Genomic DNA, 47,631 nt, shown 5'->3' with positions numbered 1-47,631 from the left:
GCGAGGGCAACCACCTGGGCCCCACGCTCAGCCTGAAGGGCATCGACAACCCGGCGTACTACCGCCTGGCGGAAGACCCGCGCCACTACGTCGATTTCACCGGCACTGGCAATACCGTGGACACCAGCAGCCCCCCGGCGCTGCGCCTGGTGCTCGACAGCCTGCGCTACTGGGTGACCGAGATGCACGTGGACGGGTTCCGCTTTGACCTGGCGCCCGCGCTCGGGCGCGACGCCGCCGGGGCGTTCACCCACCGCTCGCCCTTCCTGGCGGCGCTGGCGCAGGACCCGGTGCTCTCGCGCGTCAAGCTCATCGCCGAGCCCTGGGATCTGGGCCCGGACGGCTACCAGCTCGGCGGCTTTCCCGCCGGCTGGCAGGAATGGAACGGGCGCTTTCGCGATGTCGTGCGCGACTACTGGCGCGGCGCCGACGGCAGCCTGCCGCAGCTGGCCGCCTGCCTGTATGGCTCGGCCGACCTGTTCGCCGCTCGCCGCCGGCCGCCGGCGAGCGGCATCAACCTGGTCACCGTGCACGATGGCTTCACGCTGGCCGACCTGGTCAGCTACCACGACAAGCGCAACGAGGCCAACGGCGAGGACGGGCGTGACGGCGAGAGCCACAACCGCAGCTGGAACTGCGGCGCAGAAGGCCCGACCGACGACCCCGCCATCGTGGCGCTGCGCCAGCGGCAGATGCGCAACTTCCTGGTCACGCTCATGTTCTCGCACGGCACGCCACTGCTCCTGGGGGGCGACGAATTCGGCCGCACCCAGCAGGGCAACAACAACGGCTACTGCCAGGACAGCCCCCTGTCATGGTTCGACTGGCAACAGGCCGCAAGCCCCGAGGGCAGCGCGCAGCAGCGCTTCGTGCAGGCGCTCATCGCCCTGCGCCGCGGCCTGTCGGTGGTCAGCCCCTGCGCCTGGCCAGCACCCGACGACGAAAACGCGCCCTGCGCCGGCATCGCCTGGTTCAGCGTCTGGGGCCGCCCCATGACGCCCGAGGAATGGGACGACCCGCTGGCGCGCTGCGTCTGCGCCGTCATGGAGAGCCGGGGCCGGGGCGAATCCCTGATGCTGCTGTTCAACGCCACGCCCGAGGAGACGGTGTTCACCCTGCCGCCCGACGGCGCCGCGCGCGCCTGGGCGCTGCGCGTCGACACGCGCAGCGCCGACGTGCACGGGCCGGACGATGCCCCGCGCACGCTCGCGGGCGAGCAGTACACCCTGCTGCCGCATTCCCTGGCCGTGCTGACTTCGGCCACGCAGCCCTGGCGCGAACCTCCCCCATGAAGCACCACCACCCCATGCCTTTTGGCGCCGCCCTGGAGCCTGCGGGCGCCCGGTTTTCCCTGTGGGCGCCCGCCGCGCGCCAGGCCGCGCTGCGCCATGCCGCCACCCCGGCCGGGCCCTGGCGAGACGCCCCCGCCGAGCCCGGGCCCGCCGGCTGGTGGCACTGCCAGGTGCCTGGCGCGGGCGCCGGCACGCTCTACCAGTGGGTCATCGACGGCGAGCAGGCCGTGCCCGACCCGGCCTCGCGCAGCAACCCCGAGGGGCCGCACGCCGCCAGCCGCGTGGTCGATCCGCTGGCCTTCGACTGGCGGCACGCCCCGCCCCACCGGCCCTGGAGCGAGGTGGTGCTCTATGAGCTGCACCTGGGCACCTTCAACGCGCAAGGCAGCTTCGCCGCGGCCGAGCAGCTGCTGCCCCGCCTGCGCGCGCTGGGCTTCACCGCCATCGAGGTCATGCCGGTGGCCGCCTTCGGCGGCGCGCACGGCTGGGGCTACGACGGCGTGCTGCCCTTCGCCCCGCACGCGGGCTACGGCACGCCGCAGGACTTCAAGCGCCTGATCGACACGGCCCATGGGCTCGGGCTGATGGTGTTCCTGGACGTGGTCTACAACCACTTCGGCCCGGACGGCAATTACCTGGGCCGGTACGCGCCGCAATTTTTCTCGCGCGAACACGAAAGCCCCTGGGGCGCGGCCCTCAACTTCGACGGCGAGGGCAGCGCCACGGTGCGCGAGTTCTTCATCCACAACGCCCTGTACTGGATCGAGGAATACCAGGTGGACGGCCTGCGCCTGGACGCGGTGCACGCCATCGTGGACGACAGCATGCCGGACCTGCTGACCGAGCTGTCCACGCGCGTGCGCGGGGCGGCGCAGGCCGCCGGCCGCCAGGTCCACCTGGTGCTGGAAAACGAGAAAAACGAAGGCGCGCGCCTGGCCAGCCGCCCGCTGCCCGGGCGCTACGACGGGCAGTGGAACGACGACTTCCACCACGCCCTGCACGTCGCGCTCACGGGCGAGACCCAGGGCTACTACCACGACTATGGCGGCGACCCGCTGGCGCACCTGGCGCATGCGCTCACGCACGGCTACGTGTTCGCGCCCGCGCCGCGCGAGGCCGGCCGGCGCCTGGCCTGCGAGCCGGCCGCGGCGCAGCCGCTGGGGGCCATGGTCAACTTCATCGGCAACCACGACCAGATCGGCAACCGCGCCTTCGGCGAGCGGCTGGCGTGCCTGGCTGCGCCGCCCGCGGCCGACCTGGCGCTGCTGCTGTCGCTGCTCACCCCCGCCATTCCGCTGGTCTTCATGGGCGACGAATACGGCGCCCGTACGCCGTTCCACTACTTCGCCGGCTGGGAGGGCGAGTTGCGCGAGGCCGTGCGTGCGGGCCGCCGGCGCGAGTTCGGCCACGCCGCCCCACAGGGCGGCGCCGCCCTGCCCGACCCCTGCGGCCGGGCCACCCTGGAAGCCAGCCGGCTCGACTGGAGCGAGGCCGACGCGCCCGCCGGCCGCCAGCGCCAGGCGCTGGTGCAGCGGGCGCTGGCGGCACGGGCACGCTGGCTGCAGCCGCGGCACGACCTGCTGCGCCCGCAGGGCCACGAGGCCGAGCGCATCGACGCGGCCGGCCTGCGCGTGCGCTGGCATTACGCGGACGGCCTGCAGCTGGTGCTGGAAGCCAACCTGGGCGACCACCCCGTCGTCCGGGCGGCCGCCGATGCATCCCCCGGCGAGGTGGTTTTTGCCCACGGCCGCGCGCCGAGTGAGGCCGGCTGGGCCAGCTGGCCCGCCTGGTCGGGCCTGTGGATGCTGCAAGGGAGCCAGCCATGAACGAGCACGCCGAGCCGCTGCACGAGCGCGCCGCGCGCGCCGGCATCGCCACCGAATACACCAGCTTCTGGGGCGAGCGCGTCGAGGTCGCGCCCGCGGTGATCGAAGCCGCGCTGGCCGCCATGGGCGACCAGGCCGACCTGCAGGCTGCGCCGCCCTGCACCGTGGTGCCGCATGGCACGGCCACCACCTTGGCCCTGCCCGCACAGGGGCCCTGGCAGCTGCTTGACGCCGAACCGCCCGGCGCCGGGACGGCCGCCCAGGGCAGCGGCAGCGCCGCGGCGTTGCCCGATACCCTGCCCATCGGCTACTACCTGCTGCGCCAGGCCGGGCATGAGCAGCTGGTCATCGTGGCGCCGCCGCGCTGCTGGCTGCCCGAGGCCTGGGCCGCAGGTGAGCGCTGGTGGGGCTTGGGCTGCCAGCTCTATGCGCTGCGCTCGGCGCGCAATTGGGGCATTGGCGACTTCCAGGACCTGCGCGACCTGGTCACCGTGGCGGCGGAGCATGGCGCTGCCTTTGTCGGCCTGAGCCCGCTGCACGCGCTGCGCAGCCACCAGCCCGAAGAGGCCAGCCCCTACAGCCCCGGCAGCCGCCTGGCGCTCAACCCGCTGTTCATCGACGTGACCGGGCTGCCCGAGTTCCTGCGCTGCGAGCGCGCGCAGGCCCTGCACGCCCAGGCGGCCTTCCAGCAGCGGCTGCAGCGCCTGCGCGGCAGCGACACCGTGCAGTACGCCGAAGTGGCCGCCGCCAAACATGAAATGCTGGCCCTGTTGTGGCAGCATTTTTGTGAGCATGAAATCAAGGCCCAGAGCGGTCGTGCGCACGATTTCGAGCAATTTTTGCTGCACGAAGCAGGCACCCTGGGCCGCCACGCGCTGTTCGAGGCGCTGCAGCAGCATCTGCACGCGGCCGACCCCGCCGTCTGGGGCTGGCCGGCCTGGCCCGAAGACCTGCGCGACCCCGACGGCCCGGCGGTGCGCGCCTTCGCCGACGAGCACGCCGGCGCCGTGCGCTACCACGCCTGGCTGCAATGGCTGGCGCAGCGGCAGCTGGCCGAGGCCGCCGGGCACGCCCGCCAGCGGCTGCCGCTCGGCCTGTACTGCGATCTTGCCGTGGGCGCGGGCGACGGCGGCTCCGAGACCTGGGCGCATCAGGCGCTGCATGCCCGCGGCATGCACATCGGCGCGCCGCCCGACCCGCTCAACACCCGGGGCCAGAACTGGGGGCTGCCGCCCGTGAACCCCGTAGCGCTGGCCCATGCGCACTTCCTGCCCCTGCGCCGGCTGCTGCACGCGGCCATGCGCCACGCCGGCGCGCTGCGCCTGGACCACGTCATGGCACTGATGCGCCTGTTCTGGACCGGCGCGCAGGGCGGCACCTACGTGCGCTACCCGCTCGAGGCGCTGCTGGCCGTGGTGGCGGTCGAGAGCCATCGCCACCGCTGCGCCGTGATCGGCGAGGACCTGGGCAACGTCGCGCCGCGCCTGCGCCAAGCCCTGGCCGCGCGGGCCCTGCTGTCCTACCGCCCGCTGGTGTTCGAGCGCAGCGAGGCGGGCGACTTCCGCGCGCCCGCGGACTGGCCCGTGCAGGCGCTGGCCGTGGTCGGCACGCACGACCTGCCAACCCTGCGCGGCTGGTGGACGGCGCGGGACATCGAGGTGCAGCGCGAACTGGGCTGGCTGGCCGATGGCGACGCCCACGCGCGCGCGCTGATGGAGCGTGCGCAGGACCGGGTGCGCCTGCTGCACGCGCTGGCGCAGCAGGAGCTGCTGCCCAAGGGCGCGACGCTGGACGCGCTGACGACCCCGAACGGTGCGGAGTTCGCCGCTGCGGTGCACCGCTACCTGGCGCGCACCGCCTGCTGGCTGGCGGCCGTGCAGCTGGAAGACGCCACCGGGCAGGTCGAACAGGTCAATGTGCCGGGCACGACCGAGGACCTGCAGCCCAACTGGCGCAGGCGCTTGGCCGTGCCACTGCAGGAGCTGGCGGGCCACCCCACGTTTGCCGCCGTCACCGGCGCCATGCGCCGCGAGCGCGCCCGGCCCGCCGCGCCGGCGGTGCAGGCGCTGCCGCCGCTGGAGACGGCCGACATCCCGCGCGCCACCTATCGCGTGCAGTTCCATGCGGGCAACACCTTCGCGCAGGTCGCCGCGGCCCTGCCCTACCTGGACGCCCTGGGCGTGAGCCATCTCTACAGTTCGCCCTACCTGAAGGCCGCGCCGGGCAGCACGCACGGCTACGACGTGGTGGACCCGTCCGCGCTCAACCCCGAAGTGGGCAGCGAGGCCGAGCACGAGGCGCTGTGCGAGCAGCTGCAGGCGCACGGCATGGGCCAGTTGCTGGACATCGTGCCCAACCACATGGGCGTGGCCGGCACGGACAACCCCTGGTGGGAGGAGGTGCTGGAGCACGGCCAGGCCTCCCCCCATGCGCGCACCTTCGACATCGAATGGAACGCCCCCGACCCCGGCCTGCGCGGCCGCCTGCTGCTGCCCGTGCTGGGCGAGCACTATGGCCGCGTGCTGGAGGACGGGCAGCTGCGCGTGCAGTTCCACGCCGGGACAGGCCAGTTTCGCGTGCATTACTGGGAGCACCACTTCCCGCTCGACCCGCGGCACACGGCGCGCATCCTGCGACTGGCGCCCACGCCCGGTGCGGCCGACCCGGACGGCGAGGCGCTGGCCGAGGTGCAGTCGCTCTTGGACGCCTTCGCCGGCCTGCCCGCGCGCGACACGCCGGACGAGGACGCGCGGGCCGCGCGCCTGCGCGATGCCGCGCTGCACCGGCGCCGCCTGGTCCGGCTCGCGAGCCGGCACGCGTGGCTGCGCGAGTGGATCGAGGCGGCGCTCGCGCGGCTCAACGGCGACGCTGCGGACCCGGCCAGCTTCGACGCGCTCGACGCGCTGCTGCGCGCCCAGGCCTGGCGCCTGGCCAGCTGGCGCGTGGCCGCCGACGACATCAACTACCGCCGCTTCTTCGACGTCAACGCCCTGGCCGCGGTGCGCATGGAGGACGCCGCGGTCTTCGAGGCCACGCACCAGCGCATCTTCCGCTGGCTGGCCGAGGGCAAGGTGGGCGGCCTGCGCATCGACCACCCCGACGGCCTGGCCGACCCGGCCCGGTACTTCGAGCAGCTGCAGCAGCGCCACGCGGCGCTGGCGCACACGGCCGGGCGCGCGCCGCGCGCGCTGTACCTGGTGGTGGAGAAGATCCTGGCCGACCACGAGCCCCTGCCGGGCCGCTGGCCGGTGCACGGCGCCACGGGCTACCGCTTCGCCGGGCAGGTCAACGGCCTGTTCGTCGATGGCGCGGCCGAGGCGGCGTTCGACGATGTCTACGCCACCTTCACGGGCGACGCCCAGGACTTCGAACAGGCGCAGTACGAGTGCAAGCGACTGATCATCGCCGGCGCCTTCGCCAGCGACCTGGCGTGGCTGGCCGGCACGCTGCACCGCATCACCCGGGCCGACCGCCGGGCCAGCGACTTCACGCTCAACCAGCTGCGCCGGGCGCTGTGCGAGGTGGCGGCGCTGTTTCCCGTCTATCGCACCTACGTGGTGCCGGGCGAGGGGGCGAACGATACCGACCGCCAGCACATCGACTGGGCCATTGCCGCCGCGCGTCGGCGCATGGGCACGGCCGAGGGCGGCGTGCTGGCCTGCCTGCGCTCGGTGCTGGTGGGCGAGCCCGGACCCGAGCCGCAGGCGCGGCGCGATCTGGTGCGCCGCTGGCAGCAGTTCACCGCGCCGGTCATGGCCAAGTCGGTCGAGGACACGCTGTTCTACCGCTACGTGCGGCTGGTCTCGCTCAACGACGTGGGCTCCGAGCCGCGGCGCTTCGGTCTGTCGGCGGCGGCCTTCCACCAGGCCAGCCAGCAGCGCGCGCGGCTGCTGCCGCACAACCTGCTGGCCACGTCCACGCATGACAGCAAGCGCTCGGAGGACGTGCGTGCGCGCCTGAACGTGCTGTCGGAGGTGCCCGCGCAGTGGGAGGACGTGGCCTGGGGCCTGCGCAGCAGCGCCGAGCGCTTCATGAGCGAGATCGACGGCGAGATGGCCCCTGCCGCGCACGACCTGTGGGCGCTCTACCAGGCGCTGGTGGGCCTGTGGCCCGCCGAGGGCGCCGCGCCCGACGAGCGCGCCCGGCTGCGCGAGCGCATCCAGCAGTACATGGTCAAGGCCATGCGCGAAGCCAAGCAGGCAACCAACTGGCTGTTCCCCAACGAGGCGTATGAAGGCGCCATGGCCTCCTACATCGAGCACGCCCTGGCCACCGAGGCCTTCACGGGGCTGCTCGACGCGTTCGTGCGGGCCATTGCGCCCTACGGCTACCGCAACAGCCTGTGCCAGCTGGCCATCAAGCTCACCGCGCCGGGCGTGCCCGACATCTACCAGGGCTGCGAGCAGTGGTGCTTCACCCTGGTGGACCCGGACAACCGCCGACCGGTGGATTTTTCCGCCCTGCAGGCGGGCCTGCGCAGCGTGCAGCCGCTCTACGCGGACGGCCGCCACCCCGACCCCTCGGACTGGCAGCGGCTGCTGGCGCCCGTGCCGCCGCCCGAGGCCAAGCAGCTCGTCACCTGGCGGCTGCTGGAGCTGCGCCGGGCGCTACCGCAGCTGTTTCGCAGCGGCAGCTACGTGCCGATCGCCGTGGAAGGCCCGGCCGACGAGCACGCCATCGCCTTTGCCCGGGTGCGCGGCGGGCGGGCCGTGGCGGTCGTGTGCTCGCGCCTGCTCTACGGCCTGGCCGAGCGGGGCTGGCGCGACACGCTGCTGCGCCTGCCCGGCGGCCATCCGCTGCTGGGCCGCCCGCAGCGCTGGCAGGACTGGATGACCGGGCGCAGCCTGCACGCCAGCCTGGACGGCCTGCCGCTGCACGAGCTGCTGCCCTCCAGCCCCGGGCCCCGGGCAGCCCTGCCGTTCGCCGTGCTGGTGTGCGAGGATGGCGCGCCATGAAGGTTCTGTTTGCCACCCCCGAATGCGCGCCCCTGGTCAAGACCGGGGGCCTGGGTGACGTCAGCGCGGCCCTGCCGCCGGCGCTGGCCCGGCTGGGGCACGACGTGCGGGTGCTGATGCCGGCCTATGGCAGCCTGCCCGCGCGGGGCCGGCTGGCCGGCATCCACCGCGTGCCGGCCGAGGGGCCCTGGCCTGAGGCCCAGCTGCTGGAGCTGGAGCCGACCGACGGCGGCCCCAGCCTGCTGCTGCTGGCCTGCCCGCAGTACTACGCCCGCCCCGGCGCGCCCTACGGCCCTCCGGGCGGCGGCGACCACCCGGACAACGCGATGCGCTTCGGCCTGCTCAGCCGCGTGGCGGCCCTGCTGGGCACGCCACGCTCGCCCTGCGGCTGGCAGGCTGACGTGGTGCACGCCAACGACTGGACCTGCGCCCTGGCACCGCTCTACCTGGCGCAGTGGCGCGAGGCCGGCATGGCCGTCGCGCGCAGCGTGGTGACCCTGCACAACCTGGCTTTTCAGGGCCTGTTCCCGATGGCGCTGTGCGATGCGCTGGACATCGCCGTGCAGCACCGGGGCATGCAGGGGGTGGAATTCTGGGGCCAGCTGTCCATGCTCAAGGCGGGCCTGCAGTTCGCCGATGCCATCACCACGGTCAGCCCGACCTATGCCCGGGAGATCCAGCAGGAGGCCCTGGGTTTCGGCCTGGACGGCGTGCTGCGCGAGCGCTCGGGGGTGCTGCACGGCATCCTGAACGGCATCGACACCCAGCTCTGGAACCCCGCCACCGACCCGCTGATCGCCGCGCGCTACGACGCTGCCAGCCTGGAGCGCAAGGCGCTCAACCGCACGGCCCTGCGCCAGCGCTGCGGCCTGGCCGACGGCGCGCCCGGCCCGCTGTTCGGCTTGGTCGGGCGGCTGACACGGCAAAAGGGCGTGGACTTGGTGCTGGGCGGCGCCGAACGTCTGCTGGCCCAGGGCGCGCAGCTGGTCGTGCTGGGCAGTGGTGACGCCGACCTGCAGCAGGCGCTGCACGCCCTGGCGCGGCGCCGACCGGGCCGGGTGCACGTGGCCACCGTCTTCGACGAGCCGCTGGCGCACCTGATCGAGGCCGGGGCCGACTGCTTCCTGATGCCGTCGCGCTTCGAGCCGTGCGGGCTCAACCAGATGTACAGCCAGGCCTATGGCACGCCACCCATCGTGATGCACACCGGCGGGCTGGCCGACTCGGTGACCGACGCCGAGGCCGCTGAAGGCACGGGCTTCGTCATGCGCGAGCACAGCCAGGCCGCCTTCGACGCCGCCGTGCAGCGCGCCTGCACGGCCTGGCGCTCGGTGGCGCGCTGGCGGCAGCTGCAGCAAAACGGCATGCGGCGCGACTTCGGCTGGGATGCGCCGGCGCGTGCCTACGAGGCGGTGTACCGGCAGGCGCCTTGAGAGCCTGCTCAGCCCAGGAAGCGTTCGAGTTGCGGCAGCGCCGCCTGCGCCGCGCGGCGGCCCTCTTCGATGGCCTCGGCCGAGCGGTGGAAGTCCAGCACGCCCAGCTGCGCCAGATGCGGCGCGATCACCACCTCGGGCGGGTCGCCGGCCATGCGGCTGCGGGTGATGCGGATCTGCATGATGGTCACGCTGGTCATCACCACGTCCAGCACCGACGGCCGCGCGGGCAGCGGCGCGACCTGGGGCACGGCGCTGGCGGGCGCGCCACCGCCACCCCAGAACTTGAGCCGACCCATCCAGTCCGCACCGCGCGATGGGGCCGGCTCGTCCTCGTCCCAGGCCTCGGCCGGCGCGCCCGCCTGCGCCGCCTCCCCGGGCTGCGGCTGCGGCGTGGCTGCCAGCGCCAGCGGCTGCAGATGGCGGTGCAGGATGTCGGCGTTCAGGTCCACGCCGATCACGATGTCCGCGCCCATGGCCCGCGCCAGCGAGGTGGGCACGGGGTTGACGATGCCGCCATCGACCAGCAGCCGGCCGTCCCCGCGCGCCACCGGCGTGAACAGGCCGGGCAGCGCGATGGAGGCACGCACCGCGTCGGCGATCGAGCCCTCGCGCAGCCAGACCTCGGCGCCCGAGTGCAGGTCGGTGGCGACGGCGCCGAACGGCAGGGGCGAGGCCTCGATGTCGAAGTCGGCGAAGTTGCGCCGCCAGAAGGCGATGAGCTTTTCGCCCTTGAGCATGCCGCCCGAAAGGTTGAAGTCCATGAAACCCCAGACCTGGCGCATGCCCAGCGAGCCCACCCAGTCGGCGAAGCGCTCCAGCTCGCCGGCCGCGTAGGCCGCGCCCACCAGCGCGCCGATGGAGGCGCCGCAGACGATGTCCGGGCGCACGCCCGCCTCGTCCAGCGCCTGCAGCACGCCGATGTGCGCCCAGCCGCGCGCCGAGCCGCTGCCCAGCGCCAGGCCCAGGCGGGGAGCGCGGCGCACCAGGGCCATGGCGCTAGCCGCCCCCGCCGGCCAGCAGCGCGCGCAGGCCGTCCTCGTCGAGCACGGCAATGCCCAGGCTGCGCGCGCGCTCGAGCTTGGAGCCGGCATCGGCCCCGGCCACCACGTAGGCCGTCTTCTTGCTGACCGAGCCCGTCACCCGCGCGCCCGCGCCTTCCAGCAGCGCCTGCGCCTGCTCGCGCGTGAGCGTGGGCAGCGTCCCGGTCAGCACCACCGCCAGGCCCGCCAGGGGCAGCTGCGCTGCGTCGCGCGGCGCCCCTTCGGGCCAGGTGACGCCGCAGGCGCGCAGCTGCTCGACCACCTCGCGGTTGTGCGGCTCGGCAAAGAAGGCGTGGATGGCCTCGGCCACCACCGGGCCGACGTCGGGCACCTGCATGAGGGCGGCCACGTCGGCGTCCATCAGGGCGTCCAGCTGGCCGAAGTGTCGTGCCAGCTCCTTGGCCGTCGCCTCGCCCACATGCCGGATGCCCAGGGCGAAGAGAAAGCGCGCCAGCGTCGTGTGCTTGGATTTCTGCAGCGCCGCCAGCAGGTTCTGCGCAGACTTGTCGGCCATGCGGTCGAGCTGGGCGAGCGTTGCCAGGCCCAGCCGGTACAGGTCGGGCAGCGTGCGGATGACGTGGCCGTCGATCAGCTGGTCCACCAGTTTTTCGCCCAGGCCCTCGATGTCCATGGCGCGGCGCTGGGCGAAGTGCAGCAGCGCCTGCTTGCGCTGCGCCGGGCAGAACAGGCCGCCCGAGCAGCGATGGTCCACCTCGCCCGGCTCGCGCACGACGCGGCTGGCACAGATGGGGCACTGGCGTGGCATGCGGAAGTTCGCCACGTAACTGCCGCGCGGCGCCGGCACCCGGCCCACGATCTCGGGAATGACATCGCCGGCGCGCCGCACGATGGCCTCGTCGCCCACGCGCACGCCCTTTCTGCGCAGTTCAAACAGGTTGTGCAGCGTGGCGTTGGTGACCGTGACGCCGCCGACGAACACCGGCGCCAGGCGGGCCACCGGGGTCAGCTTGCCGGTGCGCCCGACCTGGATGTCGATGCCCTCCACGCGCGTGACCATCTCCTGCGCCGGGTATTTGTGCGCCACGGCCCAGCGCGGCTCGCGCGTGACGAAGCCCAGCTCGCGCTGCAGCTGCAGGTTGTTGACCTTGTAGACCACCCCGTCGATGTCGAAAGCGAGCTGGTCGCGCTCGGCGCCGATGCGCTGGTGGTAAGCTATAAGTTCAATAGCACCATGTGCAATCTGGACTAGGGCTGAGACCGGAAATCCCCACTCTTTCAGCTGCTGCAGCAGCTGGAAGTGCGTGGCAAATGCCGGCCCGCCCGCGGCCTCGGGCGTGACCTCGCCCAGGCCATAGGCGAAGAACGACAGCGGGCGCTGCGCGGCGATGGCGGAGTCGAGCTGGCGCACCGCGCCGGCGGCGGCGTTGCGCGGGTTGACGAAGGTCTTGTCGCCGCGCTCGCACTGGCGCTCATTGAGCCGCTCGAAGTCGGCCCGGCGCATGTAGACCTCGCCGCGCACTTCGAGCAGGGGCGGCGCGCCCTCGGGCAGCACCAACGGAATCTGCCGGATGGTGCGCACGTTGTGCGTCACGTCCTCGCCCACCTCGCCATCGCCGCGGGTGGCTGCCTGCACCAGCCGCCCGTCCTCGTAGCGCAGGCTCATGGCCAGGCCGTCGAACTTGGGCTCGGCCACGTACTCCACCGGCGCCGCCTCGGGCGGCAGGTGCAGCTCGCGGCGCACGCGGGCGTCGAAGGTCTCGGCGCCGCTGGCCTCGGTGTCGGTCTCGGTGCGGATGCTGAGCATGGGCACGCGGTGGCGCACGGCGGCCAGGCCCGGCAGCACGGCGCCGATCACGCGCTGGGTCGGCGAGTCGGGCGTGACTAGCTGCGGGTAGGCATCTTCCAGCGCCTGCAGCTGGCGAAAGACGCGGTCGTACTCGGCGTCCGGCACGCTGGGCGCGTCCTGCACGTAATACTCGTGCGCCCAGCGGTGCAGCTGCGCCCGCAGCGCTTTGATTTTTGTAGCCACAACCCCGCTGCCAGCCTGGGCTTGCGCGGGAAAAAGGTCGGATTGTGGTTCAGCCATGCAGCCGCCCGCCTTCAACTGAACAGCCGCCGCGCCAGCAGCGAGCCGGCCGACAGCTCGCGCCCGTCGAGCTGGTCGTAGAGCTGCTCCAGGTCGGCCGCGATGGGGTCCATGGCCATGGCCGGCAGGGGCGTGCCGTTCTGGTCGCACAGCACCCCGTCCATGGACTGGCACAGCGCCTGGGCCAGCTCGCGCAGGCGGGCAAACGGCTGCTCGCCGCGCTGCACCTGCGCCACGTCCAGGCTCAGCAGCACCTCGCGCAGGGCCGACTGCTCGGGGTCGTCGGACATGGCGGCCTGCGCGTCGTAGGCCAGCGTCAGCACGGGCGGCAGGCCGGCTTCGGCGGCCGGCAGCACCATGCGCCCGGGGATGGCGCCGGCCACCAGCCCGGCGCGGGCGGCGTTCTGCTGGATGTAGCCGGGGCTCCAGGCGGCCTGGCGCGCGCGCAACATGAAGGTCAGCTGGGCGTCGTGGTCGCTGGCGAACTGGTCGAGTTCGCGCGCCCGCGCCACCTCGTGCAGCATGTCGGGGAAGTCGGGCGCGCCGTTGATGGCGTCGGCGAACGCCTGGGTCTTCATGACGAATTCGGAGAACTCGATCTCGTTGAGCGCGCCCACGCGGTTGGCCAGCTGCACCCCGGCCTGCAGGTGCACGTAGCGCACGCCGGCCTGCGGCGTCTCCCACTGGCGTGTGGAGGGGTTGAGCGCCTCGATGGCAAACGGCTTGCTGCCCACGCGCCGGGTGCGCGGCAGGGCCGCCGCGGCCACGTCGCCGGCCACCGCCTGCTCGGCGGTGATGGAGGCGATGGCGTCGATGAGCGCGTCCAGCCCGCCCGGACGTTCGGCCTGGGGCACGGGCAGCTCCAGCGCGTCGCGCGCGTCCACGGCGTGGTGGTCCAGCGCGGCGGGCTCCGGGGCGCCCACCGCGCCTGCGGACGCCAGCGGCGGCGCGTCGAAGGCGGGCTCCTGGCGCGCCGCGGGCTCGGCCGGGCGCTCGCCCTGTTCGGCGGGGCGCGGGCGCCGGGGCGCGTTGCGTTGGTGGGTCCAGGCGTTGTAGGCGACCACGATGATCAGCACGACAGCGCCCGTGATGACGAGACCGAGTTGGAAGTTGCTCATGATCTGTGGAGGAAAGGAACAGGGGCCATCATGCCTCGGCCATGGTGAGGGCGGCCTGCATGTCCACCGCGACGATGCGCGAGACGCCCTGCTCCTGCATGGTCACGCCGATCAGTTGCTCGGCCATTTCCATGGCGATCTTGTTGTGGCTGATGAACAGGAACTGCGTGCCGCGCGACATGCTGGCCACCAGGCGCGCATAGCGCTCGGTGTTGGCATCGTCCAGCGGCGCGTCCACCTCGTCGAGCAGGCAGAACGGCGCCGGGTTGAGCTGGAAGATGGCAAACACCAGCGCGATGGCGGTGAGCGCCTTCTCCCCGCCCGACAGCAGGTGGATGGTCTGGTTCTTCTTGCCCGGCGGCTGGGCCATGACCTGCACGCCGGCGTCGAGGATCTCCTCGCCGGTGACGATCAGCCGCGCCTGTCCGCCACCGAACAGCTCGGGGAACATGCGGCCGAAATGCCCGTTGACGGTCTCGAACGTGCCGGCCAGCAGCGTGCGCGTTTCGCCGTCGATGCGGCGGATGGCGTCTTCCAGCGTCTGCATCGCCTGGCCCAGGTCCTGGTACTGCGCGTCCAGGAAGGTCTTGCGCTCGCGCGCCAGGCCCAGCTCCTCGAGCGCCGCCAGGTTGACCGCGCCCAGCTGCGTGATCTCGCGCTGCAGGCGGTCGATCTCGCCCTGCAGCCCGGCCGCGCGCACGCCGCCCCCGGCGATGGAGCGGGCCACGGCCTGCAGGTCGGCGCCGGCGTCGGCCAGCTGGGTGGAGAACTGCTCCAGCGCCAGGCGCTGGGCCTGCTCCTTGAGCTGCAGCTCGGTGATGCGCTGACGCAGCGGCTCCAGCGCCTGCTCGTGCCGCAGGCGGCCCTCGTCGCTCGCGCGCAGGCGGGCGGTGAGCTCGTCGTAGTGCGTGCGGTGCTCAGCCAGCTGCTGCTCGCGCTCCTGGCGCGCCTGCAGTGCCTGCTCCAGCCCGCCCTGTGCGGCGGCATCGGTCAGGCGCGCCAGTTCGGCCTGGCCCCGCTCGTGCTCGTCCCGCAGGTCGCGCGTCTGGCGGGCGGCGGTGTCCAGGGCGCGTGCCAGCTCGGCCCGGCGCGCCGCCAGGCTGCGCTGGGCGAAATCCGCCTCCTGGGCGCGCCGCTCCAGCTGGCGCTGCTGTTCGCGGCAGTCGGCCAGGCGCCGCTCGGCCGACAGGGCCTGCTCGTCCTGGCGCGCCTGCCGCTCCTGGGCGTCGGCCAGCTGCAGGTCCAGCTCCTCGAAGCGCGCCTCGGCGGTCATGCCGCGCTCGTGCAGCTCATCGAGCTGGGCGTGCGCCTCCTGCAGGTCGGCGGCGATCTGCTCGTTGCGCGCGCGCGTCTGCTCGGCTGCCTGCTCCAGACGCAGCACCTGCACCTCCAGTTCATGCGTGCGCACCTGGGCCTGGCCCTCGGCACGCTGGCTGGCCAGCAGTTGCTGCGCAGCCTCGGCGTGCGTGGCCTCGGCGCGCGCCAGGGCGGCGGCGGCTTCGCCTGCGATCAGCGCCTGGGCGCGCAGCTCCTTGTGCAGGTGTTCGATCTCCTGCGCGCGCGCCAGCAGCCCTGCCTGCTCCGAGTCGGGCGCATAAAAGCCCACGCTGTGCGCGCCAACCGCATGACCGGCGGCCACGTAGATGACCTCGCCCGGGCGCAGCTCGGCGCGCCGGGCCAGAGCTTCGTCGAGCGACGGCGCGGTGTAGCAGCCCGCCAGCCAGTCGGTCAGCACGGCGTGCAGGCCGGCATCGGGCAGGCGCAGCAGGTCGGCCAGCCGGGGCAGCGCCGCGGCGCCGCCGGCCGGGGCCTGCACCGCCGCGGGCAGCGCCGCCGTGCTGTAGAAGGCCAGGCGCGCCGGCGGGCCTTCGCCCGCGGCGCCGGCAAAGCCGCGCACGCTCTCGAGGCGCCCCACGGGCAGGCCCGCCAGGCGCTCGCGCAGCGCCGCCTCCAGCGCGGCTTCCCAGCCCGCCTCGACCTGGATGCGACTCCACAGGGCCGCCAGGTCGGCCAGGCCGTGGCGCGCCAGCCAGGGCTGCAGCCGGCCATCGACCTTGACCTTGTCCTGCAGCGCCTGCAGGGCCTGCAGCCGGGCGGCAAGCTGCGTCTGCAGCGCCGCTTCGGCGTTGGCGTCCTGCTGGCGCTGGCGGCGCTCTTCGTCCAGGCGCGGCAGCTCGGCCTGCAGGCCGGTCAGGCGCGCGGCAGCCAGTTCAGCGCCGTCCCGGGCCTCCTGCAGCTGCTGGCGCAGATAGGCCAGGCGCGACTCGTCGGGCGCGATCAGCGCCGCCCGGTCGGCGCGCAGGCGCTCGGCGCGCGCGTTGGCCTGGCGCTGCTGCTCGGCCAGGCTGCGCTGCTCGGCGGCCAGCACCTGGATCTGCTGCTGCACCTGCACGGCGGCGGCGCGCGCGGCCTCGGCGCGTTGGCGCGCCAGGGCCAGCGCGTCGGCCAGTTCGGGCAGCCGGTCGGCCTGCTCCTCGACCTGGGCGGCCAGCAGCTCAGCCTGCTCCTCGGCCTCCAGGTCCTCGCCTTCGAGGGCCTCGGCCTCGGTGCGCGCTTCCTCGCCCCGGGCCGCCCATTCGGCGGCCTGGGCCTGCAGCTGGGCCAGGCGCTGCTGCACGCGCTGGCGACCCTCGACGACGTAGCGGATCTCGGCTTCGAGCCGGCCCACCTCGGCGGTGGACTCGTAGAGCCGGCCCTGGGCCTGGCTCATGGCGTCGCTGGCGGCGTAGTGGGCCTGGCGCAGCGCCTCGCGCTCGGCCTCGGCCTGGCGCAGCCCGGCCATCTGCGACTCCAGCTCGTTGACCGCCTGCAGGCCCTGCACGCGCACACGGTCCTGCTCGGCCTCGGCCTCTGCACGGCGCAGGAACCACAGCTGGTGCTGGCGCAGCGTGGCCTCGCCCTGCAGCTGGTGGTAGCGCGCCGCCACCTCGGCCTGGCGTTCGAGCTTTTCCAGGTTGACGGACAGCTCGCGCAGGATGTCCTCGACCCGCGTCAGGTTCTCGCGCGTGTCGGCCAGGCGGTTTTCCGTCTCGCGCCGGCGCTCCTTGTACTTGGACACGCCCGCGGCCTCCTCCAGGAACAGGCGCAGGTCCTCGGGGCGTGACTCGATGATGCGGGAGATCGTCCCCTGGCCGATGATGGCGTAGGCGCGCGGGCCCAGGCCCGTGCCGAGAAACACGTCCTGCACGTCGCGCCGGCGCACGGGCTGGTTGTTGATGTAGTAGCTGCTGGTGCCGTCGCGCGTGAGCACGCGCTTGACGGCGATCTCGGTGAACTGGTTCCACTGCCCGCCGGCGCGGTGGTCGTGGTTGTCGAAGACCAGCTCCACGCTGGCGCGGCTGGCGCTCCTGCGCGTGGTAGTGCCATTGAAGATCACGTCCTGCATGGATTCGCCGCGCAGCTCGCTGGCGCGCGATTCGCCCAACACCCAGCGCACCGCGTCCATGATGTTGGACTTGCCGCAGCCGTTGGGGCCCACCACGCCTACGAGCTGGCCCGGCAGCAGGAAATTGGTGGGCTCGGCAAACGACTTGAAGCCAGCGAGCTTGATGGAACTGAGACGCACGAAAGGGCAGGCAGGACGGGACGAAAAAGGCCAGCGGCCCGGCCGATGGTCGGGCCGGGCGGCAAATCATACCGCGCCGCCCACCGCGCTCCAGGCGCCGACCCGCCAGCGCGGTGGCAATGAAATCAGGCCCTAGCCCTTGTCCTGCAAGGAATTCGTGCTATGCATCTTGATGCGCCTGCTCGCGGCCATCGCGCTCGCGTACCAGCGCCTCGAAACGCGGGCACGGCAGCGGCGGCGCCAGCAGGTAGCCCTGCCAGACGTGGCAGCCGCTGCGCTCCAGGAAGGCGCGCTGCGCCTCGGTCTCCACCCCCTCGGCGGTGACCTGCAGGCCCAGGCTGGTGCCCAGGGCGACGATGGTGCGCGCGATCGCCGCGTCGTTGGGGTCGGTGAGCACGTCGCGCACGAAGCCCTGGTCGATCTTGAGCTCGTGCAGCGGCAGGCGCTTGAGGTAGGCCAGCGACGAGTAGCCGGTGCCGAAGTCGTCGAGCGAAAAGCCCACGCCATAGCTGCGCAGCAGCACCATCTTGGCGATGGTGTCCTCCACGTCCTGCAGCAGCATGCCCTCGGTCAGCTCCAGGCGCAGGTGGCGCGCGTCGGCGCCGGTGCTGGCCACGGCCTCCAGCACCTGCGAGACGAAGGCGCTCTCGTGGAACTGCCGGGGGCTGACGTTGATCGCCACGCTCAGCTCGCCCAGCAGGGCGTGGCCGCTCCAGCGCGCCAGCTGTTCGCAGGCCGCCTGCAGCACCCACTGGCCCAGCTGCAGGATCAGGCCGCTGTCCTCGGCCAGCGGGATGAACTCGGACGGCGGGACGAAGCCGCGCTCGGGGTGGCGCCAGCGCAGCAGGGCCTCGGCGCCCTGGATGCGCCCGTGCGCCACCTTGGGCTGGTAGAACAGCTCGAACTGGCCCTCAGCCAGCCCGGTGCGCATGTCCGCCTCCATCTGTACCCGCTCGGCCACCACGGCCTGCATCTGCGGGTCGAAGAAACGCAGCGTGTTGCGCCCGGCGGCCTTGGCCTCGTACATGGCCAGCTCGCTGCGCTTGAGCAATTCCTCGGCCGGCTCGCCCAGGCCGTCATAGACGGTGATGCCGATGCTGAGGGTGGTGTGGTGCGGCTCGCCGTCGTCGAGGTCGAAGGGCTCGCGCAGGGCAGCGAGGATGCGCCGCGCCACCTCCTCGGAGTGCGTGGCGGCCTCTTCGCAACTCTCGCCCAGCTCGCGCAGGACGACGACGAACTCGTCCCCTCCCTGGCGCGCCAGCGTGGCGTCGCCGTCGATACAGGTGCGCAGGCGCGCCGCCACGCTGCGCAGCAGCCGGTCGCCGGCCTCGTGGCCGCGGGTCTCGTTGAGGGTCTTGAAGTGATCCAGGTCGAGCATGAGCACGGCGCCGCAGCTGCCGTGGCGTGCGCTCATGGCCAGGGCCTGTTCGAGCCGGTCAAACAGCAGGCGGCGGTTGGGCAGACCCGTGAGCATGTCGTTGTAGGCGAGGTAGCGCAGTTCCTCCTCGGCCTGCTTGCGCTGGCTGATGTCCTGCACCACGGCCACGTGGTAGCGCGCCGGCCCGCCGTCGGGGCGCATGGGCGAGACCGAGATGTCGGCCCAGACGCTGCTGCCGTCCTTGCGCAGGTAGCGCTTTTCCAAGCGGAACTCGGCGATCTCGCCGGCCAGCATGCGGTCGATCTGGGTCTGCGTGCGCGCCTGGTCGTCCGGGTGGCCGATGTCGCGGATGTTCTGCTGCTGCATCTCCTCGGTGGAGTAACCGAGCATGTCACCCAGGCGCCGGTTCGCCCGGACCACCTCGCCCGTGTCGGAGTTGACCTGGGCCATGCCCACCGCGGCCTGGTTGAAGACCGCGCGAAAACGCGACTCGCTGTCGCGCGCGGCCCTGCCGGCGAGCCGGGCATAGGCCAGGGCCTGGGTGCGCCGGCGCACCAGCAGGCTCACCAGGGTGGTGAGCAACGCCGACATCAGCAGCGAGCCGACGGCGAACAGCACCGGCTGGCGCTGCTCCTGCGCCGTGGCAAACGAATGGCTGGCCTGGAAGGCCAGGCGCCAGGTGCGCCCGCCCACGGGAATATCGTGGATGAGGGGGGGCACCTCCTCGGCACTCGGCGCGTCCAGGTCCCTGTAGAGCAGTTCACCCTTGCGCGTGGCCGGCACCGACGTCACGCCCAGGTCATCGATGGTCAGCTGCAGGCCGTCGAGATAGCCACGCTGGTGCATGTTGCGCACCAGCCACGGTACGCTCACGATGGCACCCATGGTCCCCAGGAAGCGCGGAGCCTCGTCGCCCGCCGCCGCCCCGAACACCGGTATGCGGATATTGATGGAGGCCTCGCCGCCTTGCTGGTCCTGCACGCTGCGAAAGGGCGCGGAGGCCACCAGCGCGCCGGTGTCGCGGGCGCGCAGCAGCGAGTCGAGGTTGGCGGGCTGGGAGTGGATCTCGAGCCCCAGCACCTGTTCGTTGCCCTCGCGCGGCCAGACGTAGTCCACCACGAAATATTCGGGCTGCTCGAGCACTGGGTGGATGGAGAACTGGCCGGGCAAGCTGCCGTCCAGGTGGGCGTTGGCGCGCGCCTGTGCCTCGAAAGCGCTGCGCTGCGCGGCAGGCACGGCACGGGTGAAGTGCAGGTTGCGGATGCTGGCATGCGTGCGCTCGATCTGCATGCTGCCCGCCACCCGCTCGAACTGCGCGCGCGTAAGTCCGGGATTAACCATCATCAGGCCGCGCAGGCCCAGCAGCAGATCGGTCTTGGCCTCCACACGCTGCTGCAATACATCGGCGGCCGTGTGAGCGTGGCGCTCGAAGCGCGCCTGCGACAGGGCCTGCACAGTCTCCGACTGATGGCTCCAGAGCGCGTAGCTGGCGACGATTCCGACCAAGCCTACGACGACGCCTGGCAGCCATTGCCAGGCTGGAGGGGGAGCGGCAGAAGCGGCGGGACTCATCGGTGGCTGTAGGAGAAAGGCGCAGCATAGCCGCATTTGCACACGCGGACCGCCCCGGGCGAGGGTGCGAACCCATTCCCGGCGGGGCCTCTTTGCCTACAGGGCACGGCCGACCGCAGCCCCTATGCTTGCCACCTGTTCCACATTCCTCCCACCATCGTGTCCTTCCGGTTCTTCGAGGGGCGCGTGCCGCCCTACCCCGCGGCCGAGCCCGTCCCCCCGCCTGCGGGCTTCTTTGTCTTCCTGTGGGCCTGCACCCAGGGCATGCGCGGCTGGATCGGCCTGCTCATGTGCACGTCGGCCCTGCTGGCGGTCTATGAGGCGCTGCTGTTCGCCATCATGGGCCGCGTGGTGGACTGGCTCTCGACCGTGTCCATGCAGGACTTCTGGCAGGCACAGCAGGGCACGGTGCTGACCATCGCCGCGGTGTTGCTCGGGAGCACCGGGCTGCTGGCGCTGCACACCTCGGTCATGCACCAGGTGCTGGCGATCAACTTTCCGATGCGGCTGCGCTGGCTGTTCCATCGCCTGATGCTGGGCCAGAGCATGGCCTTCTATGCCGACGAGTTCGCCGGGCGCATCACCACCAAAATCATGCAAACGGCGCTGTCGGTGCGCGAGGTGGTCTTCATGGTGGTGGACGTGCTGGTGGGGGTGAGCGTCTATATGGTGGGCATCCTGGTGCTGGCCGCCAGCTTCGAGTGGCGCCTGGTGCTGCCGTTCTCGCTGTGGCTGATCGGCTACGGCAGCGCGTGCTGGTACTTCGTGCCGCGCCTGGGGGCCATCGGCAAGGAGCAGGCCGATGCACGCTCCATGATGACCGGCCGTGTCACCGACGCCTATACCAACATCACCACGGTCAAGCTGTTTGCCCATACCCGGCGCGAGGCCGAGTACGCCCGCAACGCCATGGACGCCTTCAAGGCGACGGGCTACGCGCAGATGCGCCTGGTGAGCCAGTTCGAGATCACCAACCACCTGTTGATCACGCTGCTGCTGTTGGGCTCGGGCGGCACGGCGCTGTGGCTGTGGAGCCAGGGCCAGGCCAGCGCCGGCGTGGTCGCGGCCGTGCTGGCCATGGCGCTGCGGCTCATGGGCTACTCGCACTGGGTCATGTGGCAGATGACGGGGCTGTTCGAGAACGTGGGCACCATCCAGGACGGCATCGTGACCCTCACGCGCCCGCGCACCATCGTGGACGCGCCGGACGCCCGGCCGCTGGTCGTCACGCGCGGCGAGATCACTTTCGACGACGTGCGCTTTGCCTATAAGGACGGCGGACGCAACGTCATCGACCACCTGCAGCTGACCATCCGCCCGGGCGAGCGCATCGGCCTGATCGGCCGCTCGGGCGCGGGCAAGTCCACGCTGGTCAACCTGCTGCTGCGCCTGTCGGACGTGCAGGGCGGACGCATCCTGATCGACGGTCAGGACATCCGCCACGTCACCCAGGACAGCCTGCGTGGCGCCATCGGCATGGTCACGCAGGACACGTCCCTGCTGCACCGCTCGATGCGCGAGAACATCCTGTATGGCCGCCCCGATGCGAGCGAAGAAGCCATGCGCGCCGCCGCGCACCAGGCCGAGGCGGCCGACTTCATTGGGCACCTGACCGACCTGCAGGGCCGCACGGGTTACGACGCGCAGGTGGGCGAGCGCGGCGTGAAACTCTCGGGCGGGCAGCGCCAGCGCGTGGCCATTGCCCGGGTGCTGCTCAAGGACGCGCCCATCCTGCTGCTGGACGAGGCCACCAGCGCCCTGGACAGCGAGGTGGAGGTGGCCATCCAGCGCAGCCTGGACGCCCTGATGCAGGGCAAGACCGTGATCGCCATCGCCCACCGGCTGTCAACCATCGCTGCCATGGACCGGCTGATCGTCATGCACGAGGGCCGCATCGCCGAGCAGGGCACGCACGCCGAGCTGCTGGCGCGCGGCGGCATCTACGCGCGGCTGTGGGCGCACCAGAGCGGCGGCTTCATGGGAGCTGATCCGGACTGACGCCGGCGCCATCCCGGTCCTCGCGCTGCGCCTCGCGCTCGCGCGCAATCCACAGCTCCACGATGCGGCGGCGGCGCAGGGCGCGGCGGCGCAGCCGGGTGTCCTCGCCGTCGAGCTCGCGGTATACGCTGACCATCACCAGGGCCATCAGCACGGCAAAGGGCAGCGCCGCGATGGTGATCAGGCTCTGCAGCGCGTCCAGCCCGCCGGCAAGCAGCAGCACGGCGGCGATGAGGGCCACCGCCACCCCCCAGACCACACGCTTGTACAAGGGCGGGTCACCCGCCTCGTCGGTGGACATGCTGGCCAGCACCAGCACGGCCGAATCTGCCGAGGTGACGAAAAAGATGATCAGCAGCAGCAGCGCCACCAACGCCAGGAGGCTGCTGCCCGGCAGACTGTCAAAGAGGGCGAACAGCACCGTCTCATAGCCGGCGGCCAGGGCCTGCAGCAGATCGACCTGGCCGAAGATCAGGGCCTGCAGGGCCGCGCCGCCGAAGACCGAGAACCACACGAAGCCCAGCAGGCTGGGAGCCAGCACCACGCCGATCACGAACTCGCGCACCGTGCGCCCGCGCGAGACGCGGGCGATGAACGCGCCGACGAAAGGTGCCCAGGCGATCCACCAAGCCCAGTAAAACACCGTCCAGTCGCGCACCCAGGTGCTGTCGGAGAACGGCGACAGGCGCAGGCTCATGGTGACCAGCTGGTTGATGTAGGCGCCCAGCGTGGTGGTGAAGGTGTCGAAGATGAAACCTGTCGGGCCGATGACCAGCACGGCAAGCATCAGGGCCGCGGCCAGCGCCAGGTTGAAGCTCGACAGCCACTTGATGCCGCGCTCCACCCCGCTGGTGCTCGATGCCATGTAGAGCACGAAGGCCACGCCGATCACCACCAGCTGGGTCACAGTGCCCGGCGGTACGCCGAAGACGCGGTGCAGTCCCGCGGTGATCTGGATGGTGCCGAACCCCAGCGTCGTGGCCACGCCGATGGCGGTCGCCACCACGGCGGCGATATTGACCGCGTGGCCCAGCGCGCCCTGGTGGTGCCGGCCGATGATCGGCTCCAGCATGTCGCTGATCAGGCCGCGCCCGCCGCGGTTGTACTGGAACCAGGCCATGGCCAGGCCGATCAGGGCATAAATGGCCCAAGGGTGCAACCCCCAGTGGAAGAAGGCGTAGCGCATCGCGGCGCGCGCGGCCAGGGAGCTTTGTGGCTCCAGCCCCTCGGGCGGGTTCAGGAAGTGCGAGACCGGCTCGGCCGCGCCCCAGAACACCAGGCCGATGCCCATGCCGGCGGCAAACAGCATGGCCAGCCAGCTGGTGCGCGAGAACTCGGGCTCGGCGTCCTCGCCGCCGATGCGCAGCCTGCCGAAGCGCCCGAAGGCCAGGTACAGCAGGAACAGCAGCGCCAGGAACACGACCAGCAGATACATCCACCCCGCCCCCCGTACCACGGTGGCGAGGGTGGCCTGCATGACATCGTTGAACGGACCCGGCGCGATGCCTGCCGCCAGAACCAGGGCAGCGACGATCGCGATGGAGAGGCGGAAAACCATGGGCATCCCTGCATTGTTTTTGATGTTGCATCATGCTACGAAAGCCCTATCCACCTGGCAGGGCGCAACACAGCGCAACGATGTAGGAGAGCACGCCGGGCAGACGCGCTCGCCAACCAGCTCCGTTCAACTGTGCTCGACCGGCCCGAGCGGGCGCTCACGTGGCGGCTCGTGCGGCGGCAGCTGCAGGAACAGCGCCGTAGCCGCCAGGGTGAGCAGACCCATGCAGGTGAAGGTGATGCGAAACGCCATGAGCGTGCTGCCGCCCGTGCTGCCTTCGAAATGCGTCTGCATGCTGGCCAGCACCGCGCCGGCGAGTGCCACCCCCATCCCCATGGCCAGCATCTGCACCATGGACAGCAGGCTGTTGCCGCTGCTGGCGTGCTGGGGCTCCAGGTCCTTGAGCGTCACCGTGTTCATGGCCGAAAACTGCATGGAGTTGACCATGCCGAAAGCCGCCAGCTGCGCCGCCATCCAGACGAGCGAGCGCCCCGGCGCGAGCAGCGCAAAGCTGGCGATCAGCACCGCCAGGGCGCAGGTGTTTACCACCAGCACCTCGCGGTAGCCGAAGCGCTGCACCGGCCCGGTGACGAACGGCTTGACCGCCATGCTGCCCAGCACCGTGGGCAGCATCATCAGGCCGGCGTGCAGGGGGGAATAGCCCAGGCTGACCTGCAGCACCAGCGGAATCATGAAAGGCATGGCCGAGCTGCCCAGGCGCGAGAAGAAGTTGCCCAGCAGCCCCACGCGCAGGGTGCGCACCCCGAACAGCGCCGGCGCGAACAGCGGATTCGCGGCGCGCAGGGCGTGCAGGCCGTAGGCCGCCAGGCTGGCCACGCCGAAGACCAGCAGCACCAGTGCGGAAGCGCGGCGCACTCCGCCACCGGCCATGGCCTCGACCCCCAGCGACACGGCCGCCATGCCGAAGGCAAGCAGCCCGTAGCCCACGGCGTCGAACCCGCGCACGCCGCGCGCGTCGTCCGCGCGCATGAAGCGCCGCGCCGCCAGGAACCCCACAGCCCCTACCGGCACGTTGACCCAGAAGATCCAGTGCCAGGAGGCGTACTCCACCATCCACCCGCCCAGGGTGGGCCCGATCAGCGGCCCGATCAGGCCGGGGATGGCAACGAAACTCATCGCCTTCAGGAACTCGTCGCGCGGGAAGGCGCGCAGCACCGCCAGCCGCCCCACGGGCAGCAGCAGCGCGCCGCCCAGGCCCTGCACCACACGCGCGCCCACCAGCAGCGCCAGGGTCGGCGAGAGCGCACACAGCACCGACCCGGCGACGAACAGCGCAATGGCCGCCATGAAGACCTGGCGCGTGCCGAAGCGGTCGGCCAGCCAGCCCGAGGCCGGGATCAGCACCGCCATCGCCAGCGAATAGGAAACGATGACCGAGTGCATCTGCAGCGGGCTTTCGCCCAGGTCGCGGGCCATGGCGGGCAGGGCCGTGTTGACGATGGTCGCATCCAGCGTCTGCATGAAAAAGCCCAGGGCGACCAGCCACAGCAGGGCCTGGCGCTCGCTGGAAGCTTCGGGGGCGTGAGGGATCATGACAGGCAAGGTGGAGGACTCGGGCCTTGCAGTGTGCCGCCGGACGCACCCGCGTGCACGGCGGCGAGCCCGCCCCGACGCGGCAAGCGCGCGCCCTCCGGCGGCCGCTGTGGCCTCCGTCTTACGCTGCCCGCATGGGGGCGGAACGTATGGTACGAACCATACCCACCTGCCTGGAGATGCACCATGTTCAAGCGATTCTTCGACCCCGCCACGATCTACACCCGCCGCGCGCAGCGCTGCATGGATGAGGCCCGCATGGCAGCGCTGGAGCATGAAAGCGCCGCCGAGCACCATGCAGCGCTGGCCAGCATGTACCGTGATCGCGTCGCCCGTCTGCAAAACGAGCTGTCGCCCCAGCCGCAGGAGACACGGATCGTGCGGGACACCAGCTCCCAGGTGGCACGCATCACCTCGCTGAAGAAGCGCGATGAGACGGCAGCAGCCAAGGCCGGCATGATCGCCCAGGGCGTGGCCGGCTGACCAGCCGCGTCCCCCGAAGAGCAGGAATCAGCCGGCGCCATGCGCCGGCTTTTTTCGTGGCCGGCCCCCGAGGTGAGACGTGCCATTGCCCCGCATCGGTCTGCCTTACCAGGGCACCAGGACGGCCAGCAGCAGAAAGGCGAGTACGAGGGCGGCGACGAGCAGCGTGCGGTGGGTGGCGAAGCGGTTGCGCCCTGATGACTGGGGCACGGCCGCGGAGATGTCTTTGGGGTCTTTCATGACTCATTCCAGGCAGGCGTGAAGGGCGGAGATGAACAGGGCCTGTGCCTGTCCGCCTCCGCCCCGGAGCCGTCCCTTGCGGGGCGGGTGGGTCGAAGCATCAGCGGGCGGTGCCGTCAGACCAGCGGCGGATCGCTCTCGCGCGAGAAGTCGCGCGGACCCGCCAGGCAGGCGATGAAACGCTCGAGCGCCCCGTCCTCCCCCGCATCCGCCAGGATCAGCGCCTTGTCCTGCGCCGTGTCAAGCTCGGGCGGCAGCACGCGTCGCACCAGCTCCTGAGCCGAGCCCAGAGCCATGAGCGGCTTGCAGTGGCGGTACACGTCGCGCACGAACTCCCACAGGTGGCCATCGCGCGCCAGCTCGGCGGTGCCGTCGGGGATTACCAGCGCATCGAACAGGAAGCCGGGCTGGTTTTCCGTCGAGGCGTCGGCGTCGAGCGTGCTGCCATCCGCTGCCTTGACCGGGCCGATGCGCATGCCGACGAAGCGCGCGACCGCACCGCGCTCGAGCAGCTCGCGCTGCAGCTCGCGGGCAAAGTCTGCGTCCACCCCGGCACCGACCAATATGGCCACCTTGCGCCCCGCCACCGACCCGTCGCCAGGACGCGCCATCAGTGACAGGTATTTGGAGCGCGTCACCTCCGGCGCTGGCGGGTTGGGCAGGGCCAGCGGCAGTGGTTCGGGCAGCGGGTCGATCCCCAGGCCCGCCGCCACCTGGGCTGCGAACTCGTCACTCACGTTGCGCAGCGACGCAACCATGCGCTCGCGGATGGCAGGCACCGTGCACTTGCTCAGCTCGAAACGGAAAGCGGCGGCGATGTGGTCCTTCTCGGCCGGCGTCTGGCTGTCCAGGAACAGGCGCGCCTGCAGGTAGTGCTCGGCGAACTTTTCGGGCTTGGCGCGCACCTTGGCCGCGTCCTGGCGCGGCTCGTTGCGGGCCGCCACCGAGACAAAGCCCTGCATGCCAGCCTGGAAGGGACAGCCTCCGGCCAGCGAGTTGGGCTCGTAGTTCACCCGGCCGCGAAAGATTGCCTGGCGATGGAAGCCGTCGCGCTGGTTGTTGTGCACTTGCACTACCGGGGCGTTGATGGGGATCTCATGGAAGTTCGGCCCGCCCAGGCGCAGCAGCTGCGTGTCGAAGTACGAGTGGATGCGCCCGGCCAGCAGCGGGTCGTTGGTGAAGTCGAGGCCCGGAATGATGTTGGCGATGCAGAACGCCACCTGCTCGGTCTCGGAGAAAAAATTGTCAGGATTGCGGTTGAGCGTCATGCGGCCGATGACGCGCAGCGGCACCAGCTCCTCGGGGATGATCTTGGTCGAGTCAAGCACGTCGAAGCTGAAGGCCTCGGCCTGCTCTTCGGTGAAGAGCTGAACCGCCAGGTCCCACTGCGGGTAGGCGCCGCTGTCGATGCGCTCCCACAGGTCGCGGCGGTTGAAGTCCGGGTCGGCGCCGGAGATCTTCACGGCCTCGTCCCAGACCAGCGAATGGGTGCCGGCCACCGGCAGCCAGTGGAACTTCACCAGCGTGACCTCGCCCTGCGCGTTCACGAAGCGGAAGGTGTGCACGCCAAAGCCCTGCATGGTGGCGTAGCTGCGCGGAATCGCCCGGTCCGACATCTGCCACATCAGCATGTGCGTGGACTCGGGCATGAGCGAGACGAAGTCCCAGAAGGTGTCGTGGGCGCTGGCTGCCTGCGGCATCTGGTGGTGCGGCTCGGGCTTGACGGCGTGCACCAGGTCGGGGAACTTCATCGCGTCCTGAATGAAGAACACCGGCATGTTGTTGCCCACCAGGTCCCAATTGCCCGCGTCCGTGTAGAACTTGACGGCGAAGCCGCGCACATCGCGCGCCGTGTCCTTGGAGCCGCGCTCGCCCTGCACGGTGGAAAAGCGCACGAAGACCGGCGTCTGCTTGCCCACTTCCTGGAACGGTGCGGCGCAGGTGATGTCGGTGATGGCGTCGGTGCACTCGAAATAGCCGTGCGCACCCGAGCCGCGCGCGTGCACCACACGCTCGGGAATGCGCTCGTGGTCGAAATGCGTGAGCTTCTCGCGCAGCACGAAGTCTTCCAACAGCGCGGGGCCGCGCACGCCGGCAAAGAGGGTGTTCTGGTTATCCGAGACCAGCACCCCCTGGTTGGTGGTCATGGCCTGACCGGTGGAGTCGACACGCACACGGTCCAGGCTGTCGATGGTGTTGTTGCGCCCCTGTGGCGCGACGGTGCCCGTCTTGGCGCTGCCGTTCTGCTCCGACAGGGCGCTGGCGAGCGGCAGACGCGACGGAGCCTCGACCGTGGCGCCCGCGCTGGGCGCGAGGCCGTTGGCCTCGCCGTACTCCCGGGGCTTGGTCGGGTTGTGGGGCATGGCCGCGACCATTTTTTCGGTGTCGCCCGCTTTGCGCGCGGCCTCGCCCCCCATGCCGCTCGGGACGGCGGCCGGGCCGCTGTCGGTGTTGCGCGCCGCTGCCTCGGCGCTGACGGCATCAGCCTGGGTTGGTTTGCTCATGAAAGACGCTCCTGTGGGTCGTGGGAGCGGCAAAACTAAGCGCTCTGCCCTCCTTGCACTGTAGGAGAGCGTCCAGGGAGCGCGAGGTGTTCCTTACCCAGCCTCGCGCCGCCCGCCTACCCGGCGGCCAACAGCCGGGCGCGAACAATGAAGCGCATCCCCGGCCGCCAGCTTCAGGCGCCGGACAACCGAAAGGAAATCCCACCATGTCGCTCTCCCTGATCCTGCTGATCGTGCTGGTCCTCATCCTGATCGGTGTGCTGCCCACCTGGGGTTACAGCCGCTCCTGGGGCTATGGCCCTGGCGGCGGCGTCGGCCTGGTGGTGCTGATCCTGCTGGTGCTGCTGCTTATGGGCCGGATATGACGGCCGCGGCGCGCGCCCGCACAGGACGCCCGCCGCAGTTTCACAGCTGGTGCACCACGAGGCGGAACTCCGGGTCGTCCGGAAACGGCCGCACCTCGAAGCCCAGGCGGCGCATCAGCTTGAGCATGTTGGGGTTGCTGGCCAGCACTAGGCCCTGGACCTCCGACAGCCCGCGGTCGCGTGCCACCTCCATGATGCTCAGCATCAGGCGCGAACCCAGGCCCCGGCCAGCAAAATCGTCGGCCACCAGCAGGGCGAACTCGCACGTGGTGTGGTCCGGGTTGGTCACGTAGCGCGACACCCCGACGATGCGCTGCGTGTGGCTGACCTCGCCGTTGTCGTCCACCACGCGCTCGCGGTGCACGGCCACCAGCGCCATTTCCCGGTCGTAGTCGATGAGCGTGAAGCGCGCCAGCATCGATGCGGGCAGCTCGGTGAGCTGCGAGACGAAGCGGAAGTAGCGGCTCTCGGAGGACAGCTCGCGCACCAGGCGCTGCACCATCTGCGCGTCGTCGGGCCGGATCGGGCGCACGAGGTATTCCCCACCGCCGCGCAGCGGCCAGACCTGTTCGTAACGCGCCGGGTACGGCAGGATGGACAGGTGGTTGTATTGCCCCAGGCCCGGCCCGTCGGCGCGGATGCCGGGCTGCGAGCTTTCATGGATGACGATGCGTGCATCGACTGCGATAGCGCCCTCCTCATCCACGATCAGTGGGTTGATGTCCATTTCGCGCAGCTGTGGCAGGGCGCAGACCATCTCCGATACGCGCAGCAACGTCTGCTCCAGCATCTGACGGTTCACCGCCGGCGCGCCGCGCCACTCACCCAGCATCTCGGCCACGCGCGAGCGATCCATCAGCCGGCGCGCCAGGAACTGGTTGAGCGGCGGCAGCTCCATGGCGCGGTCGTTGATCAGCTCGATCATGGTGCCGCCGGCGCCGAAGGTGATGACCGGCCCGAACGGCTCGTCGGTGGTCAGGCCGATATAGATCTCGCGCCCGCGCCGCGCGCGCACCATGGGCTGCACGGTCACGCCGTTGATGCGCGCGCCGGGCTGCAGCCGGCCCACGCGCTGCACCATGTCGGAGTAGGCGTCGCGCGCAGCGGCGCCGTTCTGCACGTTCAGCGCCACGCCGCCCACGTCGGATTTGTGCGCGATGTCGGGCGAGTCGATCTTGAGCACTACCGGAAACCCGAGCTGCGTGCCGATCATCATGGCCTCGTGCGCGTTGCGCGCCAGCAGAGTGCGCGTGACCGGAATGTGGAAGGCCGCCAGCAGCGTCTTCGACTCCATCTCGGTGAGCACGTGGCGGCGCTCGGCCAGCACCGTCTCGATGACCAGCCGTGCGCCTTCGATGTCGGGCTTGGCCAGGGCCGTGAGCGGCGCCGGCGTCTGCTGCAGCAGCTGCTGGTTCTGATAGAACGAGGCGATGTTGCCGAAGGCCCCCACCGCCGCCTCGGGCGTGCGGAAGTTGGGGATCTGCGCGCCCCGCAGCACCTCGCGCGCCGGCACCACCGAGGCGTCGCCCATCCAGCAGGCCAGCAGGGGCTTGGGCGCCAGGCGCTTGGCCTCGGCGACTGCCGTGGCCACTGCGACGGCATCGACACCCTCCTTGGGCGAGAAGATGGCCAGCACCCCGTCGATCTGGCGGTCGCGGAAGGCCGACTCCAGCGCGGCCCGGTAGTGCTCGGGCCCGGCCTCTTCCGACACGTCCATCAGGTCGCTCAGCGTCGCCAGGGGCGGCAGTTTTTCGGCCAGCGCCGCGGCGCTCTCCGCCGAGGGCCGGCCCAGATCCAGGCCGATCTCATTGGCCCAGTCGGCTGCCAGCACGCCGGGCCCGCCGCCGTTGGTGATCAGCGCCAGGCGCCGGCCCACGGGGCGGTAGCGGGACGCCAGGCACTTGGCCGCGGAGAACAGCTCGACGAAGGAGCGCACGCGCACGGCGCCGGCGCGGCGCAGCGCGGCGTCGAATACGTCGTCGCTGCCGACGATGGCTGCGCTGTGCGTCTGCGCCGCCTCGTTGCCGGCAGCCTTGCGGCCGGCCTTGAGCACCACCACCGGCTTGGCATGCGCTGCCGAGCGCAGCGCGCTCATGAAGCGGCGCGCGTTCTGTATGCCCTCCATGTAGACGACGATGCTCTGCGTGCGGGGGTCGTTGGCGAGAAAGTCCAGCGCTTCGCTCAGGCCCAGGTCGGTGTGCGGCCCGAGCGAAATGACACTGGAGAACCCCACGGCGTTGTTGCGCGCCCAGTCCAGGATGGAGGACGTCAGCGCCCCCGACTGGCACACCAGCGCCAGCGAGCCGTCGCGCGCCAGCGGCCCGGCGGCGCTGGCATTGAGCCCCAGGGACGGCCGCTGGATGCCCAGCGAGTTGGGACCCAGCAGGTGCATGCCCTCACGCCGCGCGATCTTGTGCAGCCTGTCGGCCAGCTCGGCATCGATGCCGCTGGAGACCACCAGGGCGCAGCGGCAGTTGACGCGGCCGGCCAGCTCAAGCCCCGCGGCCAGCTCGTCGGGCGGCAGGGCGATGACGGCCAGGTCGGCCCGGGTCTGCGCCAGGTCGGCCAGGGTGCCGCTGGTGTGCACGCCAAGGAAGGTGAGCTCGCCGCTGTAGCGCTGCGCCCGGATGGCCTCGCGCAGCACCCGCGCCTGCGGGGTGAGGGCCTCGGGCGTGTCGTCGCTGCCGGCGAGCACGATGACCGAGCCGGGGTTGAACAGGGGCGTGAGGTAGTGCTTGTCCATCATGGCGGCGATTGTGGTGCAGGAGTCGCGCGGCAGCCAGCACCCTGGCGCAGCAAGGGCGCCTTTACCGCCCTGCTTTTGCCTGCAGCAGCCGGGCGATAGCCTGCGCCATCGCGCCTGCCGCGCCCCGGTGGGCTTGCGCGAAGGCCTGCGCCTGCCCGACAACCACCGCGCGGCGCGGCGCGTCCAGCGCCAGGGCCACGGCTGCGGCCACGCCGGCGCGCATGTCGGCCACCCGCTCGGCCGCGCCGGCGGCGCTGGCCAGCTGCGCCGCCTCGGTGAAATTGAAGGTGTGCGGCCCCATGACCACCGGGCAGCCGCAGGCCGCGGCCTCGATCAGGTTTTGCCCGCCCAGGGGCTCGAAGCTGCCGCCCAGCAGCGCCACGTCGGCCAGGCCGTAGTACAGCGCCATTTCGCCCATGCTGTCGCCCAGCCAGACGTCGGCTGCCTCGGGCTCGCCGCTCCAGCAGCTGCGCCGGGACACGCGCAGTCCCGCCGCGAGGCACAACTGCTCGACCTCGTCGAAGCGCTGCGGATGGCGCGGCACGAGCAGCCATTGCACTGCGGCAGCGCTCTCTGATTTGATAGCTGAAAGTCCTTGCCCCTCAAGGGATGGAGCCGGTTTTTCCTTGAAATGTTCCTGCACCGCGCGCAGCCACTGCGCCTCCTCGCCCTCGCGGCTGCTGGCCAGCAGCACCACGGGGCGGGCGCTGCGGCCGCGCCAGGCGTGGCCCTGGGCCAGCTGCCCGGCGTCGGGCCGCACGTCGAACTTGAGGTTGCCCAGCACGCCGGCCACGGGCGCGCCCAGCGCGGCCAGCCGTTTTGCGTCCTGCGCGGACTGGGCCCACGCGGCGGCCAGGCCCTGGTAGGCCGGCCGCGCCAGCCAGGCCAGGCGCTGGGCCCCCGCGTAGGAGCGGGCGTTGAGCCGCGCATTGGCCAGAACCAGCGGCACGCCAGCGTGTCGGCAGCTCGCTGCCAGGTTGGGCCAGACCTCGGTCTCCATCAGGATGCCGAGGGCCGGGCGGAAGTGCCGCACGAAGCGGCGCGTGGCGGCGCGCGTGTCCCACGGCAGCCAGACCTGCAGGTCGCCCGGGGCCAGCAGCCGCGCGCCTTCCGCGCGGCCGGTGGCCGTGCCGTGGGTCAGCAGCAGCCGCATGCCGGGCAGCAGCGGGCGCAGCTCGGCCAGCAGCAGCGCGGCGGCGCGGGTCTCGCCCAGCGAGACGGCATGCAGCCAGACCAGGGGGCCGGCCGCGGCGCCCTGCCCGGACGGCAGCGGCAGGTAGTGCCCAAAGCGCTCGGGCACGTGCTCGCCGTAGAGCGGCTCAGCCTGGGCGCGCCGGCGCAGCCGCCGGCGCAGCAGCGGCTGCGCCAGCCACGTGGCCAGGCTGTAGAGCCACAGCGCAAGCTGCTGCACGAAAGCGGACGGGGTCGGGCGCAGATCGAAGAGCGCAGGACGTGGACGTCAGTGCGCCGCGCCGCCCACCTGCGCATCGGGCTTGACGCGCGCCAGCAGGGCCAGCATGTCGGCCTCGATGCGCGCCAGCGCCTCGGGCGTTTGGCCCTCGAAGCGCAGCACCAGCACCGGCGTGGTGTTGCTCGCACGGATCAGGCCGAAGCCGTCGGGCCAGTCCACGCGCAGGCCGTCGATGGTGCTGATGCGCGCCGGCGCGGCGAAGGCGTCCGCCGCCAGGGCCTGCAGCTCGGCCGTCAGGCGGTGGGGCTCACCCTCCTCGCAGGCCACGTTGAGCTCGGGCGTGGAGTGGCTGGTGGGCAGGGCATTGAGCACGCTTCCGGCGTCGTCGTGCCGGCTCAGGATTTCCAGCAGGCGGCAGCCGGCATAGGTGCCGTCGTCGAAGCCGTACCAGCGCTCCTTGAAGAAGATGTGGCCGCTCATCTCGCCGCCCAGGGGCGAGTCCAGCTCTTTCATGCGCGCCTTGATCAGCGAATGCCCGGTCTTGTACATGACAGGCTCGCCGCCCGCCTCGCGAATGGCTGGCGCCAGGCGCTGGGTGCACTTGACATCGAACACGATGGGAGCGCCCGGCACGCGCGAGAGCACGTCGCGCGCGAACAGCATCATCTGGCGGTCGGGGAAGATGTTGCTGCCATCCCGGGTGACGATGCCCAGGCGGTCGCCGTCGCCGTCGAAAGCCAGGCCCAGCTCGGCGTCGGTCTCCTGCAGCGCGCGGATGACGTCGCGCAGGTTCTCCGGCTTGCTCGGGTCGGGGTGGTGGTTGGGAAAGTCGCCGTCCACCTCGGAGTGCAGCTCCAGCACCTCGCAGCCCAGCGCCCGGAAGATGCCCGGCGCGGACGCCCCGGCAATGCCGTTGCCGCTGTCCACGACGATCTTCATGGGCCGCGTCAGCCGCACGTCGCCGGTGATGCGCTCGCGGTAGGCCGGCAGCACATCGGCGCGGCGCACGCTGCCGCCTTCGGCCAGCTGCCACTGCCGGCCTTCCATGGCGCGGCGCAGCGCCTGGATCTCCTCGCCGTAGATGGCGCGACCGGCCAGCACCATCTTGAAGCCGTTGTAGTCCTTGGGATTGTGGCTGCCGGTCACCTGGATGCCGCTCGTGCACAGGGTGCTGGCGGCAAAGTACAGCAACGGCGTGGTGACCGCGCCGATGTCGATCACCTCCAGGCCCACGTCCACCAGCCCGGCGGTCAGGGCCGCAGCCAGCGCCGGCCCGGACAGGCGGCCGTCGCGGCCCACGGCCACGGTGCGCTCGCCCGCGGCGCGCGCCGCCATGCCGAACGCCCGCCCCAGGTCCCGCGCCACGGTCTCGTCGAGTGTCTGCGGCACGACCCCGCGGATGTCGTAGGCCTTGAAGATGGCAGGGGAAATGGAATGCACGGGTGGCTCCTTCATGGGCGGGTCGCGGGAGGCGGATCGGGGCCTGCGCCAGCTGCGCGCCAGCCCCCGGACAGGGGGCCGATTCTAGGGGCGGGCCAACCGCCCGCACCAATTACACTCAGTCACATGATTTGCCAGGCTCGCCTTTTTTCACCCGCGCCGCACGGGTCGACCGCGGGCTGGCCTCCACGCCGGAACGCCGTCCTGCGCGCGTGCCGATGAACAGTTCCCTCGTCGTCCCGGCCATCGTCCACCTGTTGCTGGTCGCGCTTCTGGCGGTGCTGCCGCAGGCAGAGCTTGCCCACCCGCGCCGGGCGACCCGGCTGGGCCTGGGCCTGTTGAGCGGCTTCGCCTCGCTCATCGTCACGGGCCAGGCCACGCTGGCGAGCGATGGCACGGGCCTGGTAGTGCACCCTGTCCTGGTGGGCTGCGCCGCCTTTCTCTGGGGGCCAGCCTCGGGCCTGGTGGCCGCCGCCGTGGCGGTAGCCGGGCACGGGCTTGCCTCGACCACCGAGTGGCTGCAGGCCCTGGCTGTCGCCGCGGCCTCGCTCTGCCTGGGGCTCGTCTGGCAGGAGCTGCAGCGGCGCCGGCATCTCGCGCCAGCGCTGGCAGTCGTCGGCATGGCGTTCAGCCTGCCCCTGGTACTGCTGCCCTGGCTGGCCGACAGCCTGGTCGCCGCCTGGCAGCGGGCGCATTTTCCGCAGGGCTGGGAGGCGATCCTGCCCTGGCGCTACACCCTGGGGGTCCTGCTGCTGGCAGGCGGTGCGAACCTGCTGCGCAGCCGCGCCCAGGTGCTGACGGCCCTTGCCCGGCGCGAGCAGGACCTGGTGCGCGCCCTGCGCGCTTCCGGCGGCGGGCGCTGGGAGTGGGACGTGGCCGGGCAGCGCCTGTTTTATGGCGGGCGCCTGTACCGCAGCCTCGGCCTGGCCGACAGCCCCGACGACGCCACCGGAACGCTGGCCCACCTGCAGCTGCGCAGCCGCGAGGGCCGGCGCTGGCGCCGCACGCGTCATCATCCCGACGACCTGCAGCGCCTTGCGCCCTACCTGCGCCGCGTGCTGGCGGGCCGCGAGACGGCGGTGCAGGCGGAGTTCCGTATGCGTGACGACCAGGGCCGCTGGCGCTGGCTCATCGCGCGTGGCCACGCCGTCGAGCAGGGTGTGGACGGGCGCGTGCGCCGCCTGTCGGGCATGTACCTGGACATCACCGAGCAGCAACAGGTGCGCGACGAGCTGACCTCCACCAGCGGTCTGCTGCACCAGGCCGGCTGGATGGCGCGGCTGGGCGTCTGGGAGGAGGTGCCGGGCGCGGGCATCGTCTATTGGTCGGATGTGTGCTTCGACGTCCACGGCCTCTCCGCGGGCGACGCCCTGCCGCGCAACTATGTGGATGACTTCGTCGCGCCCGAATGGCGCGGCCCGATGCGTGAGCAGATGCGCCGCAGCTTGCGCGAGAGCGCGCCCTGGAGCATGGAGCTGGAGATCGTGCGCGCCGATGATGGTCGCCGCCGCTGGGTGCGCGCGCATGGCGAGCCGGTGATCGAGGCCGGCCGGGTGGTGCGCATCCGCGGCATCCTGCAGGACATCGACGAGATGCGCCGCGCCACCGAGGAGCTGCACGCCTCCGAGGAGCGGCTGGCGCGGGTCTTCCAGCTGCTGCCGACGCCGCTGGGCTACACCCGGCGCGCCGACGGGGCGCACCTGGACGTGAACCCGGCCTGGGAGCAGCTGCTGGGCTACACACGCGAGCAGGTCCTGGGCCGCTCGGCGGTCGAGATGGGCCTGCATGATCCGGATCGGCGCGCGGCCATGCTGGCCATTGCCCAGGAGCGGGGCGAGCTGGTGAACCACGAGGTGGACATCACCACCGCCACGGGCGAACAGCGCACGGTGCTGCAGACCGTGAGCGCCGTGCAGCTGCATGGCGAGGCCTGCTGGCTGTTTGCGCTGCACGACATCACCGAGCGCAAGCGGGCCGAGCAGAGCATCCGCGAGCGCGAGGAGCTGCTGTCGCTGACCATCGAGGCGGCGGCGCTGGGCCTGTGGGACTGGGACCTGGCCAGCGGCTCTATCACGGGCGATGCCCGCTGGCGCAGCCTGCTGGGCCTGCCCGAGGACCCGCAGCTGCGACCCATCCCGTGGGCCACGGCATTGGCGCAGGCCGACACGGCTGTCGTCTCGCGCGAGCTCGAGCGTCACCTGGGCGAGCCCCATCAGCCCTTCGACCTGATCTGCCGCGTCAGCCGCGACGCCCTGGCCGAGCGCTGGATCCGCAGCCTGGGCAAGGTGGTCTCCTGGAGTGCCGAGGGCGAGCCGCAGCGCATGGTGGGCATGACCATCGACGTGACCAGCCAGCGCGCGCAGGAGCAGCAGCTCGAGCGCATGGCGCACTACGACGCGCTCACGGGGCTGGCCAACCGGGTGCTGCTGGAGCGTCGCCTGCGCGAGGGCATGCAGCAGTGCGACGCCTACGGCACGCAGCTGGGCGTGGGCTACCTCGACCTGGACGGCTTCAAGCCCATCAACGACCGCCTGGGCCACGCCGCGGGCGACCGCCTGCTGGTGCAGGTGGCCGAGCGCCTCAAGCGGACGGTGCGCCTGAGCGACTGCGTGGCGCGCCTGGGCGGCGACGAGTTCGTCATCCTGCTGCACGGCCTGCCGGGTCACGCGGCGTGCGAACAGCGCATGCGCGCGCTGCTCGAGAGCATCGCCATGCCGTACATCCTCGACGGCGAGCGGGTGATGCTCACGGCCAGCATCGGCTACACACTCTACCCCGACGATGGAGCCGACGGGGACACCCTGCTGCGCCACGCCGACCAGGCCATGTACATCGCCAAGCAGGCGGGGCGCAACCGCTTCCACGCCTTCGACGCCGCGCACGAGCGGGCCGAACAGGCGCGCCGCGACGAACGCGCGCGGCTGCTGCAGGCCCTGCAGGACGAGGAGCTGGCCCTGTACCTGCAACCCAAGGTGGACATGCACCTGGGCGTGGTGGTGGGTGCGGAGGCACTGGCGCGCTGGGTGCACCCGGAGCGCGGCGTGCTGGCTCCCGGGCAGTTCCTGCACCTGATCGAGGGGCAGGCGGAGCTGCAGGCCATCTTCGGCGAATGGGTGGTGGACACGGCCCTGGCGTTGATTGCGCGGCTGATGCACGACGGCCTGCCCCTGCCCGTCAGCATCAACATCACGCCCGAGCACCTGCACCGCGAGGGCTTCGCCGACTGGGTGGCCTCGCGCATGGCACTCTACCCCGAGGTGCCGGCGCGCCTGCTGCACGTGGAGCTGACCGAGAGCGCCGCGCTCTACGACCTCGAGCACGCCGCGCGCGAGCTGCGCCGCCTGCGGGCGCTGGGCGTGGGCGTGTCGTTCGACGATTTTGGCACCGGCTACTCGTCGCTGGCCTACCTGCGCCGCCTGCCCATGGACCATCTCAAGCTCGACCGCAGCTTCGTCTCGGGCATGCTCAGCGACGCCGGCGACCGGGCCATCGTGCAGGGAGTCATCGGCCTGGGGCGCTCATTCGGCTGCGACACCATCGCCGAGGGGGTGGAAACCGTCGAGCAGGGCCGCATGCTGCTGCGGATGGGCTGCCGCCTGGCGCAGGGCTATTGCATCGCCCGGCCCATGCCGTCCGCCGATTTTGCCGCCTGGGCCCGGCACTGGCGCGCACCCGGCCAGTGGAGCGAGGCGGAAGAGATCATCGGCATTGCCTAAGGCACGGCGGCCCACCCCGAAATTTGCATGAAAATCGCCGCATGCCGTTTCCAGGAGCCGGCATGCAGCTATCCAAACAGTAGCAGGTCCCGCCCCGGTTTCAGCCCACCAGGCTCTTGATCTGCTGCAGCACGGCCGGGTCTTCCATGGTGGTCAGGTCGCCCGGGTCGCGCCGCTCGGCCACCGCCTGCAGGGCGCGGCGCAGCAGCTTGCCGCTGCGCGTCTTGGGCAGCAGGCCCACGAAGAACACGCGCGACGGCCGCGCCACGGCGCCCAGCTGCGCGTCCACGCGCTTCATGATGTCGGACTCCAGCTGCTGGCGCGAGGCGTCGTCCGCGGCGCTGGCGGCGTCGCGCGGCACGGCGAACGCCATCGCCACCTGCCCCTTGAGCGTGTCGGCCACCCCGACCACCGCCACCTCGGCGATGCGCGGGTCGCCGGCGATGCACTCCTCGATCTCGCGTGTGCCCAGGCGATGCCCGGCCACGTTGATGACGTCGTCGGTACGCCCGAGGATGAAGTAGTAACCGTCGGCGTCGCGGATGCCCCAGTCGAAGGTGCTGTAAATCAGCCGGCCGGGGATGCTCTTCCAGTAGGTGTTGACAAAGCGCTCGTCATCGCGCCACACGGTCTGCAGGCAGCCCGGAGGCAGCGGCCCCTCGATGGCCACCACACCCTTCTGGTGGGGCTCGGTGAGCTCCTCGCCCGTGCCCTCGTCGATGAGCTTGACGTCGTAGCCATAGACCGCCTTGCCCGGGCTGCCGAAGCGCGAGGGCTGCGGCTCGACGCCGTTGCACAGCGTCAGGATGGGCCAGCCCGTCTCGGTCTGCCAGTAGTTGTCGATGATGGGCACGCCCAGCGCCTCGCTGATCCACTGCGCCGTGGGTTCGTCCAGCGGCTCGCCGGCCAGCCACAGCGCCTTGAGGCTGGAGATGTCGTACTTGCGCAGGTACTCCGGGTCCTGCTTCTTGAGCACCCGGATGGCCGTGGGTGCGGAGAACATGTGGGTGACCCGGTACTTCTCCACGATGCTCCACCAGATGCCCGCGTCGGGCCGGATGGGCAGGCCCTCATACATCACCGTGGCCATGCCGGCCAGCAGCGGCGCGTAGATGATGTAGCTGTGGCCGACCACCCAGCCGATGTCGCTGGTGCAAAAATACGTGTCGCCGGGCTGGCCCATGAAGATGTGGCTCATGCTCGAGGCCAGCACCACGGCGTAGCCGCCGGTGTCGCGCTGCACGCCCTTGGGCTTGCCGGTGGTGCCGCTGGTGTAGAGGGTGTAGCTCGGGTGCGTGGACTCCACCCACACGCAGGGCACCTCGGCGGCCTCATGCCGGCTGCGCAGCACCGCCCAGTCGTGGTCGCGGCCGGCACGCAGCGCCGCCGGCGCCAGGCCGCGATCGACCAGCACCACGGCCGCGGGCTTGTGCGCCGACAGCTCCAGGGCCTCGTCCAGCAGGGGCTTGTAGGGCACGACCTTGCCGCCGCGCGAGCCCGCATCGGCGCTGACGACCACGGTGGGCTGGGCGTCCTCGATGCGCGTGGCCAGGGACGAGGAGGCGAAGCCGCCGAACACCACCGAGTGCAGCGCACCGATGCGCACGCAGGCCAGCATGGCAAACGCTGCCTCGGCGATCATGGGCATGTAGATCAGGACCCGGTCGCCCTTGCCCACGCCCAGCGACTGCAGCGCGGCCGCCATGCGCTGCACCTCGCGGTGCAGTTCGCCGTAGCTGTAGGTGCGCTCGGTGCCGGTTTCAGAGGAGATGGCGATCAGGGCCGGCTGGTCGGCGCGCTGCGCCAGATGTCGGTCCACCGCGTTGTGGCACAAGTTGGTCGTGCCGCCCACGAACCAGCGGGCAAACGGCGGGTTGCTGTAGTCGCAGATCTGCTGCGGCGGCGTGTGCCAGTCGATGAACTTCGCCTGCTCGGCCCAGAAGGCGTCGCGCTCCTCGACGGAGCGGCGGTGGAACTCGGCAAAACTGGCATGTGCTTCGACCATGGTGGGCGTCTCCTCCGGTAGGCGGGCTGCGGGCGCAGCCGGGTGATCATTCAAAATTCATAATTATTCACGGCGCGCTTGCGGCAAGCTGACGCGCGGCCCTGCCTGCGGCCGCGTGCCCTTCCATGCCGTTACTTGATCAGCGCCAGCATGTCCTTGAAGGCTGGGTGCTCGCAGCTGCGCAGCCACTCGAAGGCCACCATTTCGGTGGTGACCAGCTCGGCGCCCGCACCCGCCAGACGGTCGAAGGCCGCATCGCGGCTGCGCTCGGTGCGCGAGCTGCAGGCATCGGTCACGACCCAGACCTCGAACTCGTCGTCCAGCAGCTCCAGCGCAGTCTGCAGCAGGCAGACATGCGCCTCGCAGCCGGCGATCACGATGGACTCGCGCCCGTCGCCCGAGGCCTGCTGCTCGCGCTGCTTCTGCAGGTGGCGCGGCAGGCTGCGGGCATTGCCGCCCTGCGGCCGTGCAGGCGGGCGCAGCCACTCGACCAGGCCGTCGGGCACGGCGCTGAAATGCATCTTGGCGAGGGTGCGCTGGCACAGGGCGCGCAGCTGCGCGTCGTTGGGGCCGAGGCGCTGCGGGTTCTGCTCGGTGCCGAAGACCGGCACCTGGAGCATCCTGGCGATCTGGGCCAAGCGCCGCGCATTGGCCAGGGCGGCCGCGCCGTCGTGGATGGCGGGCATCAGGCGCTCCTGGTAGTCCACGAGCACCAGTTGGGATTCAGAGGCGTCAAGCAGCATGGCGGTTAGGGGAAGTCCGTACGTTCAGGAAAAGGGGGTGAGCACCATTGTCGCCTGCAGCCGCGCGCTCGCGGGCGCACAGGGGCGCGGCTTCCGTCCCGCGCCCTGCCAGCCCGGGCGCTTGCCTGCAGCCTGACACGCAGAAATTGACGCTGGTCAACGCCCTGCAACGTTTGCGACAGCACAGCAACAATCAGCCGTGATACCCTCGCGCCCCATGTCTCGCTGGATGTGCTTGTTGTTACTGGCCTGTGCAAATGCTTACGCTGCACCCGCCGACGATCTGGACCGCTTTCTTGCCGAGCGCGCCACTCCCCCTTCCTCCTCTTTCACGGCCCAGCTGCAGGGTGTCGGCCATCAGGTGACGGATCGCACCGCCGAGCTGATCGCCACCGCCACCAGCTTCATCGGCGTGCCCTATCGCCGTGGCGGCAACCAGGCGGAGAGTGGCTTTGACTGCAGCGGCTTCGTGCGCGCCGCTTTCGAGCAGGCCAAGGGCCTGGTCCTGCCGCGCCGCGCCAATGAACAGGCCGCCGCCACGGAAGTCATCGACAAGAAGGATTTGAAACCCGGCGATCTGGTGTTCTTCAACACCATGCGTCGCGCCTTCAGCCACGTGGGCATCTACCTGGGGGACGGCAAATTCATCCACGCCCCGCGCTCGGGCGCCCAGGTGCGCGTCGAGGACATGCAGGTTTCCTACTGGCAGCGCCGTTTCAATGGAGCACGACGCGTGCTGGAAGACGACGCTGCAGAACTGGCCGCCGAGCACCTGCAGAGCGCGCGCCGCTGAAAAAGGCAGCCTGCGCGGCCGCTTCGGCGCCGGAAGCAAAAAAGGCCAGCTCCCGGGAGCTGGCCTTTTTCATGGTCTTGGTGGGTCGTGCAGGATTCGAACCTGCGACCAACGGATTAAAAGTCCGCTGCTCTACCGGCTGAGCTAACGACCCCTGTGCGGGAAACCGGTCTCGCTTGTAAGCGAAGCCTCGAATTATAACCTGGGTTTCAGCCCTTCCCGGCAGTGGCGAGCTTTTCCAGGACCCAGCCTGCAGCGCACATGCCAAAGCCGGCGGTCACCGCCACCGTCGAGCCATAGCCGTGGCAGTTCAGCGTGCCGTCCCCCGCCGCCACCTCGCAGGAGGCGTGCGGACGGGCGACCGATTCGCGGCTGAACACGCAGGCCACGCCGATGCGCGCGCCATCGCGCGGTGCGCCATGCTCGCGGCGCAGGCGGTAGCGCAGCTGGGCCAGCAGGGGGTCATGCGTGGTGTGCGCCAGGTCGTCCACGTCCACCTGGTGCGCCAGCCGCTTGCCACCCGCCGCGCCCACCGTGATGAACCACGGGCGCCGCGCGCGCAGCGCCCAGGCGGCCAGGGCGGTCTTGGCGCGCACCTGGTCGCAGGCGTCGATGACGGCGTCCACGGGGGCGGGCAACAAGGCGGGCCAGTTGTCCGGCTGGACGAAGTCTTCCACGCAGTCCACCCGGCACGCCGGGTGAATCTGCGCGATGCGCTCGGCCATGGCTTGCACCTTGGCCTGGCCCAGGGTGTCGGTAAGGGCATGGATCTGCCGGTTGACGTTCGATTCGGCCACGTGGTCGAGGTCGATCAGGGTCAGCCGCCCCACGCCGCTGCGTGCCAGCGCCTCGGCCGCCCAGGAGCCGACGCCGCCCACCCCAACCACGGCCACGTGGGCTGCACGAATGGCGGCGGCGCCTGGAACGCCGTACAGCCGTGCCAGGCCGCCGAAGCGGCGCTCGGTGTCGATGTCGTCGCCGTCCTGCGGCATCCCGGCCGTCACTTCAGCCGCGCCAGCCGTTCCTTGGCCGCGGCTGCGGCCTCCGACTGCGGATAAGTGCGAACCAAGTCTTCCAGGGTCTTGCGCGCAGACTTGGTGTCCTTCAGCTCGATCTGGCAATTGGCGATCGACAACGCCGCCTCGGGCGCGCGCGCATGGTCGGGCGCGGCGGCCAGCAGGGCCTTGAAGTTGGCGATGGCCTGGTTGTAATCGCGCGTCGCGTACTGCGCGTTGCCCAGCCAGAAGCGCACTGAGGGCACGTAGCCGGACTGCGGGTACTGCCGCAGGAAGGCGCTGAAGGCCGTTCCGGCCTCGGCGAACTTGCCACTCCGAAAGGCTGCCAGGGCTGCCTCGTAATCGCGTTTCTCAGCGGGGTCGGCGCGGAATTCGCGCCCGTCCAGGCTGACCGTGGCCGGCTCGAACTGGCGCAGGCGCTCATCGACGCCCTGCGCCATGTCCTTTTGCCGGCGCTGCAATTCGGCGACGTCGCGCAGTAGCTGTTCGTTCTGGCCGCGCAGCAGGGCCTGCTCGGTGCGCAGAGCCTCGATCTGGGTCTGCAGGTCCAGCAAGCTGCGGCGCAGCTGCGACAACTCGTCGTTGGAGCGCTCACCCACCCGCTGGCTGGACTGCTGCAGGCCATCGACCCGCTGGCGCAGCTCCAGGATGGCACGCCGTGCTTCTCCGTCCTCGAAAAGAGCGTGGCTGGGCGCGGACCACGACAGCGCCGCGGCGAACAATGCAGCCAGGGCCGCGGGGCGGCCCTGGAAGGTGCTGGGGAGGAAGGGCGCGGTCATCAACGGTACGACAGCTCGGCGCGACGGTTCTGTGCGCGGGAGTCTTCGCTATCACCAAAGGCTGCCGGCTTTTCCTTGCCGAAGCTCACCGCCTCGACCTGCGAGTCCGCCACGCCCAGCAGGCCCAGCGAACGGCGCACGGCCTCGGCGCGCTTCTGGCCCAGCGCCAGGTTGTATTCGCGGCCGCCGCGGTCGTCGGTGTGGCCTTCGATCACCACGCGACGCGCGGGCACGCTCTTGATGTAGCGGGCGTGCGACTCCAGCAGGGACTGGAACTCCGGCTTGACCGAATAGCTGTCGAAATCGAAATAAACGATGCGGGCCACGCCCACCGGGCCCTCGCCCTCGCGTCCGGACTGCGTCAGGTCCACCGGTGCCACGCCGCTCTGGCCGGCGGCGCCGGAGTTGGCGCCCGGACCGGGTGCGACAGGCGTGGCGCCCCGGTCCTCGACGGGGGCGTCATCGAGCTTGACGCCCGAGCTGCAGCCGGCCAGAAGCGCGGCGATGGCAAAAGCGGCGGACACGCGCTTGAGGGAAAAGGCAGTCATGAGGTCTCTCCTGAAGAGCTGTTGTAGTTGGAAGGGAAACGTTGTTATTGCTTCTGGTACGGGCCCCAGTCGGGCTCGCGGATGTCACCGCCCTGCCCCGCCAGCCGGGCCTTGATCTTGCCGTCCAGCGTGGTGGTCATGAGAGCGTCGCGCCCCTGCTGCTGGGTCGCATACACGATCAGGCGGCTGTTGGGGGCAAAGCTCGGGCTTTCATCCGCCACCGTGTCGGTGATGGCTGCCACCGTGCCGGCCTTGAGATCCATGACGTGCAGTTTGTAGCCACCCCCGACGCGCGAGATGTAGGCCAACCACTGACCGTCCGGGCTGATGGCCGGCGAGATGTTGTAGGACCCCTGGAAGGTCACGCGCTCGGCCGGGCCGCCGCTGCTGGCCACGCGATAGACCTGGGGCGAGCCGCCGCGGTCGCTCACGAAATAGATGCTGCGCCCGTCGCTGGAATACGCCGGCTCGGTGTCGATGCCCACGCTCTGCATCAGCCGGCGCGGCTCGCCTCCATGGGCGTCGATGGTGTAGAGCTGCGAGCCGCCGTCGCGGCTGAGCGTGACGGCCAGCTGGCGGCCGTCGGGGGACCAGGCCGGCGCGCTGTTGGAGCCGCGGAAGTTGGCGATCAGCCGGCGCCGCCCCGAGGCCACGTCGTGGACATAGACCACGGGCTTGCGCGACTCGAACGACACGTAGGCGACCTGCGAGCCGTTGGGCGACCAGGCCGGCGAGATGATGGGCTCGGGACTGGACAGGGCCGACTGTGCGTTCTCGCCGTCAGCGTCGGCGATCCACAGGCTGTAGCGCGCGCCGACCTTGGTGACGTAGGCCAGGCGCGTGGAGAAGATGCCGCGCTCGCCGGTCAGCTTTTCGTAGATGAAATCGGCGATGCGGTGCGCGACCAGGCGCAGGTCCGCCTGGGTGACGACGAAGCTCTGGCCGCCCAGGTCCTGCGCGCGCACCACGTCCCACAGGCGAAAGCGCACGTCGAAGCGCCCGTCGGCCAGGCGCGTGACGCTGCCCGAGGCCAGGGCGTCGGCACTGCGCTGGCGCCACAGGCTCAGGTCGGGGCGCGACAGCTCGTCGAGCATGACGCCCGAGGCGTCCACGCCGGTGAATCGGCCGCTGCGCTCCAGGTCTGCCTGGACGATGGCCGAGATCTTCTGCGGCGACTGGGCCTCGCCCCGGAATGGCGCGATCGCCACGGGCAGCTGCGTCAGTCCGACGCCCGCGATCTCCACGCGGAACTGCGCCAGGGCCGGCACGGCGCAGCCACCGGCGAGCGCCAGCGTGGCCGCGCGGCGCGACCAGCGGCCCGGTTCGCCCATGCGGGCAGGAAGGAAGGAATGGGGGAGGAAGCGGTCTTCAGTGGTCATTGGCAAGCAAGCAGGCGCCGTCGAATGCCGGACAGCAAAGGGCTGCAATGTTACACATCGAACGCGGGGCGACGTGACAAACTGTGCCGGCGGGGATTGGGGGCGAACCGTAGAATTCGCACCCCATGGGAGAAGCACACCACAGCAGCGCGGCCGCCGGCGCGCCCGCCGCCGCCGCGCCATTGCCGCTGCTGTCACGTCTGAAGCGCCTGCACGCCTACTTTGGCCACCAGCGGCTGGCCTGGACGCTGGCGGTGCTGGCCACTCTGGTGGGCGCCGCTACCGAGCCCCTGATCCCCGCCCTGCTCAAGCCCCTGCTCGACCAGGGCTTTACCGAAGGGTCGCTGCAGCTGTGGATGGTGCCGGTGGCCATCATCGGCACCTTCCTGGTGCGGGGTCTGGCGCAATTCACCGGCCAGTACGCCCTGGCACGCATCGCCAACGAAGGCATGCTGCGCCTGCGCACCGCCCTGTTCGATCGGCTGATGGTGGCGCAGATGGAGCTGTTCTCACGCCAGTCGGCCAGCACCCTGTCCAACACCGTGGTGTATGAGGTGCAAACCGGCTTCACCGCGCTGGTGCAGGCGCTCATGGGCCTGTCGCGCGACGGCTTCACACTGATTGCGCTGCTCGCCTACCTGATCTACCTGAACTGGCAGCTCACGCTCATCGTCGCCGTCATGGTGCCGGGCGTCGCCTGGATCATGAAGACCCTGTCGCGGCGCCTCTACAGGATCACCAAGACCAGCCAGCAGGCCACCGACGACCTGGCCTATGTGGTGGAGGAAAACGTGCTCGCCCACCGCATGGTTCGCCTGCACGGCGCCCAGCAGCAGCAGGCCGGCCGTTTCGGCGCCCTGAGCCAGGAGCTGCGCCGCCTGGCCATCAAGTCGACCATCGCCTCGGCCGCCATGACGCCCACCACCCAGCTACTGGCCGCCGGCGCCCTCTCGGCCGTGATCTGCATCGCCTTGTGGCAGAGCCACGGCAGCGCAGGCGGCGCGCATGAGGTGACGGTGGGCGGCTTTGCCTCCTTCATCGCCGCCATGCTGATGCTGATCGCCCCCATCCGGCGCCTGGCGGACGTGGCCAACCCCATCACGCGCGGCGTGGCGGCGCTCGAGCGCGGCCTGCTGCTGCTGTCCCAGTCTCTGCCCGAGGACAGCGGCACGCACCAGGCCGGCCGCGCCCAGGGGGCGCTGGAGCTGCAGGACGTGTCGGTGTCGTTCAGCGACGAGCACGCGCCGGCCCTGGCCGGGGTGACGCTGGCCATCCGGCCAGGTGAGGTGGTGGCGCTGGTCGGCCCCTCGGGCGCCGGCAAGACCACGCTGGTCAACCTGTTGCCGCGCTTTCTCGTGCCCGGCAGCGGCATGGTGCGGCTGGACGGCGTGCCGCTGCAGGACTGGAGCCTGGATTCGCTGCGCGCGCAGTTTGCACTGGTCAGCCAGGACGTGGTGATGTTCAACGACAGCATCGCCGCCAACGTCGCCCTGGGCGCGCCCGTCGACGAGCGGCGCGTGCAGGACTGCCTGCAGGCGGCCAACCTGGCCGAACACGTGGCCGCGCTGCCGCAGGGCATGCACACCCGGGTCGGGCACAACGCCACGCAGCTGTCGGGCGGCCAGCGCCAGCGCCTGGCGATCGCGCGCGCCCTCTACAAGGACGCGCCCATCCTGATCCTGGACGAAGCCACCTCGGCGCTCGATACCGAGTCCGAACGCCTGGTGCAGGACGCCCTCCAGCGCCTGATGCGCGGGCGCACCACGCTGGTGATCGCCCACCGGCTGTCCACCATCGAGCACGCCGACCGCGTGGTCGTCATGGAGCGCGGCCGCATCGCCGAGCAGGGCACGCACGCCGAACTGCTGGCGCTGGGCGGGCTGTACGCACGCCTGCAGGCGCGCCCCGCCTGAGCCGCAGGCAATTCAAAAAAAAGAGCAGCGAGCCCTTGCCGGACAAGGGCTGGAGCCGTTTTTCATTGAAAAACCGGCAGCTGCTACCACCGCCCTGCCCGGGGCGCGCGCCGGCGCAGCGCCTGGGTAACGAGGTCCAGCATGTCGGCCCGGTCGGCCTGGCGCGCAAAATCCAGCGCCGACAGGCCCTTCTCGTTCTTGAGCGTGGGGT

General features: G+C 71.1%; 29 protein-coding genes and 1 tRNA gene (1 of these 30 only partly in view). 10 read left to right on the top strand and 20 right to left on the bottom strand.

What is annotated here, in order from left to right; genetic code table 11:
- From RT051_RS01505 to glgA, 4 genes are all read left to right on the top strand, one after another.
- The coding region (locus RT051_RS01505) for a glycogen debranching protein (protein WP_409520514.1) at positions 1-1,292 on the top strand (1,292 nt) is incomplete at its 5' end.
- On the top strand, positions 1,289-3,118 hold the full coding sequence (treZ, locus tag RT051_RS01500; protein WP_313070299.1) for a malto-oligosyltrehalose trehalohydrolase: 1,830 nt from the start codon (positions 1,289-1,291) through the stop codon (positions 3,116-3,118). The genes RT051_RS01505 and treZ, both read left to right, overlap by 4 nt.
- The gene (treY, locus tag RT051_RS01495; RefSeq protein ID WP_313070298.1) at positions 3,115-8,073 is read left to right on the top strand and encodes a malto-oligosyltrehalose synthase; all 4,959 of its coding nucleotides are present in this window, start codon (positions 3,115-3,117) and stop codon (positions 8,071-8,073) included. The genes treZ and treY overlap by 4 nt, the downstream gene beginning before the upstream one ends.
- Positions 8,070-9,506 (top strand): glycogen synthase GlgA, encoded by a 1,437-nt coding sequence (glgA, locus tag RT051_RS01490; RefSeq protein ID WP_313070296.1) that lies wholly within the window; start codon positions 8,070-8,072, stop codon positions 9,504-9,506. The genes treY and glgA overlap by 4 nt, the downstream gene beginning before the upstream one ends.
- An 8-nt stretch (positions 9,507-9,514) precedes the next feature.
- On the opposite strand, the gene RT051_RS01485 is transcribed toward glgA, so the two are convergent.
- The 5 genes from RT051_RS01485 to RT051_RS01465 form a co-directional block, all read right to left on the bottom strand.
- On the bottom strand, positions 9,515-10,501 hold the full coding sequence (locus RT051_RS01485) for a patatin-like phospholipase family protein (RefSeq protein ID WP_313070293.1): 987 nt from the start codon (positions 10,499-10,501) through the stop codon (positions 9,515-9,517).
- A 4-nt stretch (positions 10,502-10,505) separates the two neighbouring features.
- On the bottom strand, positions 10,506-12,596 hold the full coding sequence (gene ligA / locus RT051_RS01480; protein ID WP_313070290.1) for an NAD-dependent DNA ligase LigA: 2,091 nt from the start codon (positions 12,594-12,596) through the stop codon (positions 10,506-10,508).
- A gap of 14 nt (positions 12,597-12,610) precedes the next feature.
- Positions 12,611-13,714: a cell division protein FtsZ gene (locus tag RT051_RS01475; protein WP_313070287.1), complete on the bottom strand. Its 1,104-nt coding sequence runs from the start codon at positions 13,712-13,714 to the stop codon at positions 12,611-12,613.
- A gap of 28 nt (positions 13,715-13,742) precedes the next feature.
- Complete coding sequence (gene smc / locus RT051_RS01470) at positions 13,743-17,279, bottom strand: chromosome segregation protein SMC (RefSeq protein ID WP_313070284.1); 3,537 nt, start codon at positions 17,277-17,279, stop codon at positions 13,743-13,745.
- 160 nt (positions 17,280-17,439) lie between these two features.
- Positions 17,440-20,229 (bottom strand): EAL domain-containing protein, encoded by a 2,790-nt coding sequence (locus RT051_RS01465; protein ID WP_313070281.1) that lies wholly within the window; start codon positions 20,227-20,229, stop codon positions 17,440-17,442.
- Between the two features lie 159 nt (positions 20,230-20,388).
- On the opposite strand from RT051_RS01465, the gene RT051_RS01460 reads away from it, so the two are divergent.
- Positions 20,389-22,227 (top strand): ABC transporter ATP-binding protein, encoded by a 1,839-nt coding sequence (locus RT051_RS01460; RefSeq protein WP_313070279.1) that lies wholly within the window; start codon positions 20,389-20,391, stop codon positions 22,225-22,227.
- Here the strand turns inward: RT051_RS01460 and RT051_RS01455 are convergent.
- Both RT051_RS01455 and mdtD read right to left on the bottom strand, forming a co-directional pair.
- Positions 22,205-23,785, bottom strand: coding sequence for a BCCT family transporter (locus RT051_RS01455; protein WP_313070276.1), 1,581 nt, complete (start codon positions 23,783-23,785; stop codon positions 22,205-22,207). The genes RT051_RS01460 and RT051_RS01455 overlap by 23 nt on opposite strands.
- A gap of 126 nt (positions 23,786-23,911) precedes the next feature.
- Positions 23,912-25,339: a multidrug transporter subunit MdtD gene (gene mdtD, locus RT051_RS01450; RefSeq protein WP_313070273.1), complete on the bottom strand. Its 1,428-nt coding sequence runs from the start codon at positions 25,337-25,339 to the stop codon at positions 23,912-23,914.
- Positions 25,340-25,525: 186 nt separating this feature from the next.
- Between mdtD and RT051_RS01445 the strand changes: the two genes are divergently transcribed.
- Positions 25,526-25,822, top strand: coding sequence for a hypothetical protein (locus tag RT051_RS01445; protein ID WP_313070270.1), 297 nt, complete (start codon positions 25,526-25,528; stop codon positions 25,820-25,822).
- 105 nt (positions 25,823-25,927) lie between these two features.
- On the opposite strand, the gene RT051_RS01440 is transcribed toward RT051_RS01445, so the two are convergent.
- The gene (locus tag RT051_RS01440; protein WP_313070265.1) at positions 25,928-26,062 is read right to left on the bottom strand and encodes a hypothetical protein; all 135 of its coding nucleotides are present in this window, start codon (positions 26,060-26,062) and stop codon (positions 25,928-25,930) included.
- 116 nt (positions 26,063-26,178) lie between these two features.
- On the bottom strand, positions 26,179-28,566 hold the full coding sequence (locus tag RT051_RS01435; protein ID WP_313070262.1) for a catalase: 2,388 nt from the start codon (positions 28,564-28,566) through the stop codon (positions 26,179-26,181).
- Between the two features lie 206 nt (positions 28,567-28,772).
- Here RT051_RS01435 and RT051_RS01430 point away from each other — a divergent pair, with 206 nt between their 5' ends.
- Entirely contained in the window at positions 28,773-28,931 is a 159-nt protein-coding gene (locus RT051_RS01430; RefSeq protein WP_313070259.1) for a DUF3309 family protein, read from the top strand.
- Positions 28,932-28,971: 40 nt separating this feature from the next.
- Here the strand turns inward: RT051_RS01430 and RT051_RS01425 are convergent, their stop codons facing one another.
- The 3 genes from RT051_RS01425 to RT051_RS01415 all read right to left on the bottom strand — a co-directional run bounded on the left by RT051_RS01425 (position 28,972) and on the right by RT051_RS01415 (position 34,528).
- On the bottom strand, positions 28,972-31,677 hold the full coding sequence (locus tag RT051_RS01425; protein ID WP_313070256.1) for a bifunctional acetate--CoA ligase family protein/GNAT family N-acetyltransferase: 2,706 nt from the start codon (positions 31,675-31,677) through the stop codon (positions 28,972-28,974).
- A 61-nt stretch (positions 31,678-31,738) separates the two neighbouring features.
- A complete protein-coding gene (locus RT051_RS01420; protein ID WP_313070253.1) occupies positions 31,739-33,088 on the bottom strand; it encodes a 3-deoxy-D-manno-octulosonic acid transferase in 1,350 nt (449 codons plus the stop codon).
- 48 nt (positions 33,089-33,136) lie between these two features.
- Complete coding sequence (locus RT051_RS01415; protein WP_313070251.1) at positions 33,137-34,528, bottom strand: phosphomannomutase/phosphoglucomutase; 1,392 nt, start codon at positions 34,526-34,528, stop codon at positions 33,137-33,139.
- Between the two features lie 218 nt (positions 34,529-34,746).
- On the opposite strand from RT051_RS01415, the gene RT051_RS01410 reads away from it, so the two are divergent.
- Entirely contained in the window at positions 34,747-38,244 is a 3,498-nt protein-coding gene (locus tag RT051_RS01410) for an EAL domain-containing protein (RefSeq protein WP_313070248.1), read from the top strand.
- A gap of 100 nt (positions 38,245-38,344) precedes the next feature.
- On the opposite strand, the gene RT051_RS01405 is transcribed toward RT051_RS01410, so the two are convergent.
- On the bottom strand, positions 38,345-40,249 hold the full coding sequence (locus tag RT051_RS01405; protein ID WP_313070246.1) for a propionate--CoA ligase: 1,905 nt from the start codon (positions 40,247-40,249) through the stop codon (positions 38,345-38,347).
- Positions 40,250-40,380: 131 nt separating this feature from the next.
- Positions 40,381-40,992, bottom strand: a complete 612-nt coding sequence (locus RT051_RS01400) for an isochorismatase family protein (RefSeq protein WP_313070243.1) — start codon at positions 40,990-40,992, stop codon at positions 40,381-40,383.
- A 217-nt stretch (positions 40,993-41,209) separates the two neighbouring features.
- On the opposite strand from RT051_RS01400, the gene RT051_RS01395 reads away from it, so the two are divergent.
- Positions 41,210-41,785 carry a C40 family peptidase gene (locus tag RT051_RS01395; RefSeq protein WP_313070240.1) on the top strand — a complete coding sequence of 192 codons (576 nt, stop codon included), beginning with the start codon at positions 41,210-41,212 and terminating at the stop codon, positions 41,783-41,785.
- Between the two features lie 78 nt (positions 41,786-41,863).
- Here the strand turns inward: RT051_RS01395 and RT051_RS01390 are convergent.
- The 5 genes from RT051_RS01390 to tolB all read right to left on the bottom strand — a co-directional run bounded on the left by RT051_RS01390 (position 41,864) and on the right by tolB (position 45,459).
- Positions 41,864-41,939 (bottom strand) — tRNA-Lys (locus tag RT051_RS01390).
- Between the two features lie 55 nt (positions 41,940-41,994).
- A complete protein-coding gene (locus RT051_RS01385; RefSeq protein ID WP_313070308.1) occupies positions 41,995-42,777 on the bottom strand; it encodes a tRNA threonylcarbamoyladenosine dehydratase in 783 nt (260 codons plus the stop codon).
- 8 nt (positions 42,778-42,785) lie between these two features.
- Positions 42,786-43,580, bottom strand: a complete 795-nt coding sequence (ybgF, locus tag RT051_RS01380; RefSeq protein ID WP_313070237.1) for a tol-pal system protein YbgF — start codon at positions 43,578-43,580, stop codon at positions 42,786-42,788.
- Entirely contained in the window at positions 43,580-44,128 is a 549-nt protein-coding gene (gene pal / locus RT051_RS01375) for a peptidoglycan-associated lipoprotein Pal (RefSeq protein ID WP_313070234.1), read from the bottom strand. The genes ybgF and pal overlap by 1 nt, the downstream gene beginning before the upstream one ends.
- A gap of 44 nt (positions 44,129-44,172) precedes the next feature.
- Entirely contained in the window at positions 44,173-45,459 is a 1,287-nt protein-coding gene (gene tolB, locus RT051_RS01370) for a Tol-Pal system beta propeller repeat protein TolB (protein ID WP_313070231.1), read from the bottom strand.
- A 173-nt stretch (positions 45,460-45,632) separates the two neighbouring features.
- Between tolB and msbA the strand changes: the two genes are divergently transcribed.
- Positions 45,633-47,420 carry a lipid A export permease/ATP-binding protein MsbA gene (msbA, locus tag RT051_RS01365; RefSeq protein ID WP_313070229.1) on the top strand — a complete coding sequence of 596 codons (1,788 nt, stop codon included), beginning with the start codon at positions 45,633-45,635 and terminating at the stop codon, positions 47,418-47,420.
- A gap of 83 nt (positions 47,421-47,503) precedes the next feature.
- Here msbA and RT051_RS01360 read toward each other — a convergent pair whose 3' ends face one another.
- Positions 47,504-47,631, bottom strand: partial view of an ankyrin repeat domain-containing protein gene (locus RT051_RS01360; RefSeq protein ID WP_313070226.1) — the 3' end only. The gene runs 547 nt beyond the window's last position; only the last 128 of its 675 coding nucleotides appear in the window; its start codon lies beyond the right edge, outside the window — the gene reads right to left on this strand; its stop codon occupies positions 47,504-47,506.

Origin of the sequence: Melaminivora sp., assembly GCF_032059615.1 — a bacterium.
Classification (GTDB): Bacteria; Pseudomonadota; Gammaproteobacteria; order Burkholderiales; family Burkholderiaceae_C; genus Melaminivora.
The sequence above is the reverse complement of the archived record's forward strand: the minus strand, read 5'-3'. Positions and strand labels throughout refer to the sequence as shown.

Coding starts and splice junctions, on each gene's coding strand:
- treZ (WP_313070299.1), top strand. CDS start 1,289: ATGAAGCACCACCACCCCATGCCTTTTGGCGCCGCCCTGGAGCCTGCG.
- treY (WP_313070298.1), top strand. CDS start 3,115: ATGAACGAGCACGCCGAGCCGCTGCACGAGCGCGCCGCGCGCGCCGGC.
- glgA (WP_313070296.1), top strand. CDS start 8,070: ATGAAGGTTCTGTTTGCCACCCCCGAATGCGCGCCCCTGGTCAAGACC.
- RT051_RS01485 (WP_313070293.1), bottom strand. CDS start 10,501: ATGGCCCTGGTGCGCCGCGCTCCCCGCCTGGGCCTGGCGCTGGGCAGC.
- ligA (WP_313070290.1), bottom strand. CDS start 12,596: ATGGCTGAACCACAATCCGACCTTTTTCCCGCGCAAGCCCAGGCTGGC.
- RT051_RS01475 (WP_313070287.1), bottom strand. CDS start 13,714: ATGAGCAACTTCCAACTCGGTCTCGTCATCACGGGCGCTGTCGTGCTG.
- RT051_RS01465 (WP_313070281.1), bottom strand. CDS start 20,229: ATGAGTCCCGCCGCTTCTGCCGCTCCCCCTCCAGCCTGGCAATGGCTG.
- RT051_RS01455 (WP_313070276.1), bottom strand. CDS start 23,785: ATGGTTTTCCGCCTCTCCATCGCGATCGTCGCTGCCCTGGTTCTGGCG.
- mdtD (WP_313070273.1), bottom strand. CDS start 25,339: ATGATCCCTCACGCCCCCGAAGCTTCCAGCGAGCGCCAGGCCCTGCTG.
- RT051_RS01445 (WP_313070270.1), top strand. CDS start 25,526: ATGTTCAAGCGATTCTTCGACCCCGCCACGATCTACACCCGCCGCGCG.
- RT051_RS01440 (WP_313070265.1), bottom strand. CDS start 26,062: ATGAAAGACCCCAAAGACATCTCCGCGGCCGTGCCCCAGTCATCAGGG.
- RT051_RS01435 (WP_313070262.1), bottom strand. CDS start 28,566: ATGAGCAAACCAACCCAGGCTGATGCCGTCAGCGCCGAGGCAGCGGCG.
- RT051_RS01430 (WP_313070259.1), top strand. CDS start 28,773: ATGTCGCTCTCCCTGATCCTGCTGATCGTGCTGGTCCTCATCCTGATC.
- RT051_RS01425 (WP_313070256.1), bottom strand. CDS start 31,677: ATGATGGACAAGCACTACCTCACGCCCCTGTTCAACCCCGGCTCGGTC.
- RT051_RS01410 (WP_313070248.1), top strand. CDS start 34,747: ATGAACAGTTCCCTCGTCGTCCCGGCCATCGTCCACCTGTTGCTGGTC.
- RT051_RS01405 (WP_313070246.1), bottom strand. CDS start 40,249: ATGGTCGAAGCACATGCCAGTTTTGCCGAGTTCCACCGCCGCTCCGTC.
- RT051_RS01400 (WP_313070243.1), bottom strand. CDS start 40,992: ATGCTGCTTGACGCCTCTGAATCCCAACTGGTGCTCGTGGACTACCAG.
- RT051_RS01395 (WP_313070240.1), top strand. CDS start 41,210: ATGTCTCGCTGGATGTGCTTGTTGTTACTGGCCTGTGCAAATGCTTAC.
- RT051_RS01385 (WP_313070308.1), bottom strand. CDS start 42,777: ATGCCGCAGGACGGCGACGACATCGACACCGAGCGCCGCTTCGGCGGC.
- ybgF (WP_313070237.1), bottom strand. CDS start 43,580: ATGACCGCGCCCTTCCTCCCCAGCACCTTCCAGGGCCGCCCCGCGGCC.
- pal (WP_313070234.1), bottom strand. CDS start 44,128: ATGACTGCCTTTTCCCTCAAGCGCGTGTCCGCCGCTTTTGCCATCGCC.
- tolB (WP_313070231.1), bottom strand. CDS start 45,459: ATGGGCGAACCGGGCCGCTGGTCGCGCCGCGCGGCCACGCTGGCGCTC.
- msbA (WP_313070229.1), top strand. CDS start 45,633: ATGGGAGAAGCACACCACAGCAGCGCGGCCGCCGGCGCGCCCGCCGCC.